Here is a 48528-nt window from a genome sequence, read left to right as displayed (position 1 = left end):
CACAATACCGGCAACAACGGCCCCGGCGGAACTCGCCGGGGAGGTCCGAGGGACGCGCCAGTGCCACGGCCGAGACCATGGCGCGACCGCCATGGCCCTTGTATAGTCGGCGCCATGCCAGTGCCGAAATCCATGCGAGGCCGGTCCTCTCGATGATGTGGCGCCTGCGATCGGGGCGATGACGGGATGCTGGTCGTCAGCTACAGCCCACTGCTTGTCGGCGCGGCGGCGCTGATCGCGCTGATGGCCGCCTTCACCGGCCTGAGCCTGACGAACGGCCTCTCGCGCCTTCCGGCGGCGCGGCGCAAGCCGATGATCGTCAGGGCCGCGATCGTGCTGGGCGGCGGCGTGTGGTCCACCCATTTCGTGGCAATGCTGGCGCTCGACCTGCCGGTCGAGGTGTTCTACGACCCGGTGCTCACGCTGGCCTCGGCGCTGATCGCGATCCTGATGGCCGGGGCGGCGCTCCTGCTCCTGCATTTCGGGTCCCGCTCGGACCGGCGCATCGCGCTCGCGGGCGCAATCATGGGCCTCGGCGTCGTCGCGATGCATTATTCCGGCATGTATGGGCTCAGGGGCTGCGCGCCGGTCTTCGGCGCCACCGGCTACCTGGTCTCGACCACGCTTGCCGTGCTGATCAGCTTCGGCGCGCTCAAGATCGCCTATGGCGAGCGAACGCTCAGGGGCATCGCCATCGGCGCGGTGATCTACGCGCTCGCGATCCTGGCGATGCATTTCTCGGCGATGGCCTGGACCGGCTTCGTCGCGATCGAGGACCTGAGTGTCTCGGCGCCGCTCGTCTCCAACCACATGCTGGCCATGCTGGTGGTGTTCGCGGCCTTCCTGATCTGCGGCGCCTTCCTGCTGACGACGGCGACGCTGGGCGAGCTTGCGGCCGCCACGGGGCAGGCCGCGGGCGAGGCTTCCCCGCCCTCCGCGCCGGCCGCCAGTTCCACACCGGCCGATCCCGCGCCCGCTGCACGGCGCCCGACCCGCCTGCCCTACGAGCGCGACGGCCGCACCTTCTTCACGCCGCTCTCCGACGTGATCGCGATCCGGGCCGATGGCCGCTACACGCGGCTCCTGCGCGCCGACGACGCGGTGTTCTGCCCGCTCCCGATCAACCGGCTGGCCGAGGATCTGAGCGGCGGCGGGTTCCTGCGCACCCATCGCAGCTACCTGGTGAACCTCTCCTACGTGCGCGGATTCGAGCGCAAGAAGGACCAGGGCGCCTGCCTCTTCGACCCAAAGCTCAAGGTGCCCCCTGTCCCGGTGAGCCGCGCGAACCTTCCGCTTACGATGAAGGCGATCGGCATCTGATTTCGTCATTCGTGCGCGCCAGGCGCATCTCGTGCAGCGCCGGCGCAGGACGGGCAGCCGGGAATTGCCTTGGCGCGCGCCGGGGTTATCGACTCGTCGGATAACGAGAACGGCGCCGCATGCGCCGGCAACAGCGGAGGAAATGAGCCTTGATACCGGGAGCCTTCGAGTATCACCGCCCCGAGACGCTGGGCGAGGCGACGGGCCTCTTGTCCCAGCTTGGCGACAGCGCCCGCGTGCTGGCGGGCGGGCACAGCCTGATCCCGATGATGAAGCTGCGCATGGCCGCGCCCGAGCACCTGATCGACCTCGCCGCCATCGCGGATCTGAGGGGCATCGCGGTGGGCGACGACATCCGCATCGGCGCGATGGTGACGCAGGCCGAGCTTATTGCCCATGACGGGCTGGCAGCGGCCTGCCCGCTGCTGCGCGAGGCGGCGCTGCAGATCGCCGACCCGCAGGTCCGCTATGTGGGGACCGTCGGCGGCAACGTGGCCAATGGCGACCCCGGCAACGACATGCCCGGTTTGATGCAGTGCCTGGGCGCGCGCTACAGCCTCGCCGGGCCCGGCGGGACGCGCGAGGTCGCGGCGCGGGATTTCTACATCTCGGCCTACGAGACGGCGCGCGCCGATGACGAGATCCTGACCGGGATCCTGGTCCCCCACCCCGCGCCCGGCACCGGCTACGCCTACGAGAAGCAGAAGCGCAAGATCGGCGACTACGCCACCGCGGCGGCCGCCGTCACCATCGGCCGGAACGGCGCCTCGGTGGCCATGACCAACCTCGCCGACCGGCCAATCTGGTCCGAAGCCGCTGGCAAGGCACTGGCGGCGGGAGACGCGGCAGGCGCGGTCGCGGCTGCCCTGGCCGAGATCGACCCGGGCGACGACAACCGCGGCCCGGCCGAGTTCAAGCGCCATGTCGCGGGCGTCATGCTGCGCCGCGCGATCGACCGCGCCCGCGCGCGGATGGGTTGAGGGAGGGCGACATGGCGAAGATGCACGTCAAGATGACCGTCAACGGCACGCAGGTCGAGGCGCTGGCCGAGCCGCGCACCCTGCTCATCCATTTCCTGCGCGAGGAGCTGGGCATCACCGGCCCGCATATCGGCTGCGAGACCTCGCATTGCGGTGCCTGCACCGTCGACGTCGACGGGCGCTCGGTGAAGTCCTGCACCATGTTCGTGGGCCAGGCCAACGGCGCCAGCGTCACCACCGTCGAGGGGCTGGTGAACCCTGACGGCTCGCTCGGCGTGCTGCAGGAGATGTTCCGCGAGCATCATGGCCTGCAATGCGGCTTCTGCACGCCGGGCATGATCACCCGCGCGCATCGCCTGCTGCAGGAGAATCCGAACCCCTCCGAGGAAGAGGTCCGCTTCGGCATGTCCGGCAATCTCTGCCGCTGCACGGGCTACCAGAACATCGTCAAGGCGATCATGGCCGCCGCGGCCGTGCTGCGCGGCGAGAAGGAGGCCGCGGAATGAACGAGATCACCCCCACCCCCGCCGAGCGCGCCGAGAAGCTCAAGGGCCTCGGCAGCAGCCGCAAGCGCGTCGAGGACGTGCGCTTCACGCAAGGCAAGGGCAACTATGTCGACGACATCAAGCTGCCCGGCATGCTGTTCGGCGACTTCGTGCGCTCGCCCTACGCCCATGCGCGCGTGGTCTCGATCGACGCCGAGGCCGCCAAGCAGGTGCCGGGCGTGGTCGCGGTGCTGACCGCGGCCGACCTGGCGCCCCTGGGCCTGCACTGGATGCCCACGCTTGCGGGCGACAAGCAGATGGTGCTCGCGGATGGCAAGGTCCTGTTCCAGGGCCAGGAGGTCGCCTTCGTCGTCGCCACCGACCGCTACGCCGCGGCCGACGCGGTCGAACTGGTCGAGGTCGACTACGAGGAGCTTCCCGTCGTCACCGACCCCTTCAAGGCGCTCGAGCCCGACGCACCGGTGCTGCGCGAGGACATCGCCGACCAGAAGGAAGGCGCCCACGGCGCCCGGCGCCACCACAACCACATCTTCACCTGGGAGCAGGGCGACCGCGAGGCGACCGAGAAGGTGCTCGCCGAGGCCGACGTCGTGGCCGAGGAGATGATCTACTACCACCGCACACATCCCTGCCCGCTCGAGACCTGCGGCTGCGTCGCCTCGATGGACAAGGTGAATGGCAAGCTGACCGTCTGGGGCACCTTCCAGGCCCCGCACGCGGTGCGCACCGTGGCCTCGCTCATCTCGGGCATTGCCGAGCACAACATCCGCATCATCAGCCCCGATATCGGCGGCGGCTTCGGCAACAAGGTCGGCGTCTACCCGGGGTACATCTGCTCGATCGTGGCCTCGATCGTGACCGGAAAGCCGGTCAAATGGGTCGAGGACCGGATGGAGAACCTGATGGCCACCGCCTTCGCCCGCGACTACTGGATGCAGGGAAAGATCGCGGCGACCAAGGACGGCCGGATCACCGGGCTCTGGTGTCACGTCACCGCCGACCATGGCGGCTTCGACGCCTGCGCCGATCCCACCAAGTTCCCGGCGGGCTTCTTCAACATCTGCACCGGCAGCTACGACATTCCCGTGGCCTGGCTCGCGGTCGATGGCGTCTACACCAACAAGGCGCCCGGCGGCGTCGCCTATCGCTGCTCGTTCCGCGTGACCGAGGCGGCCTACCTGATCGAGCGCATGATCGAGGTGCTCGCCATCAAGCTGGGCATCGACGCGGCCGAGCTGAGGCGCAAGAACTTCATCCGCAAGGACCAGTTCCCCTACCGCTCGGCACTGGGTTGGGAGTATGACTCGGGCGACTACCACACCGCCTGGGACAAGGCGCTCGCCGCCGTCGGCTACGAGGACCTGCGCGCCGAGCAGGCCGACCGGGTCGAGTCCTTCCGCCGCGGCGAGACGCGCAAGCTGATGGGGGTCGGGCTCACCTTCTTCACCGAGATCGTCGGCGCGGGACCGGTGAAGAACTGCGACATCCTCGGGCTTGGCATGTTCGACAGCTGCGAGATCCGCATCCACCCCACCGGGTCGGCGATCGCGCGCCTCGGCACCATCAGCCAGGGCCAGGGCCACGCGACGACCTTCGCTCAGATCCTTGCCTCGGAAATCGGCATCCCCGCCGACAACATCACCATCGAGGAAGGCGACACCGACACCGCGCCTTACGGCCTCGGCACCTACGGCTCGCGCTCGACCCCGGTGGCGGGGGCGGCGACCGCGATGGCGGGGCGCAAGATCCGCGCCAAGGCGCAGATGATCGCGGCCTACCTGCTCGAGGTGCATGACGACGACGTCGAATGGGACGTCGACCGCTTCGTGGTCAAGGGCGCGCCCGAGCGGTTCAAGGCCATGGCCGAGATCGCCTTCGCGGCCTACAATCAGGCGATCCCGGGCATCGAGCCGGGGCTCGAGGCGGTCAGCTACTACGACCCGCCGAACATGACCTACCCCTTCGGCGCCTATGTCTGCGTGGTCGACGTGGACGTGGACACCGGGCAGGTCGACATCCGGCGCTTCTACGCCCTCGACGATTGCGGGACGCGGATCAACCCCATGATCATCGAGGGACAGGTGCATGGCGGGCTGACCGAGGCGCTGGCCATCGCCATGGGGCAGGAGATCGCCTATGACGAGCTTGGCAACGTCAAGACCGGCACGCTCATGGACTTCTTCGTGCCGACCGCGTGGGAAACCCCGCATTACGAGACGGACTGGACCACGACCCCCTCGCCACACCATCCGATCGGCGCGAAGGGCGTGGGCGAAAGCCCCAATGTCGGCGGCGTGCCCTGCTTCTCGAACGCGGTCAACGACGCCTTCCGCGCCTTCGGCCATGTCCATGCCCACATGCCGCACGACCACTGGCGGGTCTGGAAGATCGCCCATGATCTCGGTCTGCACGGCTGAACGCGGGGCGGCGTCGCGCCCCCGCATGACCCCGGCCTCCGGGCCGGGGCACCGGCGGCCCGAGGGCACGCCGGCTGAAGGGTCCGCCGCGCCCCGCGCGGCGATCCGGCCGCCCCCGCCGTGGCGCGCCGCCCCTGCCCCCCCGGCGCCCCCGGCGAACGATCCGCGCCCGCCCGAGCCCGCCCACAGGCGCGCGCAATGAGCTTCCGCGAGCTTCAGGCCAGCCTCGCCCAGACCGGCTATGTCGCGGATGACGCGCTGGCGATGGCGCTCCACCTTGCGCTCGCGCTCGGCCGCCCCTTGCTGATCGAGGGACCGGCAGGCGTCGGCAAGACCGAGATCGCCAAGGCGCTGGCAGCGGTGAAGGGCGCGCGGCTGATCCGGCTCCAGTGCTACGAGGGCCTCGACGCCGCGGCCGCGATCTACGAGTGGAACTATCAGCGCCAGCTCCTCGCCATCCGCGCCGCCGAAGGCATGGGCGAGGACGCCCTGTTCACCGAGAAATACCTGCTCAAGCGCCCCCTTCTCGAGGCGATCACGCAGGCCGAGGCGCCGGTCCTGCTGATCGACGAGATCGACCGCGCCGACGAGGAGTTCGAGGCCTACCTGCTCGAGATCCTGTCGGACTTCCAGGTCACGGTGCCCGAGTTCGGCACCATCACCGCCACCTGCCGGCCGATGGTGGTTCTCACCGCGAACGGCACGCGCGACCTCTCGGACGCGCTGAGGCGGCGCTGCCTCTACGCTCATGTCTCATACCCCTCGCCCGAGGCCGAGCTCGCGATCCTGGGGCTGCGCGCGCCGGGGCTCGAAGCCCGGCTCGCGCGCCAGATCGTCAGCGTCGTGCAGGCGTTGCGGCACGAGGAGCTCGAGAAGAAGCCCGGCATCGCCGAGATGCTCGACTGGGCGGCGGCACTGTCCGGGCTCGGGATCAACGACCTTTCCGACGATCCCGCCGCGGTTCAGGCCAGCCTCGTCTGCCTGCTCAAGACCGCCGGCGACCGCGACGCGGTGCCGCCCGAGCTGCTGGCGCGGCTGATCGGGCGGGCCGCGTGATGCGCACAACCCGTTTCCCCGCCCGCGCCTCGGGCATCGCCGAGCGGGTCGCGGGCTTCATCGCCCATCTCAGGCTCAACGGCATCGTCGCGGGCCCCGGCGAGACCGCCGACGCGCTCGCGGCGCTCGGCCATGTCGCCGCCCTCGACCCCGCCGAGGCGCGGCTCGCCTTCCGCGCCGTGCTGGCCCACGACGTCGAGAGCGCAGGCCGATTCGACGACCTCTTCGACGCCTACTGGTTCAACGCGGGCCGCACGCGCGGCGGCGAGGAGCACCGTGCCGCGCGGGTCACCCCGGCGCAGCGCCCGGCACTGTGGCGCGCGCATTTCGGCGACGACGCGACCACCCCCTCGCCCGGCGCCGAGGCCACGGGCCCCGACGACAACGACAGCGAGGCCGACGGCACCGATGGGCGCCTGATCGCCACCCGCACCCGATCGCTGGTGCAGCGCGACCTGCGCGGATTGATGGACCCCGAGATCCTGGCCGCCGCCGAGCGCGTGGCGCATGACCTCGCCCGTTGCCTGCGCGACCGCCGCTCGCGCCGGCGCCGCGCGGCGAAGCGGGGCGCGGCGCTCGACCTCAGGCGCGTGTTGCGCCGCAGCCTGGCGCGCGGGGGCGAGCCGCTCGACCTCTTCCGCCGCCGCCGGCCCGACCGCGCGATGCGGATCGTCGCGCTTTGCGACGTGTCGGGCTCGATGACCGCTTATGCCCGGGTCTTCCTCGCCTTCCTCAAGGGGCTCATCGACGCCGACACCACTGCCGACGCCTACCTCTTCCACACGCGGCTGATGCGCGTGACCCCCGCGATGCGCGACCGCGATCCGCTGCGCGCCGCCGCGCGGCTCTCGCTGATGGCGGAAGGCTTCGGCGGCGGCACGAACATCGCCGGCGCGATCGGCGCCTTCTGCGATGCGCACGCCGCGCGGGCGGTGAACGGGCGCACCGTGGTCCTGATCCTCTCGGACGGCTACTGCACCGGCACGCCCGGCGAACTTGCCGCCGCGCTGCAGCGGCTCGGCCGAAGGGCCGGCCGGATCGTCTGGCTCAATCCGCTGGCCGGCTGGCAGGGATACGAGCCCGTCGCGCGCGGCATGGCCGCGGCGCGGCCCCATCTCGATGCGCTTCTGCCCGCGAACAGCATCGCCTCGCTGGCCGCGCTCGAGCCCGAATTCGCGAAGCTCTGAGAGGCACGCCATGACCGGCTTCGACATCTTCGACACCATCGAGCGCCTGCGCCGCGCGGGCCGCCCCTTCTGCCTTGCCACCGTGGTGCGCACCGCCGACGTGACCTCGGCCAAGGCGGGCGCGAAGGCGGCGGTGACCGAGGCGGGCGAGATCATCGGCCATCTTGGCGGCGGCTGCGTGCAGCGCGCCGTGCGCAGCGCCGCGGCCGAGGCGCTGTCCAGCGGCGAGACGCGCCTGATCCGCGTGAAGCCCGCGGCCCGCGTGGTCGCCATGACCGACGCCGACGGCGTGCCGCTCTACCGCAGCGGCTGCCCGTCGGGAGGGACGGTGGACATCCTGATCGAGGCCTACAGCCTGCCGCCGCAGCTGGTGATCTTCGGGGCGAGCCCGATCGCGCAGGCGATCGCCAGCCACGGGGTTCTGATGGGCTATCGCGTCGCCATGGCCGAGGACGCCGGGGCGCCCGAGGGCGTGCGCCTCTTCCCTGCCGCGGACCCCGCCGCGCTGGGCATCGGAGCCGACGATTTCGTCGTGGTCGCGTCGCAGGGGCAGAACGATCTCGCCGCGTTGCGCGCGGCGCTCGACAGCCCCGCGCGCCATGTCGCGATGGTGGCAAGCCGCATCAAGGCGAAGGCCCTCACCGACCGCCTCGCCGCCGAGGGCATGCCGGCCGATCGCATCGCGCGGCTGAAATCCCCCGCGGGTCTCGATCTTGGCGGCATCGACCCGCACGAGATCGCGGTGTCGGTGATCGCCGAGATCGTGCGCTGGCGCAATCGCGGCGGGCTCCACAAGGACGACGCCGGCAGCGATTGGGACACCAGCCCACAGCAGGGACGGTAGGGCCCGCTCAGGCAGCCTTCGCCGCGTGGCCCGGCGTCTCCTGGCCCGCCGGCACCGCCGGGGCGATCCGCAGCGCGCGCAGGGCGTTGAGGATCACCGCCACGTCGATCGCCTCCTGCAGCAGCGCGCCCTGGACAGGCGTGATGTGGCCGAGTGCCGCCGCGACCATTCCCGCCAGCGAGAGCCCGATGCCGGCCAGCACGCTTTGCAGCGCGATGACCCGGGCCCGGCGCGCGATCTGCATCCCCGGCAGGATGCGGTCGAGCCGGTCGACCAGCAGCACGACATCCGCCGCCTCGGCCGATGCGGCGGTGCCGCGCGCGCCCATCGCCACGCCCACATCCGACGCCGCCAGCGCCGGGGCATCGTTGACCCCGTCGCCGATCATCATCACCGGCCCCGACTTGCGCTCGGCCACGACCGCGAGCACCTTCTGGTCCGGCGTGAGCTCGGCCCGGACATCGTCGAAATCGAGGCCCGCGGTCACGGTCGCTGCGACCGCGCGCCTGTCGCCCGTCGCCAGCACCAGCCGCTCGACCCCGAAGCGCCGCAGCGCTGCCAGAAGTGCGCCCGTCCCCTCGCGCAGCGTGTCGGTCAGCACGAACTCGGCCGCAAGGCGTCCGTCGACGGCCAGCGCCACGGTCACAGCGCCGTTCTCGGCCGCCGGCGCACCGTCCCCGAACGCGATGCCCAGCCGGCCCGTCACGAAGGCCCGCCCGCCCACGATCACCGCGCGACCGTCCACCTGCCCGGCCACCCCTTCGCCCGACGTCTCGGCCACGCCTTGCGGCGTCGCCAGCACCAGCCCGCGGTCGCGTGCCTCGCGCACGATGGCCTGCGCGATCGGATGCTTCGAGGCCTGGTCGAGCGAGGCGGCAAGGCGCAGCGCCTCGTCGACGGTCAGCCCCCCCACCACCGTCGTCTCGGCGATCCGGGGGCGCCCGTCGGTCAGCGTGCCGGTCTTGTCGATGACGATGCTGCGCACCTCGCCCATCCGCTCGAGCACGCGCGCGCCCTTGATCAGGACGCCGAGGCCCGCGGCGCGTGACAGCCCCGCCACCAACGCCACCGGCACGGCCAGGATCAGCGGACAGGGCGTCGCCACTACTAGGACCGCGACGGCGCGGATCGGGTCGCCGCTGGTCGACCAGGCGACGCCCGCGATCAGCAGCGTCAGCGCGAGAAACCCCATCGCGTAGCGGTCGGCCATGCGCGCCATCGGCGCGCGCGAGCGCTGCGCCTGCTCGACCAGGCGAACGATCCCGGCATAGGTGCTCTCGGCGGCCCGGTGGGTCGCGCTGAGGTCGAAGGCGTCGCCCGCATTGGTCGATCCGCTCATCACCGGCTCGCCCGCCGCCCGGCGCATGGGCAGCGATTCTCCTGTGAGCGCCGATTCATCCAGGAGCGCCGTCCCCTCGGCCACGGTGCCGTCGACAGGCGCGACATCGCCGCGCCGGATCATCAGCCGGTCGCCCGGCACGATATCGTCGAGCGGCACCTCCTCGAGCCCGCCGTTGCGGTGGCGCATGGCGGTCCGCGGGACGCGCGCCAGAAGATCGGTCATCTCGCGCCGGGCGCGGCGTGCGGCGAAATCCTCGAGATGCTGCCCGCCGGCATACATCAGCGCCACCACCGCCGCCGCGAGATGCTCACCGAAGATCAGCGCCGCGCTCATCGACAGCGCGGCCACGATGTCGAGCCCGGTCTCGCCGCGCCGCAGACTGGTGACGATCTCGACCACCAGCGCGGCCAGCACCGGCAGCGTGACCAGCGTCCAGATCACGGACGCAGCATCGCCCGCGCCCGCGAAATGCGCGATCAGCCCGGCCGCGAGCCCGATCGCCGGCAGCGCCACCAGTCCGGGCTTCGCCGCCCGCCGGAGCGCATCGAGATCGAGGCGGCTCATCAGGGCTGCGGCCCTCCGGCGGGCGGCTGGCCATCGGCCTCGTCCATCAGGCGGCGCAGGCGCTTGCCCGCCCACCAGGTCGCGGGCACGCCCAGCGGGATCGCCGCGACCAGCGCGACGACCGGCGACAGCGCCTCGAGCCCCAGCGCCTGGCCCATGAGCCCAAGGAAGAACAGGTTGATCGCAACCGTGCCTGCCGCGGCGGGGTAGAGAAGCAGCGCCAACCGCCAGACCGGCCAGCGGCCGTCTCCGTCCGCGGCCCCGTCCCTGGCCCCGTCCCCGGCCCCGTCCCCGGCCCCGTCGCCATGGCGCTGCGCGGCGGCGCTCATGCCGCGCGCCGTTTCTGCCGCGCAGCCAGAGCCGATGCGATCAGCGCCGGGATCTCGTCGTCCATGCCAATCGGATCGAGAACCGGGCCGGCGAACGAAGCCTCTGCCAGCGCCTCGGGCAGGTCCTCCTCGACATGCCCCGCACGGCCGGCAAAGAACGGCAGGCAAAGCGCGGGGCCCTCGATCCTTGCCGCATCGGCAAGATACGGGGCCTCGTCGACGAAGCCGGTGCGCACCGCCCGGAACGCGCGCGCCGCCCGTACCGCATCGGCCACGCGCTCGGCCGCTGCCCGCGGCCGCGGATCGCTGGGCGAGCCATGCGCGGCGATCAGCAGCGTCGCCTCCCGCTCCGGCATCCCAGCCGCCCGGGCGGCGTCGCGCGCCCGGCGAAGGCACAACTCGGGCAGCGCGGGATCGAGGCCCAGCGGCGCCAGCACCCGCGCCTGCGCCGCCCCCGCGGCGGCAAGGCGTCGCGGCACCTCCTCGCTCACGAACCAGCCGTCCGCCATGAAATGGGGATAAACCAGCAGCGCGCGCCCCTCGGCCGACAGCGCGCCAAGCTCCGCCACGGCCGCCGCGATCGAGCCGCGCGCGGCCAGGGTCGCGCCCTGCACCCGCCAGCCCGGCAGATGCGCGGCCACCCGCTCGGCCAGCGCGCGCATCGCCGCCTCGGGTCCCTCGGGCGCCGAGGGCGAGCCATGGGCGACGATCAGCGCCGCGCCGGCGTCAGTGGCTTGTCCCGTCCGAGAAGGTGATCTTGTTCCAGACATTGTACTTTCCCGAGGGCTTGCGCATCGGCAGTCGTTTCACCTCTTCGAGCGTCGCCGCATCATAGACGATCACCGCGCCATCGTCCTCCCAGACGCTGACCAGCGCGTGACGGCCCTGCCGGTCGAACTCGACATGGGCGACCGTGGCGCCGGGCACGGGACGCAGGGTCTCGACGATCTGCAGCGTCTGCTTGTCGATCACATGCATCGCGTCGCGGTTCGGCCCGAAGAACACATCCGCCCAGACATAGGGCGAATTCTCGTGACTTCTAAGGAAGAAGCCCGGCCCCAGCGTCTCGACGGTCGCGATCACCTCCCAGCCGTCGATGTCGATGACCGAGAGCCGCGCCTCCTTCAGGTGCGGGGTGGCCATCACGCGCTTGCCGTCGCGCAGCCATGAGATACCCGAGCCCAGATGCGGCATCCCGGGCAGCGGAAGCTCCGCGATCTCGCGCCCCACCGTGAGGTTGACGACAACCCCGCGCGCGCCGTCGCGCGAGGCGCCGACGAGGTTGCGGTAATCGGGCGCGAAGAAGAAATCGTCGAGCGGCTCGGACACCATGATCCGGCGCCGCGCGAACAGGCCCTCCGAGGATGGGAGCCCCTCGACCATCCCCTTCTCGCGGCTGTGCACGAAGCCCTCGTAGACCGGCGGCGCGTTCGGATCGGTCGCGACCTCCCAGATCTCGGGGGCGTCCTTGAGGGCCAGGATGAAGCTGTCGCGCTGCGGCGCCTGGTAGACGGCCGAGACCCGCGAGGGCGCGCCGTCCTTGCCCGTGACCTCGAACACCTTCTCGACCGAGAGATCGGCCGTCGACAGGATCGTCAGCGTCGCCGGAAGGTAGTTCGCCACCGCCAGGTGCTTGCCATCGGCCGATATCGCGATGTTGCGGCTGTTGAGCCCGGCGCGCACGCGGCCGACCTCGGCAAGGCTCCACAGATCGTATTTCTGCACCCAGCCGTCGCGCGACATGATGAAGACGAAGCGCCCGTCGGGTGCGAACTTGGGCCCGCCATGCACCGCGAAGGGCGTGGCGAAGCGGTCGAGGCGCTCGAAGCTGTCGCCGTCGAGCACGCTGACATGGTGGTCGCCGGTCTCGACCACCAGGAACAGGTTCATCGGGTCGGCCTCGAAGACCGGCGCGGCGGCCGGGCTGTAGCCGGGGTCAAGCGTCCTGCTCGCCGCGATCTCGGCCGGCCCCCACGCGGGGATCTCGGCCAGCGGCGTTCGCAGCCACTCGGCCAGCGCGGCGATCTGGGCGGGCGCGATCTCGGCGCCGAAGGCCGGCATCTGCGTCGCGGCGCGACCCTGGCCGATCACGGTTTCGAGGTCGGGCCCGCGCATCCGTCCCAGCGTCTCGGGGATCAGCGCGGGCCCGGTGCCGCCAAGACGCCCCTCGCCATGGCAGGCGGCACAATGCCGGGAATAGAGCGCGGAGGGCTCCTCGGCCCCCGCAAACCCGGCCCCCAATGCAAGCGCCAGCGCGAGGCTAGTGGAAGCGATGCGCCGGATCATGGCTCTTCCCCCGGAACGGCGTGACTTCGAGGCGCGGCGCGGGCTCGACCCCGATCTCGGCGTCGTCGAGATAGCAGGCCGGGTCCTCGGCCCAGGGGTCGCCGGTCAGCTGCAGCGCGCGGATGCGGGTGTTGCCGCCGCAGACCGCGCGGTGGGCGCAGTCTCCGCACCGTCCCTTGAGCGGGCGCGGGCGCTTGCGCAGCTCGGCCAGCATCGGGTCCGGCCCGGTCCAGTGCGCCGAGAAGGGCGCGTCGCGCACATTGCCGATGGTGTAGTCCGACCAGTAGGTGTCCGGATGGACGTTGCCCTGCGGATCGATGTTGGCGACGCCGACGCCCGAGCTGTTGCCGCCCCAGGCCTGCAGGTGGTTGCACAGATGCGCGACCTTCTCGGCCGGGAAATGCGCCTCGACCCAGCGCAGGAAATAGACCGCGTCGGCGTCGTTGTTGCCGGTGACGATCTCGAGCGGCTGGCCCTCGGCGGCCGCGACCCAGGCGCGGTCGATCAGCAGGTCCATCGCCCAGCGCGTGCGCCGCCGGTCGGCGTCCTCGCCCCGGTGCTTGTCGCCCCGCCCGGCATAGACCAGGTGCGAGAGGTAGAACTTGTCGATCCCCTCGGCATCGCACAGCGACAGGAGCTCGGGCAACTGCGCGGCGTTGTCGGCGGTCAGGGTGAAGCGCAGGCCGACCTTGATGCCCCGCGCCTTGCAGGCCCGGACGCCGGCCAGCGCCAGGTCGAAGGCGCCCGCGCGCCCGCGGAACCAGTCGTTGGTGCGCCCGATGCCGTCGAGGCTGATGCCGACATAGTCGAAGCCGATCGCGGCGATGCGGTCGGCCGTCTCGCCGATCAGCCCGGTGCCATTGGTCGAAAGCGCCAGGTGATGGAGGTTGATCTGGCGAGCGCGCTCGGCGATCTCGAAGAAATCGCGCCGCGCGAGCGGCTCGCCGCCCGACAGGATCAGCGCCGGGATCCGGAACCCGTCCAGATCATCGAGCACCGCCATCGCCTCCTCGTGCGTGAGCTCGCCGGGGAACTCGACATCGGCCGAGGTGGTATAGCAATGCCGGCAGCGCAGGTTGCACCGCCGCGTGAGGTTCCAGATGACCACGGGATGCACCTCGCCGCGGCGGTGGCGCACCGGCGTCGGCTCGACCAGTTCGCGCATGTATTGCGAGAGACGGAACATCACTGCCCTCCCTTGCGGGCCAGCCTCAGCCCGGTCTTCTTGAGGATACGGGTGGAATAGAGCACGTCGTCGGCCCGGCAGGCGGGCCCCAGCAACTCGCGGATCACCGCGCGCTTCTCCTCGACCTCGGCGCGGTCGCGGCCATGCGCCATGGCAAAGAGGTTGTAGGGCCAGTCGGGCCGCGCGCGCGGGCGCAGGTAGCAATGCGTGACGAAATCGAGCGCGCCGACCCGCGCGCCAAGCCCGCTCGCCACGGCATCGTCGACGTCCCAGACCGTCATGCCGTTGGCCGCAAGGCCCAGGGCGTAGTGATTGGGCGCGATCGCGATGCGCCGCACCACGCCGCGCGCCTGCATCGCGGAAAGCCGGTCGATCACCTCCGATTCGCTCAGGTCGAGGCGCCGGGCGATCTCGGCATAGGGCGCGGCGACCAGCGGCAGCCCCGCCTCGGTCGCCGCGATGATCCGCCGGTCTGTCGCGTCGATGCTCATGCCGCCACCCGGAAGCCGATGAAGAACTCTTCGAGCTTCGGAAAGAGCAGGACGGCAATCCCCGTTTCCTCCTCGATCCGGCGCGCCGTCTCGGTGATCCCCTCGGGCGTCTCGGTCGCCAGCACGAACCACATGTTGAGCCGGTGCATGCGCTCATAGTTATGCGCGACCTGCGGGTGCGCATTGACTTTGGTCACGACCTCGTCGAAGCGCGCGGCCGGCACGGCCATGGCACAGAGGCAGAACGCCCCGCCCATCGCCGCGGCGTCGAAGAACGGGCCGAAACGGGTCACGGCGCCGGCGCTACTCAGCCGGTCGAGGCGCGCGATCAGTTCCTCCTCGCCCAGCCCGATCGCCTCGCCGACCTCGGCGAACGGTCGCGGCGACAGCGGAAAGCCCTCCTGCAGCGCGTTCAGGATGCGCCGGTCGGTGGCGTCGAGGTCGAGCGGCTCGGTCGGCCTGCGGCTCATGCGGCGTCTCCCCTGCTGTGGCTGGCGGCGCTGCCGCGCGCGATCAGTGCGCCGGTCTGCTTGAAGCAGCGCAGGCTGAAAAGGACCTCGTGCGGTGTCTGCTCGAGCCCGGCAGCCACGGCGGCGCGCTCGAGCGTGGCGATCGCCTCGGCGCGGCTGCGGGCATGGATCATGCAATAGAGCGAGTAGGGCCAGACGCCCTCGACCGTCCGGCGCTGGTAGCACAGCGTAACGCCCGGCGTCGCCGCCAGCGCCGGACCCGCGCGCGGGATGTCGGCCTCGGGCACCTGCCACACGACCATGGCGTTGGACCGCCAGCCCAGCGCGCGGTGGCGCACGATGACGCCAAGGCGCGAGAGCACCCCGGCCGCCGACAGCGCCGCGATGCGCGCGATCACCGCGTCCTCGTCGCGGCCGAGGCGCGCGGCAAGCTCGGCGAAGGGGGCAGGCTCGATCGCGAGCCCCTCGGACAGCGCCTGGAGGATCTCGGCGTCGCCGGCCTCCAGCACGAACCCGTCCGCCACGCGCCGCGGCGCGGGCGCGGCCTTCTGCGCGTCGAGCGAGAAACCGAGATCGACGTTGAATGGCCGCACCAGCGGCAGGTCGAGCACGCCCAGCCCGGTCTCGGACCGCACCCGCGCAAGCGTCGCGTCGACATGGGCGCGGTCGGGCCCGGTCGCGACGAACCACAGGTTATAGGCGTGCTCGCGCAGGTAGGAGTGGTTGACCCCTTCGAGCCGACCGATCGCCTCGGCCACCTCGTCGATGCGCCAGTCGGGCGCGGCGACCGCGGCCAGCGTGCTCGCGCCCGCGGTGTTCGGCCGGAAGGTGCCGCCGACGCGGCTGATCGCCCCGGCCGCATTCAGGCGCTGCAGCCGGGACAGAACCTCGCTCTCGCTCATGCCGGTCGCCGCGCCGATCCGGGCGAAGGGCCGGGGCTCGAGCGGCAGGTCGCGCTGCCAGTCGTTCAGCAGGGCATGGTCGCGCGGATCGAGCGACAGCGTCATGGCTCAGAGCCCCGTCCGGTGTGCGCGCGCGGTGAAGAAGATGCCTGACGGGCTCTCGGCCGCGATCTCGGCGCGTTTCTCGAAGCTGCGCGCGTCGTGGATGTCGATGCGACCCGCGTCGCGGACCGAGATCCAGACCTCGTGGCCGCGGGGCGTGAACTCCATGTGCAGGACGGCGGGCCCCGGCGTGAGGGTATGGACCACCTCGCCCGAGGGCGTGTCGATCACCTGCACCGTGTCGTTCAGCGGATGGGCGAAATTGACCCAGACCTGCCGCCCGTCGGGCCTCGCGACCGCGAAGACCGGCTGGCCGTGGGTCTGCGTGCGTCCGGCTTCCTGAAGCGTGCGCGCATCGACCCAAAGCACCTCGTGCCGGCCCACCGCGGGCAGAACGAAGCGATCGCCCGCCAGGGCCCAGCCCTCGAGATGCGGCATCTTGTAGACCGGAAGCGGGTCCTCGCCGCGGCCATAGCCGGCCAGGATGCGGCGCGGCTGTGGCGGGTCCTGCCACAGGTCGAGCGCCGTCAGCCCGTCCTCGCCGAACAGCCCGGCGATGTAACGCCGACCGTCGCCGGTGATCAGGGCGTCATACGGGTTGCGGCCGATCCCCCCGACGCGCGTGATGGCCGGCGCGCCGACCGCGAAATCCGCGATCCAGGTCTCGCCCGCGTCCCACAGCGTGAAGACGAAGCGCCGCCCCGGCGCGTCCACCAGTCCGATGGTCTTCGAGCCCGTGGGAATGTCGGCGACCGGGTCGAGCGTGTCGGCGTCGAACACCCGCACCCCGCCGGGTTCGTAGTTCGAGACCGCGACCAGCCGCCCGTCATCCGAGATCGCGCCGCCAATGGCATTGCCCGCCTGGACCACGCGCGCGGCAATCCGCGCCTCGACGATGTCGACCTTGCTGAGCCCGCCATCGCGCCCGAACACATAGGCGAAGCGCTCGTCGGGCGAAAAGACGACCGAGGCATGCGACAGGTCGCCAAGCCCCGTAACCCGCGCGACCGCCGACCGCCCGATCTGGTCGACGACCAGCAGCGCGCCGCTCGCGCGCTCGACCACCACGCCCATCGCCCCGGTGCCGCGCGGCACGCAGGGCTGCGCCGCAATCGCGGGCGCGGCGATCGCAGCCGCGGGCGCGACCGCCACGGCGCCCAGCAGGGTGCGGCGGGTCACTGCGCCGGGGTTGCGAGCAGGTACTCTGCGATCCATCGGGCGTCCTCCTCGGAAATCAGCGGGCGCCAGGGCGGCATCGCCGTCCCCGGCACGCCATCGAGAATGATGGCGGCAAGGCTCTCGGGTTCAGTGCCGGCAAGCGTCTCGGCCCGGATGTCGGGCCCGAGCCCTCCCTTCAGGGTCAGCCCGTGGCACGAGCCGCAATCCTGCACCACCAGCCGCTCGAGCGCCTGCGCCCGGTCATCGGTCACCTCGCCGCCGCCGGCCCCCGCCGGCAACGCCAGGGCCGAGGCCAGGACCAGCGCCACGAGCCTCCGGTCAGGCATGGGCGGCCTCGTCCGGCATCCTGGCGGCAAGCTGCGCCACCAGGTCCGCGGGCACCTCGCGATAGAGCCAGACCACGCGGCCGATCACGAACAGAACGGGCCCGTCGAGGCGCGCGCCCGCGGCGTCGCTCGCAAGCCGGTCGAGTCGTGAGACCAGCCGGCGCTCGCGCGGCGTCGTCGCGTTAGAAATGGCCATCGCCGGCGTCTCGGCCGGCAGGCCATGCGCCAGCAGCCGTCCGGCGATCTGGGCGATGTTGGCAGCCCCCATGTAGACGACCAGCGTCGTGTCGGGATCCGCAAGCCCCTGCCAGTCAAGCTCAAGCGGCCGGTCGGCGCGGCAGTGTCCCGTGACGTAGCGCACGCCGCTGGCAAGACCTCGATGGGTGAGCGAGACGCCGGTCGCCGCAGCCGCGCCCTGCGCGGCGGTGATGCCCGGCACCACCTCGAAGGGAATGCCCTCGGCCTGCAGTTCCGCCGCCTCTTCCGAGCCACGGCCGAAGATGTAGGGATCGCCGCCCTTGAGCCGCACCACCATGCGGCCCTCGAGGGCCAGGTCGACCAGCATCCGGTTGATCTTCTCCTGCGGCACGGGATGGTTGCGTGGCGCCTTGCCGACCGGCACCAGCCGCGCGGACGGCGGCGCGAGAGCGAGGATCTCGGGCGAGACCAGCCGGTCATGCACCAGGACTTCGGCCGCGCCGATCACGCGCGCCGCGCGCAGGGTCAGAAGATCGACCGCGCCCGGCCCTGCGCCGACCAGATAGACATGCCCGATCCGTTTCATGGCGCCCTCGTCGGTTCCAGGGAAGACGCGGGGGCGGTCAGGCCGCCCCCGCGATGCGCGTCAGTAGACGTCGTTGCGGGTGTTGAAGACGTTGAACTTGCCGGTCGGCGTGATCAGGGCGGGATCCTTGATCACCTTCTTCATCTCCAGCGTCTTGTCGTCGACCACGACGATCGCCGATTCCTTGTCCTTCGCGTTCCAGACCGAGAACCAGATCTCCGTGCCTTCCTGGTTGAACTCGCCCTGCACGACGCGGGGCTGGCCCTCGGCGATGGCGGCCCATTCGCCGATGGGGAGGACGGTGTATTCCGGCTCGTCCTGGCCCAGTTCGGACACCTTGAACACCGCGATCGAGGCCGAGGTCTCGGCATCGGGGTTCAGCGGCGCGTCGACGTAGAGGTGATCCGAGATCGGGTGCGACTTGACGAAGAGCGAGCCCCCGCCCAGCGCCTCGAGGGTCTGCACGACCTTCCAGGCATGATCCGGATGCCCCTCGGGGTCGGTGCCGATGAGCGCGACCGTCTCGTCGCCGAGATGCGAGGTCGCCCAGACCGGGCCGAAGACCGGGTGGTTGAGGTTCGCGCCGCGGCCCGGGTGAGGCGTGTTGCCGCCGGTCTCGACCAGCGCGGTCAGCGTGCCTTCCTTGGTGTCGATGACCGCGACCTTGCCGCGGGCGTTCGCCGCCACCAGGAAGTAGCGCTTGCTCGAGTCGAACCCGCCGTCATGCAGGAAGCGCTCGGCCTCGATCTCGGTGGTCTTGAGGTTCTTGATGTCCGAGTAGTCGACCAGCAGGATCTTGCCGGTCTCCTTCACGTTGACGATGAACTCGGGCCGGTAGTGCGAGGCGACGATCGAGGCCACCCGCGGCTCGGGGTGGTAGGTCTGCTCGTCATACACCATGCCGCGCGTCGACTTGATCTTGAGCGGCTCGAGCGTCGCGCCGTCCATGATCACGTATTGCGGCGGCCAGTAGCTGCCGGCGATCGCGTACTTGTCCTCGAAGCCCTTGAACTTCGAGGTCTCGACCGACCGCGCCTCCGAGCCGATCTTGATCTCGGCGACGTTGGCGGGCTCCTTCATCCACAGGTCGATCATGTTGACCTTGGCATCGCGGCCGATGACGAAGAGATAGCGCCCCGAGGCCGAGATGCGGCTGATATGCACGGCGTAGCCGGTGTCGAGGATCTTGACGATCTCGTAGGTGCCGCCGTCGATCAGGGCGACCTGCCCCGAGTCGCGCAGCGTGACCGAGAAGAGGTTGTCGCGCGCGAGGTCGTTCTCGGGCTGGGTCGGGCGCTTCTCGGGCGGCACGATCAGCTTCCAGCTCTCGCGCATCTTGTCCATGCCGTATTCCGGCGGCTGGGGCGGCTCGATCAGCAGGTAGCGCGCCATCAGGTCGATGTCTTCTTCCGAGAAATCGCCCGAGGTGCCCCAGTTCGGCATGCCCGCGGGCGAGCCGTAGGTGATGAAGTCGCGCAGGTACTCATAGCCGTTCTTGCGCGTGATATCGGTCGTGAGCGCCTTGCCGGTCGCGCCCTTGCGCAACACGCCATGGCAGCCCGCGCAGCGCTCGAAATAGATGGTCGAGGCCTTCGAGAACTCCTCGGGGGTGATCACCGGGTCGCCCGGCTTGCGGCCGGGGATCTCGACCTGGATCTGGCCAAGGGTGGTCATGCTGGGCTCGTAGGCCGCAGCCGGGGTGTCGCCGTGGCCCTTTGGCTTGTCCTGGGCCGGCGATCCGGTCGCGGCGAGCGCGAGCGGCAGTGCGACGCTGGCGAGCAGCGCGACCCTGCGGATTTCGCGAATGGTGTTCATGCCGGTCATCTCCGTTGCGCTGGTGAGGCACGGGAACCATCGGGACTCGCCACGCGCGCCGCCTTGACTTTCGTTAAGGCGCGACAGTGGCGCCGCAGGGCAGGGTCGCGGCAGGCTGACCAGGGCAAGGATGCGTCGAGGATGCGACTGCGGCACGCTGTTGGCGGGATCTGCCTCGCGGCGGGGCTGCTCGGCGGCGCGCCCGGGCCAGACCCCGTGGCGGCGGCTCCCGCGCAGGCAGCCGGCGCCCCGTTCGGGACCGAGGCGGTCGAGCCCGCCGAACCCACGCCCGCGATCGCCGCGCGGCTCTTCTCGCAAGATGGCGCGGTCAGCGTCGTCCGCAGCCGCGGCACCGTTCCGGCCTGGCGCGTTACGGCCGATGGTAGGGTGCTGGGCGATATCGGCTCGACCTACGAGATCGCGGGGTCGGTCGGCTATTCGGGTCGCCCGCTCGACGTGCTGGTCGCGGTCACCGCCGACGGCCGGATCGCTGGCGCCGAACTGATGCAGCACAACGAGCCGATCCTGACCCTGGGGATCTCGACCGAGGACATTGCCGCCTATGTCGGCGCGTTTCGCGGCTACGACCTCACGCGCCCCGCGCTCGAGCGCAGCGGCGGCACGGCGGCGGCGCAGGGTGAGGGGCTTCCCGACGTGATCTCGCGCGCCACCGTGACGACGGGCGTGATCCGCGACGCGATCCTGCGCACGGCCCGCACGCTGGCGGCCGCGCGCGGCGTCGCCGGCGAGGGCGGCGGCATCGACCGCCAGTCGCTCGAGCCGCGCGACTGGGCCGCGCTGCTCGCCGAGGGAGGGCTCGCGACCGCCTCCGCCGACCTCGCGCAGGCACGCGCGGCGCTTGCCGGCGCGAAGGTCCCGCTGCCGGATGGCGAGGGCGTCTTTCTCGAACTCTTCGCCGGCGTGATCGACCCGCCGACGGTTGGCGAGAACCTGCTCGGCGCGCCGCCCTTCAGCCGCGCCATGGCGATGATGCGGCCCGGCGATTCGGCGCTGCTGGTCGGCTCCGCCGGAATGCAGTCGCATCGCGGCGCCGCATGGCGCCAGACCGGTCAGTTCGAGCGCGTCACGGTCGTTCAGGGCGACACCCGCTTCCAGCCGACCGAGGCCGATTTCCTGCGCATCGACAAGCTCGCCATCGCAGGCGCGCCCGAGCTGCGCGAGATCAGCGTCTTCCGCCTGCCGGGCGAGGAGATCGACCCCACGCATCCCTTCCGCGTCGAGGTGACGGCCACGCGGCCGACCGATGCGGGCGAGGCGACGATGACCGTCGGCCTGGACTACGCGATGCCCGCGGCATACCGGCTCGCGCCGCCCCAGGTCGAGGCCGAGGCTCCGCTCTGGGTTTCGGCATGGCAGAAGAAGCGCGCCAGCGTGATCGGCGTCGGCGCCATGCTGGCGGTGCTCGGTGCAATCCTGTTCCTGCAGGAAAGCTTCGTGCGCCGGCCCAGGCTCTGGCGCTGGGGGCGGATCGGCTTCCTCTCGGTCACCCTGGTCTGGCTCGGCTGGATCGCGGGCGGGCAGCTTTCGGTGGTGCAGGTGGTGGCCTTCCTCCACTCGCTGCTGACCGGCTTCCGGTGGGAGACCTTCCTGATCGAGCCCGTGATCTTCATGCTCTGGGGCTTCGTCGGGCTTGGCCTGCTGTTCTGGGGGCGGGGCGTCTATTGCGGCTGGCTCTGCCCCTTCGGCGCGCTGCAGGAGATCACCAACGAGATCGCGCAGCGCCTGAAGGTCCCGCAGATCGAGGTGCCCTTCGCCGTGCAGGAGCGGCTCTGGGTCATCAAGTACACGCTCTTCATCGCGATCCTCGCGCTGTCCTTCTACTCGATGGAGCAGGCGCTGGTGCTGGCCGAGGTCGAGCCGTTCAAGACGGCGATGTCGATGCGCTTCATGCGCGCCTGGCCCTTCGTCGCCTTCGTCGTGGCGCTGCTGGTCGCGGGCCTCTTCATCGAGCGGTTCTACTGCCGCTACCTCTGCCCGCTGGGCGCGGCGCTGGCCATCCCGGCGAAGCTCAAGCTCTTCGACTGGCTGCACCGCCGGCCGCAATGCGGGCGCGAATGCCGGCTGTGCGAGCAGCAATGCACCGTGGGCGCGATCGACCCGATCGGGCGCATCAACCCGAATGAGTGCGTCCTCTGCCTGCGCTGCCAGATGATCTACCACGACCCCGCCACCTGCACGGTGCTCAAGCGCCGCGCGGCCCGGGGCTGATCCGAGAACGGGAGGCCGCCATGCGGCAAAGGCTTGCAATCACCCTGAGCGAGGGGTTCCGCATCTTCTTCCTCGCGGGCGGGATCTATGCGGTGCTGGCGATGGCGGTCTGGGTCACCCTGCTCGCGCTCGAGGCGCAGGGCGCGGGACCGGTGCGGCTGCCCTTCGTCCAGCCGCCGCAGCTTTGGCACGCGCACGAGATGATCTTCGGCTATGCCGCCGCGATCCTCGGCGGCTTCTTCCTCACCGCCGTGCCCAGCTGGACCGGGACCGAGGCGGCGCGGCGGGGCTACCTCACCGCCGCCGCGGCGGTGTGGCTGGCCGGGCGGCTGGCGGTCTGGTGGTCGGGTGCGCTGCCCGCGGGGCTTGTCGCGGTGCTCGACCTCGCCTTCCTGCCGCTTCTCGGCGTCAAGATCGCGGTCCAGCTTGCCAAACGGCCCAAGCCGCAGAACGTGATGCTGCTGGGGCTGCTCGCGCTGATCTGGTCCGGCAACCTGCTCGTCCATCTCGAATGGACGGGGGTCCTCGACGACAGCGCGGGGCGCGGGCTGCGCGTCGGGCTCCTGGGCGTGGCGGCCACCATCGCGGTGATCGGCGGCCGCGTGGCGCCCGGCTTCACGCGCAACGCGATGACCCGCGCGGGCATCGAGACGAACCTGCCCGCGACGCCCGCCTGGCTTGACGCCGCGGGCGTCGCGACCGCGATCGGCCTGCCGGTGACGGTGCTGATCGGTGCGCCCGAGCCTCTCCTCGGCGCGCTCGCGCTGGCCTGCGGCGCGGCGCAGGGCGCACGGCTCTCGCGCTGGCGCGGGGCATGGACGCTGTCGCAACCGATCCTGTGGAGCCTGCACCTCGCCTTCGCCATGCTGGCGGCGGGGTATCTCGCGCTGGGCCTGGCCTGGTTCGGTTGGGGCACCGAGATCACCGGCATCCACATCCTAGCCATCGGCGCGGTCGGCGGCATGACGCTCGCGGTGATGAGCCGCGCCTCGCTGGGCCACACCGGGCGCCCGCTCGTCGCCCCGCCTCCCGTGGCCTGGGCCTACGGGCTGATCGCGGCGGCCAGCATCCTGCGCGCGCTCGGCTCGAGCGTGCTCGTCGACTGGTACACCCTCAGCGTGCTCGTCTCGGGACTGCTGTGGATCTGCGGGTTCGCGATCTTCGTGGCGGTCTTCTGGGGCCCACTGACCCATCCGCGGCCGGCCTCGCGCGCCTGAATTCTGCGGCTGCCTGCCCCAGCTTAACAATTGTCAAGGAGCCGGCGCGCCCGGCGACGCAGGGTCCTCTGGAAACGCCGGAGGATTCACATGCGAACGAGACTGCCGGTCTGGGTCACCCTGGTTGTCCTTGCGATCATGCTCGCGGGGACCGCAGGGCTGGCCGTTCCGCCGGCCCACGCAGCCGATCTTCCCCGTTTCCTCGGCAAGCTCGCGCCAGAGGACCTCGCCCCCGGCGCGACCGCGTTCGGCGCGCTGCGCGAGGACCTGCCGGTCGCGCCGGTCCTGAAGGAGGGCGAGACGGTCGCCTATGCCTTCCTGACCTCCGACTTCGTCGGCACGACCGGATACTCGGGCAAGCCGATCCACGTGGTCGCGGCGATCTCGCCCGACGCCGTGCTGACCGGCGTACGCCTCGTCAAGCATTCCGAGCCGATCGTGCTCATCGGCATCCCCGACGCGCGGATGCGCGCGCTGACCGAGGGCTATGCCGGCCTCGACCTGAAGGCCGAGGCTGCAGCCGGCGGCTCGGCGCATGATCTCGACATCATCTCGGGCGCCACGGTCACCGTGATGGTGATCGACGATTCGATCGTGCGCGCGGGGCTCAGGGTCGCGCGCGCGCTCGGGCTCGGCGGGCTGGCCCCGGCCGCGGCGCAGGGGCCCAAGCGCGAACTCGACATGGGGGTCGAGGGCAGCTCCGACTGGAAGACGCTGGCCGGCGACGGCTCGATCCGGACGCTCTCGCTCGACATCGGCCAGGTCAATCAGGCCTTTGAGGCGGCGGGCGACCCTCGCGCCACCGCCCGGCCCGAGCAGGGCGAGCCGTCCGAGACCTTCATCGAACTCGCCGCCGCCCTGATCAGCGCCCCCGAGGTCGGGCGCTCGCTGCTGGGCGCGCAGGAATATCGCAACCTGATCGACTGGCTGCAGGAGGGCGAGCAGGCCATCCTGGTGATGGGTCGCGGGCGCTATTCCTTCAAGGGCTCGGGCTATGTCCGGGGCGGCATCTTCGACCGCATCCAGCTGATCCAGGGCGACCGCTCGGTGCGGTTCTTCGACCGCCAGCACCGCCGGCTCGGCGAGATCGCGGCCCCCGGCGCGCCCAGCTTCACCGAGATCGACATCTTCAAGATCCCCGCCGATGCGGGCTTCGACCCGGCCGAGCCCTGGCGCCTGCAGCTCCTGGTCCAGCGCGCGGTCGGCGCGGTCGAGAAGAGCTTCCTGACCTTCGATCTCGACTACCGGCTGCCCGAGCGGCACCTGGTTCCCCTCCAGGCGCCGGCGGCAGTCGACCAGCCGGCCGAGGAGGCAGCGGCCAAGGCGGCCCTGTGGCAGCGCATCTGGCGCGAGCGCCAGATCCAGATCGGCGGCCTGCTGGCGATGCTGACCATCCTGACCGGCGCCTTCTTCTTCCAGCGCCACGTCACGCGCAATGCGAGCGTGCTGTTCTGGTTCCGCATGACCTTCCTGACGGTGACCCTGGTCTGGCTCGGCTGGTACGCCAATGCGCAGCTTTCCGTCGTCAACCTCATGGCGCTGGGCGGCGCGCTGCGCGAGGGCTTCACCTGGGACGCCTTCCTGCTCGACCCACTGGTCTTCATCCTGTGGTGCTCGGTCGCGGCGGCGCTGATCTTCTGGGGGCGCGGCGCCTATTGCGGCTGGCTCTGTCCCTTCGGCGCGCTGCAGGAGCTGACCAACCGCGTCGCGCGCTGGCTCAAGGTGCCGCAGATCGAGCTGCCCTGGGGCCTGCACGAGCGGCTCTGGCCGATCAAGTACATCATCTTCCTCGGGCTTTTCGGCCTGTCGCTCGCCTCGATCCCGCTGGCCGAGCAATATGCCGAGGTCGAGCCCTTCAAGACCGCGATCATCCTCAAGTTCCAGCGCGCCTGGCCCTTCGTGCTGTTCGCGGCGGTCCTGCTGGTGATCGGCCTCTTCATCGAGCGCTTCTACTGCCGCTACCTCTGCCCGCTGGGCGCGGCCCTCGCGATCCCCGCGCGCATCCGCATGTTCGACTGGCTCAAGCGCTACCACGAATGCGGCCATCCCTGTCAGACCTGCCGCAACGAGTGCCCCGTCCAGGCGATCCACCCCACGGGCGAGATCAACCCGAACGAATGCGTCAACTGCCTGCACTGCCAGGTGCTCTACCAGTCCGAGACCAAGTGCCCGGTGGTCATCCGGCAGCTGAAGCGGCGCGAGGCGATCGCCCGCTCCCCCGCCAATCCTGCCCCAAAATCCGAAACCAAGGAGAAAGCTCATGTCTGACACGAAGAAGACCGGCGGCCTGACGCGGCGCGGACTGCTCGGCGCCTCGGCCAGCGGCGCCCTGCTCGCGACCGCCGCAGGCGGCGTCTACGTGGCCGGCAACAAGTCCGCCCGCGCGGCGGGCGTCGAGCTCGCGCCCGGCGAACTGGACGAGTATTACGGCTTCTGGTCCTCGGGCCAGACCGGCGAGCTGCGCATCCTCGGCGTGCCGTCGATGCGCGAGCTGATGCGGGTCCCCGTCTTCAACCGCTGCTCGGCGACCGGCTGGGGCCAGACCAACGAGAGCCTCAAGATCCTCACCGAGGGCCTGACCGACGAGACCAAGGCCTTCCTCGCCGCGCGCGGCATGAAGACCTATGACAATGGCGATCTGCACCATCCGCACATGTCGTTCACCGATGGCACCTATGACGGGCGCTACCTGTTCATGAACGACAAGGCCAACACGCGCGTGGCGCGCGTGCGCTGCGACGTGATGAAGTGCGACAAGATCATCGAGATCCCCAACGCGCACGACATCCACGGCATGCGCCCGCAGAAATATCCGCGCACCGGCTACATCTTCGCCAATGGCGAGCACGAGGCCCCGCTGGTCAACGACGGCAAGGTGCTCGACGACCCGTCGCAATACGTGAACATCTTCACCGCCATCGACGGCGACGAGATGGAGGTGGCCTGGCAGGTCATCGTCTCGGGCAACCTCGACAACACCGACTGCGACTACCAGGGCAAGTATGCCTTCTCGACCAGCTACAACTCCGAGATGGGCATGAACCTCGCCGAGATGACGGCGAACGAGCTCGACCACGTCGTCGTCTTCAACCTCAAGGAAATCGAGGCGGGCATCGCCGCCGGCGACTACCAGGAGCTCAACGGCGTCAAGGTGATCGACGGGCGCAAGGGGTCGAACAAGAAGTACACCCGCTACATCCCGATCCCAAACAGCCCGCACGGCGTCAACACCGCGCCCGACAAGAAGTATGTCGTGATCAACGGCAAGCTGTCGCCGACCGTCTCGGTCATCGACGTGACCAAGGTCGACGCGCTGTTCGACGAGGACGCCGACCCCCGCTCGGCCATCGTCGCCGAGCCGCAGCTGGGCCTCGGGCCGCTTCACACCGCCTTTGACGGCCAGGGCAACGCCTTCACGACGCTGTTCCTCGACAGCCAGGTGGTGAAGTGGAACATCGAGAACGCGGTGCGCGCCTTCGCCGGCGAGAACGTGGACCCGATCATCTCGAAGGTCGACGTGCACTACCAGCCCGGCCACAACTCGACCTCGATGGGCGAGACCGCCGAGGCCGACGGCAAGTGGCTGATCTCGATGAACAAGTTCTCGAAGGACCGGTTCATCAATGTCGGCCCGCTGAAGCCCGAGAACGAGCAGCTGATCGACATCTCGTCCGACGAGATGAAGGTCGTGCATGACGGGCCCACCTTCGCCGAGCCGCACGACTCGATCATCGTGCACCGCTCGAAGGTGAACCCGCGTACGGTCTGGGACCGCGCCGACCCGACCTGGGAGGATGCGCGCCAGCAGGCTGCGGCCGACGGCGTCGATCTCGACTGGGGCGCCGACGTGATCCGCGACGGCAACAAGGTGCGGGTCTACATGCACTCGGTGGCGCCGAACTTCAGCCTCGAGAAGTTCACCGTGCAGCAGGGCGACGAGGTCACGGTCTATGTCACCAACATGGACGACATCGACGACCTGACCCACGGCTTCACGATCTCGAACTACGGCGTGGCCATGGAGGTCGGGCCGCAGGCGACCGCCTCGATCACCTTCACGGCCGACCGGCCCGGCGTGCACTGGTTCTACTGTCAGTGGTTCTGCCACGCGCTCCACATGGAGATGCGCGGCCGGATGCTGGTCGAGCCGCGCGGGGCGTGAGCATGCGGCACCTCGGGCCCATCGCCGCATTCCTGCTCGCCTGCGCCTCGGCGCCGGCGGCCGCGCAGGACGTGGCGGCACGGCCCGGGGCGCTCGCCGCCGCCCTCGCGGCGGCCGAGCCGGGGGCGGTCCTGAACCTCGCCCCCGGGATCCACGAGGGCCCGCTGGTCCTCGACCGGCCGGTGACGCTGGCCTGCCGCCCGGGCGCCGTGATCGACGGCCGGGGACAGGGCTCGGTGATCACCGTGACCGCAAGCGACGTGACCCTGCGCGGCTGCGGCATCGAGAACTCGGGCCGCGCGCACGAGACCATCGACAGCGGCGTACGCCTCCTCGAGGGCGCCGACCGCGCGGTGATCGAGGGCAACCGCCTGCGCGGCAATCTCTACGGCGTCGACATCCACGGCGCGCGCGACGCGCGCGTCGCACGCAATGTCATCGAGGGTGGGCAGGAGCAGCATGTGAACCGGCGCGGCAACGGCGTCTATGTCTGGAATGCGCCCGGCGCGGTGGTCGAGGGCAACGACATCCGCTGGGGCCGCGACGGCATCTTCGTCAACACCTCGCGCGACAACACCTTCCGCAACAACCGTTTCCGCGACCTGCGCTTCGCGGTCCACTACATGTATGCCAACGACTCCGAGGTCTCGGGCAACCTCTCGGTCGGCAACGACCTGGGCTACGCGGTGATGTATTCCAGGAACGTCCGCATCACCGGCAACGCCTCGATCGGCGATCGCGAGCACGGCATCATGCTCAACTACGCCAACGACTCGGTCATCGAGGGCAACCTCGTTCGAAACGGCGAGAACCGCTGCCTCTTCATTTACAACGCCCACCGCAACCGCATCGCGATGAACCGCTTCGAGCGCTGCGACATTGGCATCCATTTCACCGCCGGGTCCGAGCGCAACGCCATCACCGGCAACGCCTTCGTCGGCAACCGCACCCAGGTGAAGTATGTCGGCTCGAAATGGGTCGAGTGGAGCGACGCAGGCCGCGGCAATCACTGGAGCGACTTCGCCGCCTTCGATCTCGATGGCGACGGCATCGCTGACGCCCCCTACCGGCCGAACGACAGCATGGACCACGTGCTCTGGACCCAGCCCGCGGCCAAGCTGCTGCTGGGCGCGCCGGCGGTCCAGCTGGTGCGCTGGGCGCAGCACGCCTTCCCCGCGCTGCTGCCGGGCGGGGTGATCGACGGCGCGCCGATGATGCAGGCGGTCGAGCCTTCCCTTCCGGACTGGGAGATCCGCCATGACGGATGACGTCCTGATCGTCGAGGGGCTGGGAAAATCCCATGGCCCCGTCACCGCGCTGGCCGATGTCGACCTGCGCCTCGCCGCGGGCCAGCGGCTCGCGCTCCTTGGCCATAACGGCGCGGGCAAGACGACGCTGATCAAGCTCGCGCTCGGGCTGATCGCGCCCTCGGCCGGCCGCATCACCGTCGCGGGCGCCCGGCCGGGCAGCCGCGCGGCGCGCGCGGCCACCGCGTATCTGCCCGAGGCGGTCGCCTTCCACGCCTCGCTGACCGGGCGCGAGCAGCTCGCGCTCTTCGCCCGGCTCGCCGGCGAGCCCGCGCGCGCCGCGGGGCCTTTGCTCGAACGGGTCGGGCTCGCGCATGCCGCCGACCGGCGCATCCGCACCTGGTCGAAGGGCATGCGCCAGCGCCTCGGCATCGCCCAGGCCATGCTGGGCCGGCCGCGTCTCGCATTGCTCGACGAGCCCGCGAGCGGCCTCGACCCCGTCTCGCGCCACGACCTTTACGCCCTGATCGACGAGATGGCGCAGGAGGGCACGGCGGTGCTGATCGCCAGCCACGCGCTGACCGAGGTCGAGGCCCGCACCGACCGCATCGCCATCCTCTCGGGCGGACGGCTGGTGGCGAACGACACGCTGGGCGGCCTGCGCGCGCGCGCGGCCATGCCGATCCGCCTGCGCCTCGTCGCCCGCGACGGCGCGGCCGAGGAGGTGCAGGCCCGCCTCGGCGGGCGGCGGGTCAACGGCGCCTCGGTCGAGATCCTCTGCGCGCCGCAGGAGAAGATGGACACCCTCGGCCGCATCGCCGCGCTCGGCCCGCTGGTCGCCGATCTCGAGGTCACCCCGCCGGGGCTCGAGGCGCTCTACCGCCACTATTCGGGGGAGGAGAAGCCATGATGGGACGCATCGTCGCCATCGCCGCGGCCGAGTTGCGCATCGCGCGGCGCAACCGCTGGGTGCTGACGGCCACGCTGATCATGGTGCTGTTCGCACTGGCGCTGACCTTTGCGGGGTCGGCGCCCACGGGCTCGCTGGGCGTCGACCTGCTCACGGTCGCCGTCGCCTCGATGACCACGCTCTCGGTATATCTCGCCCCGCTCCTGGCGCTGATGGTCGCCTTCGACGCGCTGGCGGGCGAGGCCGATCGCGGCGGGCTCGCGCTGCTGCTCAGCTACCCCGTCTCGCGCGGCGAGATCCTCGCCGGCAAGGGGCTCGCGCATCTCGCGGTGCTGGCCTTCGCCATGGCCGCGGGCTTCGGCGCGGCGGGGGGTGCCGCGGCACTCGCCGGCGGCGCTGGCCCCGAGAGCGTCGCGGCCCTGTTGCGGCTGATCGCAAGCTCGGTCCTGCTCGGCGCGATCTTCCTCGCGCTCGGCTACGCCGTCTCGGCGCTGGCCGCCAGTTCGGCGGGCGCCGCGGCCATGGCCGCGGGCCTGTGGCTGGTCGCCGTCGTGCTCTACGACCTCGGCCTGCTGGGCGCGGTGGTCTGGAGCGGCGACGGCGCCTTCACCCGGCACGTCTTTCCCTGGCTGCTCGCGGCCAACCCGGCCGATGCCTTCCGGCTGTGGAATGTCGGCGCGGCCGAGGCCGTTGCGCTGGCAAGCGGGATGCAGGGCGCGGCCGACGCCCTGCCCCGCTGGGCGGCGCCGGTCTCGCTGGTGCTGTGGCCCTTCGCGGCGCTGGGGCTCGCGCGCCTCGCCTTCGGGAGGATGGAGCCATGAGACACGCCTTTCTCGCCCTCCTGCTTCTGGCCGCCTGCCGCCAGGAAATGGCCGAGGCCCCCGCGCCGGTCGCCTATGACGCCAGTTCCGTCGGCCATTTCTGCATGATGCAGATCGCCGAGCATGGCGGCCCCAAGGCGCAGATCCATCTCGAGGGCTACCCGGCGCCCATCTTCTTCAGCCAGGTGCGCGATGCCATCGCCTATCTGCGCGGGCAGGAGCGCGAGGCGCGCATCCTCGCCGTCTATGTCAACGACATGGCCCGCGCGCCAAGCTGGGAGGACCCCGGCGCCGACAACTGGATCGCCGCCGACGCCGCCCTCTTCGTGGTCGGCGCCAGCGTGACCGGCGGCATGGGCGCGCCCGAGATCGCGCCCTTCGGCACCGAGGACGCCGCCGCGCGGTTTTCGGCCAAGCATGGCGGGCGCATGATGGCGCTTGCCCAGATCCCGGAGGACGCCGTGCTGAGCCCGGTCGAGATCACCCTGCCAGGGAGCAACTGAGATGACCGCCCGCCCGACCCGCCGCCGGTTCCTGGCCATCGCCGCCGCAGCCGCCACCCTGCCCGCGACCGCCCTCGCCTCGGCGCCCGTCTTCCGCTGGCGCGGCACCGCGATGGGGGCCGAGGCATCGCTGACGCTGACTGGCGTCGAACGCGCCCGCGCCGATGCGCTGGCGCGCCGCGTCGAGGCCGAGATCCTGCGCCTCGAGGACATCTTCAGCCTCTACCGGCCCGAATCGGCGCTCTCGCGGCTCAACCGTGCGGGCCGGCTCGACGCCGCCCCGCCCGAGCTGGTCGAGCTTCTGGCCCTCGTCTCGGCGCTTCATGCCGACAGCGGTGGCGCCTTCGATCCCAGTGTCCAGCCGCTCTGGCAGGCCCATGCCCGCGCCGCCGCCGAAGGGCGCGCCGCCACGCCCGCCGAGGCCGAGGCCGCGCGCGCTGGTCGGCTGGCAGGCGGTGGCGTTCGACAGCCACTCGGTCAAGCTCGGCCGGCCCGGCATGGCGCTCACGCTCAACGGCATCGCGCAAGGCGCGGTGGCCGATCGCGTCGCCGCGCTCCTGCGCGCCGAGGGGCTCACCGACCTTCTGGTCGACATGGGCGAGATCGCGGGCCTCGGGCACCGCCCCGACGGCACCCCCTGGCAGGCAGGCATCGCCGACCCCGGGGGCGCGCTTCAGGCGCGCGTGGGCCTCAGCGACCGGGCCCTGGCCACCTCGGCGCCGATGGGCACCGTGCTCGATGCCGGGGGCGCGGTCGGCCATATCCTCGACCCGCGCGGCGGGCACGCCGCGCCGGGCTGGCGCCTCGTCTCGGTCTCGGCCCCGAAGGCCGCGCTCGCGGACGGGCTTTCCACGGCCTTCGCGCTGATGGAGCGCCCCCGGATCGACGCGGCGCTCGCCCGTCACCCCGAAACCAGGCTCGAAGTCCTCATCTGAGTTCCGTCCACCAGCCGAAAGGAGAGCACCACATGAAGCTGGCCAAACCCACCCTGATCGCCCTTCTCGCGGCCCTCGTGGCCGGGCCCGCCCTTGCCGAGGGCGACGCGGAGAAGGGCAAGAAGGTCTACAACAAGTGCAAGGCCTGCCACGACATTGGCGAAGGCGCCAAGAACAAGGTCGGCCCCGCGCTGACCGGGATCGTCGGGCAGGAAATCGCCTCGGTCGAGGGCTTCAGCTATTCGGACGCCTTCATGGCCAAGAAGGGCGAGGGGCTCGTCTGGACCGAGGAGAACCTGACCACCTATCTCGAAAAGCCCAAGGACATGATCCCGGGCACCAAGATGAGCTTCGCCGGCCTCAAGAAAGAGGACGAGCGCGCGGATGTCATCGCGTATATCAAGTCGTTCTGAGACCCGGCGGCTCGCCGCCATGATCGGCGGCCTGCTGCTCGGCGCCCTTGGGGATGCCGGGCCGCGGGCCGCCGATTTCCACGAGATCTGGGAGGCGCGCTGCATCGCCTGTCACGGCCATGCCGGCGACTTCGTGCGCGAGCGCCTGACGCTCGAGGGCGACACGGTCCAGGGCCGCGATGGCCGCGACATCGTCCCCTTCCTGAAACGCCACCGCGGCGGCCTGTCGGACGCCGAGGTCGATCTCTTCGTGCAGGTCATGTCCCGCCAGATCGCCGCGGACGGCTTCTACGCGCGCGAGTGCCGCAAGTGCCACGACAGCGCGCGCAACCTCGCCCGGCTGCGCCTGGCGCTGCGCAACGGGCAGCTCGTGGGCCGCTATTCCGGGCGCGACATCGGCGCCTTTCTCGCGACGCACGCGCGCATGACGCCCGACGAGGCCGCCGCCATGACCGAGGCGCTGGCCGCGATCCTGCAGGGCGGGCGCTGAGCAGGTCTGCGCGCTTCCGTCACCCTCTTGACTTTCGTTAAGGCCCCTCGCCGCGCGCCCGCGCATCTTCCCGCCATCGCCAACGACTCCTGAAAGGAAGGCGCGATGCGCGAAGTGATGACCAAGTCGATGGCCCGCAACATCTTCTATGGCGGGTCGCTCTTCTTCATCGTCATCTTCGTCGGTCTCTCCGTGCACAGTCACAATTACATCGTGACGACGTCGACCGACGCGGCTGGCCTGACGGAGGGCGTGGCGCGCGGCAAGCGCGTCTGGGAGGTGAACGCCTGCATCAACTGCCACACCCTGCACGGCGAGGGCGCCTATTTCGCGCCCGAGGTCGGCAACGTGATGACACGCTGGGCGGTGCTCGACGATTCCGAGGGCGCCTTCGATATCCTCAAGGCCTGGATGGAAGCCCAGCCGAGCGGGATCGAGGGCCGCCGCCAGATGCCGCAGTTCGACCTCACGGACCAGGAACTGCGCGATCTCACCGATTTCCTGCTGTGGACCGACCGGATGGACACGCAGGACTGGCCGCCGAACGACGCCGGCTGAGGAGACGACCATGAAATATCAGACCCAGAAGATCGCGCAGCTCTACTTCACGGTGGCTCTTGCGCTCTTCGCCATCCAGGTCCTGGGCGGGCTGCTCGCTGGCTGGATCTACGTGGCGCCGAACACACTCTCCGAGATCCTCCCCTTCAACATCGTGCGCATGCTGCACACCAACAGCCTGATCGTCTGGCTGATCCTGGGCTTCATGGGCGCGGCCTACTTCCTGCTGCCCGAGGAGGCCGAGCGCGAGATCCACTCGCCCATGCTGGCCTATGTCCAGCTCGCGATCCTGGTGTTCGGCACGCTCGGCGTCGTGGTGACCTATGTCTTCAACCTCTTCGAGGGCAACTGGCTTCTCGGCAAGGAGGGGCGCGAGTTCCTCGAGCAGCCCCTCTGGGTCAAGATCGGCATCGTCGTGGCGGCGCTGATCTTCCTCTACAACGTCACGATGACGGTGCTGCAGGGCCGCAAGACGGCGATCACCAACGTGCTCCTACTTGGCCTGTGGGGCCTCGCGCTCCTGTTCCTCTTCGCCTTCTACAACCCCGAGAACCTGGGCCTCGACAAGATGTACTGGTGGTACGTCGTGCACCTGTGGGTCGAGGGCGTGTGGGAGCTGATCATGGCCTCGATCCTGGCCTACCTGATGCTCAAGCTCACCGGCGTCGACCGCGAGATCGTCGAGAAATGGCTCTACGTCATCGTCGCGACCGCGCTCTTCTCGGGCATCCTGGGAACCGGGCACCACTACTACTGGATCGGCACGCCGGGCTACTGGCAGTGGATCGGCTCGATCTTCTCGTCGCTCGAGGTGATCCCCTTCTTCGGCATGATGGCCTTCGCCTTCGTAATGGTCTGGAAGGGCCGGCGCGACCATCCGAACAAGGCCGCGCTCCTGTGGTCGCTGGGCTGCGCGACGCTCGCCTTCTTCGGCGCCGGCGTGTGGGGCTTCCTGCACACGCTGCACGGGGTGAACTATTACACCCACGGCACGCAGATCACGGCCGCGCACGGGCATCTCGCCTTCTTCGGCGCGTATGTGGCGCTCAACCTCGCGATTTTCACCTACGCCTTCCCGATCCTGAAGAACCGCGATCCCTACAACCAGGTCCTGAACATGGCCTCGTTCTGGCTGATGGCGGGCGGCATGTGCTTCATGACCTTCGTGCTCACCTTCGCGGGCACGGTGCAGACGCATCTGCAGCGGGTGATGGGCGAGGGCTTCATGGATACCCAGGACCAGATCGAGATCTTCTACCTGATGCGCTTCGGCGCGGGCCTCGCCGTGGTGATCGGCGCGCTGGTGTTCATCTACGCCATCTTCGTGCCGCGCCGCGAGGTGATCTCGACCGACGCCACGGTGCCGGCGGAGTGAGCGAGATGGACGGAAACCTGCAACTGAAGGGGGCCGAGGTCCCCTTCTACCTCCCCGACGGCGACGAATGCGACGTGTTCGCCGCCGCCTATGCCAACGGCCTGCCCCTGCTGCTCAAGGGGCCGACCGGCTGCGGCAAGACCCGCTTCGTCGCGCACATGGCCGCGCAACTCGGTCGGCCGCTCTACACCGTGGCCTGCCATGACGACCTCGCCGCGGCCGACCTGATCGGGCGCTACCTGCTCAAGGGGGGCGAGACGGTCTGGGTCGACGGCCCGCTGACCCGCGCGGTGCGCGAGGGGGCGATCTGCTACCTCGACGAGGTGGTCGAGGCCCGCAAGGACGTGACCGTGGTGCTCCACCCCCTCACCGACGACCGGCGCATCCTGCCGGTCGACCGCACCGGCGAGGAACTCGAGGCCGCCCCGGGCTTCATGCTGGTCGCCTCCTACAACCCCGGCTACCAGAACATCCTCAAGACGCTGAAGCCCTCGACGCGCCAGCGTTTCCTGTCGATCGAGTTCGACTTCCCCTCGCCCGAGCGCGAGACCGAGATCGTCGCCACCGAGAGCCGGCTCGACCCCGAGCGCACCGCCCGCCTCGTGCGGCTTGCGGGCAAGCTGCGGGCGCTCAAGGGCCAGGACCTCGAGGAAGGCGTCTCGACGCGTCTTCTCGTCTACTGCGCCACGCTGATCCGGCAGGGCATGCCGGTCGAGCGCGCCATCCTCGCGGCGATGATCGAGCCGCTCACCGACGACGAGGATGTCAAACGCGGGCTCCTCGATCTCGTCACGGCCGTCTTCGGGTGAGGCAACGGCCATGACGGGCATCGACTTCGAGCCATGGGAACCCGAGGAGACAGTCGGGAAACTGTGGCACGCTTTTGCCAGCCGCCTGGATGCGCCCGAGGCGCATGAGGGAGCCGCGACCGGTCTGAGCGAGATCGGCGGGCGGCTGGCCGTCTTCTTCCGCGGTCTCGGCGGCGCCCCCGCCGTCGAGATCCTGCCGGTGCGGGCCGAGGCAAGCGGCCATCGCCTGAGCTGGCGCCGCCGCCTCGGCACCGCCCGCGAATACGTCGCCCGCGCCTCGTTCGACGGCGCCGCGCTGCGTTTGCCCGAGCGGATCGCCGCTTTCCCCGAGCGCGAGGCCAATGCCGCGCTCTATTTCTGGCTCGCCGCCTCGGCCGCGCATGCCCCCGCGCCCTCGGCCGAGGCCGACGCGCTCCGGGCCGACATCCTCGCGCTGCGCGCCGCGCGCGACATGACGCGCGCGACGCTCGAAGCGTGCCCGGGCCTTGCCGGCCTCCATGAGAACCTCGCCGCCGCCTGCCTCCAGGCGCGGCGCCCGCGTTCCCTGCCGCGATGGGAGGCCGCCGTCGAGGCCGCGATCCGTGCGCTGCTGACGGGCACCGAGCCCGAAGGCGCGGCCGCCGCGATCCTCGCGGCCGCCCGCGACGACGACACCGACCTGTCTTCCTTCCGCGCACCCATGGGCTACCGCCCCTTTGAGCCCGTGCCCCTGTGGCTCGCGCTGCGCGCCACCGGCACCAGCGAAGCCGGCACCGACGAGGGCGAGACGCCGGACGGCCGCGCGCCCGACGACACACAGGGCCGCATCCACCGCGCGCGGCGCCGCAAATCCGATCAGGCCGCGCGCCAGGACAGCCTGATCCTGCACAAGTTCGAGGCGATCCTCAGCTGGACCGAGTTCCTCAACCTCAATCGCCGCGTCGACGATGACGACCCCGACAGCGCAAGGAAGGCGCTCGACGACCAGGACGAGATCACCCTCGGCCAGGTCTCCAAGGCGCCGGCGACGCGGCTCAAGCTGCATCTCGACCTCGCCCCCGAGGACGTGGACCGCGAGCGCCTGTCGGGCACCCATCTCTATCCCGAATGGGATACGCGCACCGGCGCCTACCTGCCCGCCCATGCCCGCGTGCTCGCCAGCCCCGCCGAGCCGGCCGAGACCGCAGCTGCCACCGACCCGCAGGCCGCGCGCCGCATCCGCGCCGTGCGCCGCCAGTTCGAGGCCCTGCGCCCGCGCCGCATCCCCCTGCCCGGCCAGCCCGACGGCGAGGAGCTCGACATCGAGGCATTGGTCCGCTCGCATGCCGATCTGCGCGCGACCGGCGAGGGCACCGACCGGATCTGGCGCGCGACCCGGCCGCAGGCGCGCGATCTCGCCGTGTCGATCCTGCTCGACGTCTCGCGCTCGACCGAGAGCGCGGTCACCGGCCGCGCCGTGATCGACATCGAGCGCGAAGCCCTGACCGCGCTGGCCTGGGGGCTCGACGCCTGCGGCGATGATTTCGCGATCCACGCCTTCTCGTCGCTCAAGCGCGACCGCGTCTACGTTCTGGGCTGCAAGGAATTCGGCGAGCCGATGGGCCCCGAGATCGTGTCCCGCATCGCCGGGCTCAGGCCGGGCTTCTACACCCGGCTCGGCGCCGCGATCCGCCATGTCTCGGCCGACCTCGCCCGCCAGGCGCGCGCGCGCCGCCTGCTGCTGGTCATCACTGACGGAAAGCCCAACGACCTCGACCATTACGAGGGCCGCCACGGCATCGAGGACAGCCGCATGGCGATCCGCGAGGCCCGCCGCGCAGGCCACGCTGTGCATGGCGTGCTGGTCGACGCCCGGGGCAAGTCGTGGTTCCCGCGGATCTTCGGACAGGGCGGGTTCTCGATCGTGCCCCATCCCGACCGGCTCGGCGCGGCATTGCCCGAGATCTACCGCCACCTGGTCGGAGCGTGAGCCCGGCCATGGACGCGGAAGTCTCTCCCACCGACACGACCGGCACGCTTCCGGGCGATCTCATGATCTGGGTGCTGATCGTCAGCGAACTGCTGGTCTTCGGCGCGGCGCTCGGCGCCTTCCTCGCGGTGCGCGCGGGCGATGTCGGCGGCTTCCTCGAGGCGCAGGACCATCTCGACCGCACCGCCGGCGCGCTCAACACCATCGTGCTGCTGACCTCGGGCCTCGCGGCCGCACTTGCACTCAGGGCGCGCGAGGCGGGCCTGCGCGGGCGAGCCCGGCTCGGGCTCGGCGTCGCTGCCCTCCTGGGCGTCGTGTTCCTCTGGGTGAAGGCGCTCGAATACAGCGCCAAGGCCGCCGAGGGGATCGGCACCGACACCCACCCCTTCTTCACCTTCTACTACCTCGTGACCGGCTTTCACGCGGCACATGTGGTGGCGGGGATCGTGGTGCTCGGCCTCGTGGCGTGGCGCGACAGCGTGGCCAATATCGAGAACGCGACCGCCTTCTGGCACATGGTCGATCTCGTCTGGGTCCTGATCTTTCCCGTGATCTACCTGCTGCGATGATGAAGCACCTGCACGACCCGCTCTGGCGCGCCTGGGCAACCCTTCTCGGGCTCGGCGTCGTCACCACCCTGGCGGCGGCGCTGGGCGGCCATCTGCCCGCGCCCGTGCTGGGTGCGGTGCTGCTGGCGGTCGCCTGGACCAAGGCGCGCATCATCCTTGCGCGCTATCTGGGGCTGGTGCAGGCCCCGGCCTGGCAACGCGGCTTCGACGCGGTGCTCGGTGCCTTCCTGCTGCTCCTCTACGGGATCTATCTGATCCCGGTGCTGTGACCGGCGGTCGCGAATTCCCTTTTCAATAAATTGTTTTATGTCAAACAGTTAGAAATGATTTCACGCGTGAAAGCCCACCGCTGCCCCCCCGGCGCGGCCGGTCAGCCGCCAAAGGCCGGGGCAAGTTCCGGAGGAAGATCGAACTCCTCGCGAACCCGCGCGCGGCCCGCCGCCGACATCTTCCGCGCCGTCTTGGTGGCGATGCCCAGGACCTGCTCCGGCGCGCGGCCCGCGGCGAAATCGGCGAAATACCAGCGCAGAAAGACGAGGCAGATCACGTCCTCCAGAAGCTGCACCTCCGGGTCGCGCTTGAGCCCTTCCTTGCGGAGCATCTGGCCCACACGGGCGCAGTCCTCGGCGCCGTATCCCGCCTGCGCCATGATCGCGCCGACCCGCTCGGCATGGAAGGCGGCCTGCGCCCGCCGCCAGGCCAGGTATCCGTCGCGCCCATCGGGGTACGACGTCCGGGGCATCCGCCAGCGCTCGATATGCTGGCCGCGCGCGGCAATGCGCAGCAGGTCCGACGCCTCGGGCGCGATGCGGCCAAGCTCGGCCGACATCCGCTGCCCGTAAAGCAACGCCGCCGGCGCCTCGGCCGCGCCGTCGGGCGCCAGAGTCGGGTCCGCGGCGTTGGCCGCGTCGATCTCGGCGAGCACTCTCGCAAGCCGCTCGCTCACAGCGCCTGCCCCCATCCCTCGGCCCGATCGTGCTCGACATAGGCGCGCAGCTTCGCGACGTCGCTGATCGCCGCGTGGTTCTGGCTGATCGCCACCCCGACCTCCTTGAGCCGTCCGAAGGCGCGCGAGAGGCTCTCGGGCTTCATCCCGAGGCGCCCGGCGATCAGCACCTTTTCATAAGGCAGCGTCACCGCGCAGGCCCCTTCCTCGACCGGGCAGAGCTCGAGCAGGAATTCCGCCACGCGCTGGGCCCCGGTCTGCGCCTTGAGCTGCTCGACCTGCGCGACCAGCGCATGAAGATGCTTGTAGGTCGCGGCCAGCATGGCCGAGCACAACTCGGGCCGCTTCTCCATCATCGTGAGCAGCGTCGAGGCCCGCACTCCGAGAAGCCGGCAGTCGGTCACCGCCTCGGCCGCAACCGGGTAGACGTCGCCACGGAATGCTGCGGCCTCGCCGAAGCTGCGCCCCTTGGTGAAGATGCCCACCACCGCCTCGGCACCGTTCGACGCGATGCGGTAGAGCTTCACCCAGCCCGCAAGCACGATGTAGACACTGTGCGCCGGCTCGCCTTGCAGAAAGATCGAGCTGCCGCGGTCACGCTCGATCACTGCCGACTGCTTCATGAGCGTCTCGGCGACGTCCGTCGGCATGCTGTCCAGCAGGATGGCGCGCCGGGCAGTTTCATGGTCTTCGCGCGACAGCATGCTCGCCCTCCGGCACGTCTTCCTGGCAGGAAAATCCTCGTTCAGACGAAGCCTTACCCTGACATGGATCGACCTGCCAGCCAATCCCGCGGCGGTCAGAGAATCGTTGCAGAGCGGTGTCTGCGTTCGCTAAACCAATTCATGATTTGGTCTGGTAATGGTACGGCATGACCGAAGCATCGCGGCACGGCCTCAACTCCTCGATCGCGCTGGCGCGCATTCGCCAGCTCGCCAGCGATGGTGCCGCCGCGGGTTCTCGCCTGCCGACCGAACGCGAACTGGCGGCCGAGACCGGTGTGGGCCGGGCCGCCGTGCGCCGGGCGCTCGAAGCGCTGGAGGCCGAGGGGCTGATCTGGCGCCGCCAGGGCAAAGGCACCTTCGTCGTCCAGCCGCCGCGCGCGCCGGCGCTGGCGGGTGACCTCGCCGCGAACTCGAACCCCATGGAAGTTGCCGAGGCGCGCATCACGCTCGAGCCGCAACTCGCCCGCCTCTCGGCGCTGCGCGCGAGTCCCGACGACGTCGCGCGGATGCGGGAGCTGGCCGAGCGGATCGCAAGCTCGACCGACGCCGACGCGCGCGAGCTCTGGGATGGTGCCCTGCATCGGCTGATCGCGCGAACGGCGGCCAACGGGCTTCTGATCGCCGTCTTCGATCTGATGGAGGAGGTCCGGCGCGACGATGCCTGGCGGATGCTGCGAGAACGCGCCCGCACGCAGGCAACCGGTGCGCTCTACACCCGGCAGCACGCCACGATTATCGACGCGATCGAGCATCGCGACGGACCGGCGGCCGAGCTTGCGATGCGCGTTCACCTTCGCACGGTCGCCGACAACCTTCGGAAGATCGTCGATGGCGACGCGCTGCACGACGAGAGTACCGCGGTCCCCGACGCCGCGACGCCGGCAAGCGGAATCGGAGCAGGCGCCGATGCACGCTGAGCATCCCCGGCTTCTATCCGTCGATGGGCTGTCAGTCCGGTTCCGGCACCATCCGGCCAATATCGTCGATGATGTCAGCTTCACCATCGGGGCGGGCGAGACGCTCTGCATCGTCGGCGAGTCGGGCTGCGGAAAGTCGCTCACGGCGCTTGCGCTGATGGGGCTTCTCCCGAAGCCCGCCGCGCAGGTCGCCGCCGGCCGCGCGGTCTTCGAGGGGGAAGACCTCGTCGCCCTAGACGAGAGCCGGATGTCGGACATCCGCGGCAATCGCATGGCGATGATCTTCCAGGAGCCGATGACCTCGCTCAACCCGGCCTTCACGGTCGGCGACCAGATTGCCGAGGCGGTGCGCAGGCACCGGGGCGTCGACCGCGCGGCGGCGCGTGGCCGCGCGCGCGAGATGCTGGAGCAGGCCCGGATTCCCGCGGCGGAAAAGCGCCTCGACGAATACCCGCACCAGCTTTCGGGCGGAATGCGCCAGCGCGCGATGATCGCCATGGCCTTGGCGAACGACCCGGCGCTTCTGATCGCCGACGAGCCCACGACCGCGCTCGATGTCACCATCCAGGCGCAGGTCCTGCGACTGATCCGGCAGCTACAGGCCGAACGCGGAACCGGCCTGCTCATGATCACGCATGATCTTGGCGTGGTCGCCGAGACCGCTGACCGGGTCGCCGTGATGTATGCCGGCCGGATCGTCGAGGAAGGCCCGGTCGCCGCCATCTTCGACGATCCGCAACACCCCTACACCATCGGGCTGATGGGCTCGGTCCCGTCGCTGGGGCGGCGGAGCGGGCGCCTCGAAACGATACCGGGGCTCGTGCCCACCCCGGAGGCGATGCCGCGCGGTTGCCGCTTCTCGACCCGCTGCCCGTTCGCCGCGGCCGTCTGCGCCGAGACGCCGGCGCTGACCGAGATCGCGCCCGGTCACCGCGTCGCCTGCGCGCGCGCGCCGATCGAGCTTCGGGTCGCGGAGGATGCCGCATGACCGGCGCGGTGCTCGAAACCCGTGGGCTGGAGAAGCGCTTCGTCACCCACCGCCCCCTGTTCGGCACGCCGACCGAGGTCCATGCGGTCAATGGCGTCGACCTCGCAATCCACGAGGGCGAGACCTTCGCCATCGTCGGCGAATCCGGCTGCGGGAAGTCGACGCTCGCGCGGATGCTGATCGGACTGATCCGGCCCTCGGCCGGACAGGTCCTGTATCAGGGGCGCGAGATGTCAGGCCTGCCGCAGAAGCAGATGCGCGCGCTTCGGCGTGACCTGCAATTCATCTTCCAGGACCCGTTTTCCTCGCTCAACCCGCGCATGACCATCGGCCGCCTGGTCGAGGAACCAATGCGCGCGCATGGCATCGGCACACCCGGCGAGCGGCGCGAGCGCGTCGGCCGCCTGCTCGCCCGCGTCGGCCTGAGACCCGAGCATGCCGATCGTTATCCGCACGAGTTCTCGGGCGGCCAGAGGCAGCGCATCGGTATCGCCCGGGCGCTGGCGAGCGGCCCGAAGGTGCTGATCGGAGACGAGCCCGTGTCGGCGCTGGACGTCTCGATCCAGGCCCAGGTCGTCAACATGCTCGAGGACCTGAAGGAAGAATTCGGCCTCACGCTCGTGGTGATCGCGCATGATCTCGCGGTCATCCGGCACATGAGCGACCGCGTGGCGGTGATGTATCTGGGCGAGGTCGTCGAGACCGGACCGGTCGACGCCGTGTTCGACGCGCCCGCCCACCCCTATACCCGCGCGCTGATGGGGGCGATCCCGGTGCCCGCGCCCGGCGCGCGCGACAGCGTTGCCGCGATCCTCGAGGGCGATGTGCCTAACCCGACGGCGCCGCCGCCCGGGTGCCGTTTCCACACGCGCTGCCCTTTCGCGGTCGCGCGCTGCACGCGCGAGCGTCCAGCGCTCGCCGACATGGGCGGCGGTCGGCGCGCCGCGTGCCATCTCCGCGACGAGTTGCCCGCCTTCGACACGCGCGCCCCCGAGCCCGGCCGCACCCCGGGCGCGGCACGGCGCTTCGAGCTGTGGCGCACCGCGCGCAGCGCCGGCCAAGACGACCGACACAGGAAAACGACCCAGGCAGAGGAGACACAGCCGTGACCGACCTCAAGCGCATGACGCTCGCACTGGCGCTTGCCGCCAGCGCATCCTTCGCCCATGCGGCCGATCTACGGATCGGCCTGCAGGAAGACCCCGACGTCCTCGACCCGGACCAGTCGCGGACCTTCGTGGGCCGCATCGTCTACGCGTCGCTGTGCGACAAGCTCGTGGACATCACCCCGGGGCTCGAGATCATCCCGCAGCTCGCGACCGGCTGGAGCTGGTCCGAGGACGGCAAGACCCTGACGATGCAGTTGCGCGAGGGCGTGACCTTCCACGATGGCACCCCCTTCGACGCCGAGGCGGTGAAGGCCAATATCGACCGGTCCCAGAACCTGCCCGAGAGCCGGCGCAAGTCGGAGGTAAAGTCGATCACCGGCGTCGAGGTGACCGGCCCCCACGAGGTCCAGTTCAGCCTCGCCGATCCCGACGCAACCCTGCTGGCGCAGTTCGCCGACCGCGCCGGGATGATGGTGTCCCCCACCGCGGCCGCCGCGGCCGGGGCGGATTTCGGGCTGAACCCGGTCTGCTCGGGGCCATTCAAGTTCGTCGAGCGGATCCAGCAGGACCGCATCGTGCTGGAGAAGTTCGCCGACTACTGGAATGCCGACGCGATCAGCTTCGACCGCGTGGTCTTCCTGCCGATCCCCGACACCACCGTCCGCCTCGCCAACCTGCGTGCGGGCGATCTCGACATGCTCGAACGCCTCGCGGCGACGGATGTCGCCTCGGCCAAGGGCGACGCGAGCCTGCAAGTCGAGGAAGCCGTGTCGCTCGGCTATCAGGGCATCACCGTGAACGTCGCCAATGGCGAGCGCGCGAACAACCCGCTGGGCCAGGACGCGCGGGTGCGGCAGGCCCTGTCGCTCGCGATCGACCGCAACGTGATCAACCAGGTTGTGTTCGAGGGCGCCTTCGCGCCGGGCAACCAGCCCTTCCCGCCCACCTCGCCCTGGTATGACACGCGCTTCCCTGTGCCCGAGCGTGACGTCGAGAAGGCCAAGGCCCTCCTGAAGGAAGCGGGCTTCGACCGGCTGGAGATCGAGGTCCAGGTCGCGAACAACCCGGTCCAGATGCAGCTGATGCAGGTGGTCCAGGCGATGGCGGCCGAGGCCGGCTTTGACATCAAGCTCACCGCCAAGGAGTTCGCAACGCTGCTCAAGGATCAGACCGCGGGCGACTACCAGGCGAGCCAGGTCGGCTGGTCGGGCCGCGTCGACCCCGACGGCAACATCCACCAGTTCCAGACCTGCAATGGCGGCATCAACGACTCGAAGTATTGCGACCCCGAGGTCGATCGCCTGCTGAACGCCGCGCGGGTGTCAAACGACACGGCCGAGCGCAAGGCGTCCTACGACGCGGCGCGGGCGATCCTGGCCGAGGCGATGCCGATCATCTACCTCTACCACCAGACCTGGATCTGGGCGCTTTCGGACAAGCTGGACGGCTTCGTGCCCTATCCCGACGGGATGATCCGTCTCGAGGGCGTCAGCTTCAAGTAACCCCCCGGACCGCCCCCGGCACATGCCCGGGGGCGGAACCCCTTGCCGCGCGGAGAGCGCCATGCTCGGTTTCATCGGACGAAGACTGATCATCGCGATCCCCACGATCGTGCTGATCTCGATCTTCGTCTTCGCCCTCCAGAAGCTTCTGCCGGGGGATCCGGTCCTCGCGATGGCGGGCGAGGAGCGCGATCCCGAGGTCCTCGAGTTCCTGCGCGAGAAATACCGCCTGAACGACCCGATCCCGCAGCAGTATCTGCACTGGATGGGCGGGGTCATGCAGGGGGATCTGGGGGTCTCGCTGCGCACGCGTCAGCCGGTGCTCGAGCTCATCGCCGAGAAGCTGCCCGTGACGATTCAGCTGGCCGTGATGGCCATGACCATCGCGCTCATGATAGGGATCCCCGCCGGCATCCTCTCGGCCGTGCACAAGGGTGGCTGGATCGACTGGCTGGCCAACCTTTTCGCCCTCTCGGGCCTGTCGGTGCCGAACTTCTGGCTTGGCATCATGCTGATCCTGCTGGTTTCGGTGAAGCTCGGCTGGTTGCCGGCCTCGGGGTATCAGCCGCTCGCGACCGATCCGCTGCGATCGATCCAGACCATGCTGATGCCGGCCTTCGTGCTTGGCACGGGGCTTGCCGCGACACTGATGCGCCATACCCGCTCGGCAATGCTGGGCGTGCTTCGGGCCGACTTTATCCGCACGGCGCGCGCCAAGGGCCTGCGGGAGCGGACGGTGATCCTCAAGCACGCGTTGCGCAACGCGCTGGTGCCGATCGTCACGATCTCGGCGCTGCTGTTTGGCGAGCTGCTGGCCGGCGCCGTGCTCACCGAGCAGATCTTCACCATTCCGGGCTTCGGCAAGATGATCGTCGACGCGGTGTTCAACCGCGACTACGCGGTGGTTCAAGGGGTGGTCCTGTGCACCGCGGTTGCCTTCATCGCCATGAACCTCGCCGCCGACGCCGCCTATCGGTGGCTGAACCCGCGCATGCGCGAACAGGGCTGAGATGGCGGCGCCAGACGCAGTTCCCGGCGCTGCACGCGCGCCCCTGCCCGGTCCGGTGGACGAGCCGGTGCCGCCCCGTCGTGGCAGCCGGTCATGGACCAAGCTGCGCTCGAACCCCGTGGCGCTGCTGGGGGCCGCGCTGGTCCTGTTCTTCGTCCTCGTGGCGGCGCTGGCCCCGGTCCTCCCGGTCGCCGACCCGACGGCGACGGACTGGCTGGCGGTTCGCAAGGCCCCCTCGGCCGCGCACTGGTTCGGCACCGACGAGATCGGCCGCGACGTGCTTGCACGCATGATCTGGGGGGCGCAGGCGTCGCTTCTCGCCGGCGTCGTCTCGGTCGGCATCGCCGTCGCGATCGGCGTGCCGCTCGGCATGATGGCGGGCTATTGGGGCGGCTGGACGGACGCCGCCATCAGTCGTGTGACCGAGGCGCTGCTGGCGGTGCCGTTTCTCATTCTCGCCATCGCGCTCGCGGCCTTCCTGGGTCCGTCTCTGACCAATGCGATGATCGCGATCGGCCTTTCGGCCATGCCGATCTTCATCCGGCTGGCGCGCGGCCAGACCCTGTCGGTGATGACCGAGGACTATGTCGAGGGCGCGCGCGCCATCGGCCTGGGCCACGGGGCCATCATCGGGCGCTATGTGCTGCCCAACATCTTCCCGCCGATCCTCGTGCAGGCCACGCTCACCATCGCCACGGCAATCATCGCCGAGGCATCGCTCTCCTTCCTCGGCCTCGGACAGCAGCCGCCGGCGCCGTCCTGGGGCTCGATGCTGAACGTGGCCAAGAACTTCCTCGAACAGGCGCCGTGGATGGCGCTTTGGCCCGGCATCGCGATCTTTCTGGTCGTGCTGGGCTTCAACCTCCTCGGCGACGGGTTGCGCGACGCGCTCGACCCGCGCGAGCTCTGACGGAGTCATCATGGACCGTTTCACCACACGTCCCGAAATTGCGGGAACCTTCGGGGTCGTCGCCACGACCCACTGGATCGCGTCGGCCATCGGCATGAGCATCCTCGAGCGTGGCGGCAACGCCTTCGACGCGGCCGTCGCGGCCGGATTCACGCTGCAGATCGTCGAGCCCCATCTCAACGGCCCGGGCGGCGATCTCCCCATACTGTTCCACGACGCCCGCAGCGGCGCGGACCGGGTCATCTGCGCTCAGGGCACCGCGCCCGCCGGTGCAACGATCGCGCATTACCGCGCACAGGGCCTCGAGCTCATTCCCGGCTCGGGCCTGCTCGCGACCGTCGTGCCGGGGGCGTTCGACGGCTGGATGCTGATGCTGCGCGATCACGGCAGCATGCGGCTGCGCGACGTTCTGGAACCCGCCATTCATTACGCCGAGCATGGGCACCCGATGCTGGCGCGCGTCGCCAGCGCAATCGCCGATCTCGCCGGGTTCTTCCGCGAGGAATGGCCGACCTCGGCCGAGACCTGGCTGCCCGGCGGCATCGCACCCGAAGCGGGCAGCATGTTCCGCAACCCGGTCCTGGCCGCCACCCTGCGCCGCGTCCTCGAAGAGGCGGAAGCGCGCGAGAGCCGCGACGCCCAGATCGAGGCCGCCCGCGACGCCTGGTACCGCGGCTTCGTGGCGGAGGCCGTCGATGCATATTTCCGGTCTGCCGAGGTCATGGACGCAAGCGGCCAGAAGAACCGGGGCGTCTTGACGGCCGACGACATGGCGCGTTGGCAGGCCAGCTACGAAACGCCGGTCTCCCGCGATTACCACGACTGGACCGTGCTGAAGACGGGCCCCTGGGGACAGGGGCCCGTGCTGCTGCAAGGGCTCGCCCTGCTCGAAGGCTTCGACATCGGCGCGATGGACCCGAACGGCACCGAGTTCGTCCATGTCGTGACCGAGGCGATGAAGCTCGCCTATGCCGATCGCGAGGCCTTCTACGGCGACCCCGACCATGCCGAGATACCCCTCGCTACCCTTCTGTCCGATGATTACGCGGCAAGCCGGCGCAACCTGATCGGCGACACCGCCTCGCTCGAGCAGCGTCCGGGCCGCGTGCCGGGCTTCGAGCACCTCGCCGACGCCGCCATCGAGCGGGCGCGCCGCGTCGTCGAGGTCGAAGCGAGCGTGACCGCGGGCGAGCCCACCATGGCGCACCTGACCGACCGGCGCGGCGACACGGTGCATATCGACGTGATCGACCGGTGGGGCAACATGGTCTCGGCCACGCCCTCGGGCGGCTGGCTGCAATCCTCGCCGGTGATCCCGGGCCTTGGCTTCCCGATGAACTCGCGCGCGCAGATGTTCTGGCTGGACGAGGGCTTGCCGACTTCGCTCGCACCGGGCCGGCGCCCGCGCACCACGCTCACGCCCTCGCTCGCGCGCCATCAGTGCCGGCCGACGATGGCGTTCGGCACGCCCGGCGGCGACCAGCAGGACCAGTGGCAGCTGATCTTCCTGCTTCGCCACATCCATCACGGCCTGAACCTTCAGGAAACCATCGACGCGCCGCTGTTCCACACGGCCCATTTCACGGGGTCCTTCTACCCGCGCCAGGCGCGTCCGGGTCACCTGATGATCGAGCCGGGCGTCGGCGAGCACACGCTGACCTGCCTGCGCCGCCGCGGCCATCTGCTGGAGATCGCCGAGCCCTGGAGCGTGGGACGCCTCACCGCGGCACGGCGCGAGGCATCGGGCCTGCTGCGCGCGGCCGCGACGCCGCGCCTCATGCAGGCCTACGCGATCGGGCGCTGACCGGTGAGCGGCCCGCACCCTCGCGCGGATCAGTCGCACCAGATCGGGTTTGTCCAGGCCTTGCGCCCGGCGCGGTCCACCACGGTCACCCGCAGCCACGGACTGCGCCCGAAGCGGTCGAGCGGCACGGTTGCCTCGGTCATCGAGTTGCCATGCACCGCTGTCGCGGCCGAGGCGTGGCCCTGCACGATGACCGTGGCGACAGCTGTCGAGCGCACCGTGATGCCATCGCGCCGCATCTCGACACCGCGCAGTTCAGGGCCCTGGGTCGCGTAGAAATGGCCGGCCTTCAAGGCTTCGAGCAGGGCCTGGGGCTCGTTCTCCTCGGCGCGGACCATCACCCAGC

Annotated in this window: 45 protein-coding genes and 1 pseudogene (1 of these 46 only partly in view); 31 read left to right on the top strand and 15 right to left on the bottom strand. The window is 70.3% G+C overall.

The annotated features are described in order from the left end of the window. Window positions 1-186: 186 nt before the first annotated feature. The 7 genes from H0I76_RS09790 (at window position 187) to H0I76_RS09760 (ending at window position 8310) form a co-directional block, all read left to right on the top strand. A complete protein-coding gene (locus tag H0I76_RS09790; protein WP_200609684.1) occupies window positions 187-1320 on the top strand; it encodes an MHYT domain-containing protein in 1134 nt (377 codons plus the stop codon). Window positions 1321-1469: 149 nt separating this feature from the next. Then, window positions 1470-2300 carry an FAD binding domain-containing protein gene (locus H0I76_RS09785; protein WP_200609683.1) on the top strand — a complete coding sequence of 277 codons (831 nt, stop codon included), beginning with the start codon at window positions 1470-1472 and terminating at the stop codon, window positions 2298-2300. Window positions 2301-2311: 11 nt separating this feature from the next. Further along, window positions 2312-2806 (top strand): (2Fe-2S)-binding protein, encoded by a 495-nt coding sequence (locus H0I76_RS09780; protein ID WP_200609682.1) that lies wholly within the window; start codon window positions 2312-2314, stop codon window positions 2804-2806. Next, entirely contained in the window at window positions 2803-5223 is a 2421-nt protein-coding gene (locus H0I76_RS09775; protein ID WP_200609681.1) for an aerobic carbon-monoxide dehydrogenase large subunit, read from the top strand. The genes H0I76_RS09780 and H0I76_RS09775 overlap by 4 nt, the downstream gene beginning before the upstream one ends. Before the next feature lie 198 nt (window positions 5224-5421). Then, the gene (locus H0I76_RS09770; protein ID WP_200609680.1) at window positions 5422-6279 is read left to right on the top strand and encodes an AAA family ATPase; all 858 of its coding nucleotides are present in this window, start codon (window positions 5422-5424) and stop codon (window positions 6277-6279) included. Next, window positions 6279-7466, top strand: coding sequence for a vWA domain-containing protein (locus H0I76_RS09765; RefSeq protein ID WP_200609679.1), 1188 nt, complete (start codon window positions 6279-6281; stop codon window positions 7464-7466). Before H0I76_RS09770 ends, H0I76_RS09765 begins: the two co-directional genes overlap by 1 nt. A 10-nt stretch (window positions 7467-7476) precedes the next feature. Beyond that, a complete protein-coding gene (locus tag H0I76_RS09760; RefSeq protein WP_200609678.1) occupies window positions 7477-8310 on the top strand; it encodes an XdhC family protein in 834 nt (277 codons plus the stop codon). Window positions 8311-8317: 7 nt separating this feature from the next. Here the strand turns inward: H0I76_RS09760 and H0I76_RS09755 are convergent, their stop codons facing one another. Genes H0I76_RS09755 through H0I76_RS09700 form a run of 12 tightly spaced genes read right to left on the bottom strand, consistent with a single transcriptional unit; the run spans window position 8318 to window position 20086 of the window. Then, on the bottom strand, window positions 8318-10216 hold the full coding sequence (locus H0I76_RS09755; RefSeq protein ID WP_200609677.1) for a heavy metal translocating P-type ATPase: 1899 nt from the start codon (window positions 10214-10216) through the stop codon (window positions 8318-8320). Beyond that, the gene (locus H0I76_RS09750) at window positions 10216-10545 is read right to left on the bottom strand and encodes a hypothetical protein (RefSeq protein WP_234455238.1); all 330 of its coding nucleotides are present in this window, start codon (window positions 10543-10545) and stop codon (window positions 10216-10218) included. Before H0I76_RS09750 ends, H0I76_RS09755 begins: the two co-directional genes overlap by 1 nt. Further along, window positions 10542-11315, bottom strand: coding sequence for a sirohydrochlorin chelatase (locus tag H0I76_RS09745; RefSeq protein WP_200609676.1), 774 nt, complete (start codon window positions 11313-11315; stop codon window positions 10542-10544). The genes H0I76_RS09750 and H0I76_RS09745 overlap by 4 nt, the downstream gene beginning before the upstream one ends. Then, complete coding sequence (locus H0I76_RS09740; protein ID WP_200609675.1) at window positions 11272-12831, bottom strand: nitrite reductase; 1560 nt, start codon at window positions 12829-12831, stop codon at window positions 11272-11274. Before H0I76_RS09740 ends, H0I76_RS09745 begins: the two co-directional genes overlap by 44 nt. Beyond that, entirely contained in the window at window positions 12806-14017 is a 1212-nt protein-coding gene (gene nirJ / locus H0I76_RS09735) for a heme d1 biosynthesis radical SAM protein NirJ (protein WP_200609674.1), read from the bottom strand. Before nirJ ends, H0I76_RS09740 begins: the two co-directional genes overlap by 26 nt. Next, window positions 14017-14508: a siroheme decarboxylase subunit beta gene (gene ahbB / locus H0I76_RS09730; protein WP_200609673.1), complete on the bottom strand. Its 492-nt coding sequence runs from the start codon at window positions 14506-14508 to the stop codon at window positions 14017-14019. The genes nirJ and ahbB (H0I76_RS09730) overlap by 1 nt, the downstream gene beginning before the upstream one ends. Next, window positions 14505-14978, bottom strand: a complete 474-nt coding sequence (locus tag H0I76_RS09725) for an Lrp/AsnC family transcriptional regulator (RefSeq protein ID WP_200609672.1) — start codon at window positions 14976-14978, stop codon at window positions 14505-14507. The genes ahbB (H0I76_RS09730) and H0I76_RS09725 overlap by 4 nt, the downstream gene beginning before the upstream one ends. Next, a complete protein-coding gene (gene ahbB, locus H0I76_RS09720; RefSeq protein ID WP_200609671.1) occupies window positions 14975-15985 on the bottom strand; it encodes a siroheme decarboxylase subunit beta in 1011 nt (336 codons plus the stop codon). Before ahbB (H0I76_RS09720) ends, H0I76_RS09725 begins: the two co-directional genes overlap by 4 nt. A 3-nt stretch (window positions 15986-15988) precedes the next feature. After that, on the bottom strand, window positions 15989-17197 hold the full coding sequence (locus H0I76_RS09715; protein ID WP_200609670.1) for a cytochrome D1 domain-containing protein: 1209 nt from the start codon (window positions 17195-17197) through the stop codon (window positions 15989-15991). Then, window positions 17158-17487 carry a c-type cytochrome gene (locus H0I76_RS09710; RefSeq protein WP_200609669.1) on the bottom strand — a complete coding sequence of 110 codons (330 nt, stop codon included), beginning with the start codon at window positions 17485-17487 and terminating at the stop codon, window positions 17158-17160. The genes H0I76_RS09715 and H0I76_RS09710 overlap by 40 nt, the downstream gene beginning before the upstream one ends. Continuing rightward, entirely contained in the window at window positions 17480-18271 is a 792-nt protein-coding gene (gene cobA / locus H0I76_RS09705; protein WP_200609668.1) for a uroporphyrinogen-III C-methyltransferase, read from the bottom strand. The genes H0I76_RS09710 and cobA overlap by 8 nt, the downstream gene beginning before the upstream one ends. A 60-nt stretch (window positions 18272-18331) precedes the next feature. Continuing rightward, window positions 18332-20086, bottom strand: coding sequence for a nitrite reductase (locus H0I76_RS09700; protein ID WP_234455237.1), 1755 nt, complete (start codon window positions 20084-20086; stop codon window positions 18332-18334). Between the two features lie 141 nt (window positions 20087-20227). Here H0I76_RS09700 and H0I76_RS09695 point away from each other — a divergent pair, with 141 nt between their 5' ends. The 17 genes and pseudogenes from H0I76_RS09695 to H0I76_RS09615 all read left to right on the top strand — a co-directional run bounded on the left by H0I76_RS09695 (window position 20228) and on the right by H0I76_RS09615 (window position 38541). Beyond that, window positions 20228-22315 carry a NosR/NirI family protein gene (locus tag H0I76_RS09695; protein WP_200609667.1) on the top strand — a complete coding sequence of 696 codons (2088 nt, stop codon included), beginning with the start codon at window positions 20228-20230 and terminating at the stop codon, window positions 22313-22315. 20 nt (window positions 22316-22335) lie between these two features. Beyond that, window positions 22336-23532, top strand: a complete 1197-nt coding sequence (locus H0I76_RS09690; RefSeq protein ID WP_200609666.1) for an NnrS family protein — start codon at window positions 22336-22338, stop codon at window positions 23530-23532. 90 nt (window positions 23533-23622) lie between these two features. Beyond that, window positions 23623-25800, top strand: coding sequence for a 4Fe-4S binding protein (locus H0I76_RS09685; protein ID WP_407704264.1), 2178 nt, complete (start codon window positions 23623-23625; stop codon window positions 25798-25800). Beyond that, on the top strand, window positions 25793-27694 hold the full coding sequence (nosZ, locus tag H0I76_RS09680; protein ID WP_200609665.1) for a TAT-dependent nitrous-oxide reductase: 1902 nt from the start codon (window positions 25793-25795) through the stop codon (window positions 27692-27694). Before H0I76_RS09685 ends, nosZ begins: the two co-directional genes overlap by 8 nt. 2 nt (window positions 27695-27696) lie before the next feature. Next, a complete protein-coding gene (locus H0I76_RS09675; protein ID WP_200609664.1) occupies window positions 27697-28962 on the top strand; it encodes a nitrous oxide reductase family maturation protein NosD in 1266 nt (421 codons plus the stop codon). Next, a complete protein-coding gene (locus H0I76_RS09670; RefSeq protein ID WP_200609663.1) occupies window positions 28952-29851 on the top strand; it encodes an ABC transporter ATP-binding protein in 900 nt (299 codons plus the stop codon). The genes H0I76_RS09675 and H0I76_RS09670 overlap by 11 nt, the downstream gene beginning before the upstream one ends. Then, the gene (locus tag H0I76_RS09665) at window positions 29851-30672 is read left to right on the top strand and encodes an ABC transporter permease (protein WP_200609662.1); all 822 of its coding nucleotides are present in this window, start codon (window positions 29851-29853) and stop codon (window positions 30670-30672) included. Before H0I76_RS09670 ends, H0I76_RS09665 begins: the two co-directional genes overlap by 1 nt. After that, the gene (locus tag H0I76_RS09660; protein ID WP_200609661.1) at window positions 30669-31175 is read left to right on the top strand and encodes a nitrous oxide reductase accessory protein NosL; all 507 of its coding nucleotides are present in this window, start codon (window positions 30669-30671) and stop codon (window positions 31173-31175) included. Before H0I76_RS09665 ends, H0I76_RS09660 begins: the two co-directional genes overlap by 4 nt. A gap of 1 nt (window position 31176) precedes the next feature. Further along, window positions 31177-32110: pseudogene (locus H0I76_RS19775) on the top strand (FAD:protein FMN transferase). 32 nt (window positions 32111-32142) lie between these two features. After that, window positions 32143-32523 carry a c-type cytochrome gene (locus H0I76_RS09650; RefSeq protein WP_200609660.1) on the top strand — a complete coding sequence of 127 codons (381 nt, stop codon included), beginning with the start codon at window positions 32143-32145 and terminating at the stop codon, window positions 32521-32523. Window positions 32524-32542: 19 nt separating this feature from the next. After that, the gene (locus H0I76_RS09645; RefSeq protein WP_200609659.1) at window positions 32543-33013 is read left to right on the top strand and encodes a hypothetical protein; all 471 of its coding nucleotides are present in this window, start codon (window positions 32543-32545) and stop codon (window positions 33011-33013) included. A gap of 105 nt (window positions 33014-33118) precedes the next feature. Further along, window positions 33119-33571, top strand: coding sequence for a c-type cytochrome (locus tag H0I76_RS09640; protein WP_200609658.1), 453 nt, complete (start codon window positions 33119-33121; stop codon window positions 33569-33571). A 10-nt stretch (window positions 33572-33581) separates the two neighbouring features. Next, window positions 33582-34946 (top strand): cbb3-type cytochrome c oxidase subunit I, encoded by a 1365-nt coding sequence (locus H0I76_RS09635; RefSeq protein WP_200609657.1) that lies wholly within the window; start codon window positions 33582-33584, stop codon window positions 34944-34946. Between the two features lie 5 nt (window positions 34947-34951). Further along, window positions 34952-35755, top strand: a complete 804-nt coding sequence (locus tag H0I76_RS09630; RefSeq protein WP_200609656.1) for a CbbQ/NirQ/NorQ/GpvN family protein — start codon at window positions 34952-34954, stop codon at window positions 35753-35755. A 10-nt stretch (window positions 35756-35765) separates the two neighbouring features. Beyond that, window positions 35766-37703: a nitric oxide reductase activation protein NorD gene (locus H0I76_RS09625; RefSeq protein ID WP_200609655.1), complete on the top strand. Its 1938-nt coding sequence runs from the start codon at window positions 35766-35768 to the stop codon at window positions 37701-37703. An 8-nt stretch (window positions 37704-37711) separates the two neighbouring features. After that, complete coding sequence (locus H0I76_RS09620) at window positions 37712-38272, top strand: cytochrome c oxidase subunit 3 (protein ID WP_200609654.1); 561 nt, start codon at window positions 37712-37714, stop codon at window positions 38270-38272. Continuing rightward, window positions 38269-38541, top strand: coding sequence for a nitric oxide reductase F protein (locus tag H0I76_RS09615; protein ID WP_200609653.1), 273 nt, complete (start codon window positions 38269-38271; stop codon window positions 38539-38541). Before H0I76_RS09620 ends, H0I76_RS09615 begins: the two co-directional genes overlap by 4 nt. Before the next feature lie 101 nt (window positions 38542-38642). Here H0I76_RS09615 and H0I76_RS09610 read toward each other — a convergent pair whose 3' ends face one another. Both H0I76_RS09610 and H0I76_RS09605 read right to left on the bottom strand, forming a co-directional pair. Next, window positions 38643-39218 carry a DUF4202 domain-containing protein gene (locus tag H0I76_RS09610; protein ID WP_200609652.1) on the bottom strand — a complete coding sequence of 192 codons (576 nt, stop codon included), beginning with the start codon at window positions 39216-39218 and terminating at the stop codon, window positions 38643-38645. Continuing rightward, window positions 39215-39922: a Crp/Fnr family transcriptional regulator gene (locus H0I76_RS09605; RefSeq protein WP_200609651.1), complete on the bottom strand. Its 708-nt coding sequence runs from the start codon at window positions 39920-39922 to the stop codon at window positions 39215-39217. Before H0I76_RS09605 ends, H0I76_RS09610 begins: the two co-directional genes overlap by 4 nt. A gap of 167 nt (window positions 39923-40089) precedes the next feature. On the opposite strand from H0I76_RS09605, the gene H0I76_RS09600 reads away from it, so the two are divergent. The 7 genes from H0I76_RS09600 to H0I76_RS09570 all read left to right on the top strand — a co-directional run bounded on the left by H0I76_RS09600 (window position 40090) and on the right by H0I76_RS09570 (window position 48182). Further along, entirely contained in the window at window positions 40090-40860 is a 771-nt protein-coding gene (locus tag H0I76_RS09600) for a FadR/GntR family transcriptional regulator (protein WP_200609650.1), read from the top strand. After that, window positions 40850-41848, top strand: a complete 999-nt coding sequence (locus tag H0I76_RS09595; protein WP_200609649.1) for an ABC transporter ATP-binding protein — start codon at window positions 40850-40852, stop codon at window positions 41846-41848. Before H0I76_RS09600 ends, H0I76_RS09595 begins: the two co-directional genes overlap by 11 nt. Further along, window positions 41845-42957, top strand: coding sequence for an ABC transporter ATP-binding protein (locus H0I76_RS09590; RefSeq protein WP_200609648.1), 1113 nt, complete (start codon window positions 41845-41847; stop codon window positions 42955-42957). Before H0I76_RS09595 ends, H0I76_RS09590 begins: the two co-directional genes overlap by 4 nt. Then, on the top strand, window positions 42954-44459 hold the full coding sequence (locus H0I76_RS09585; RefSeq protein ID WP_325166429.1) for an ABC transporter substrate-binding protein: 1506 nt from the start codon (window positions 42954-42956) through the stop codon (window positions 44457-44459). Before H0I76_RS09590 ends, H0I76_RS09585 begins: the two co-directional genes overlap by 4 nt. 61 nt (window positions 44460-44520) lie before the next feature. Beyond that, window positions 44521-45468, top strand: coding sequence for an ABC transporter permease (locus H0I76_RS09580; RefSeq protein ID WP_200609647.1), 948 nt, complete (start codon window positions 44521-44523; stop codon window positions 45466-45468). Window position 45469: 1 nt separating this feature from the next. After that, a complete protein-coding gene (locus H0I76_RS09575; protein WP_200609646.1) occupies window positions 45470-46378 on the top strand; it encodes an ABC transporter permease in 909 nt (302 codons plus the stop codon). Window positions 46379-46388: 10 nt separating this feature from the next. Beyond that, a complete protein-coding gene (locus H0I76_RS09570; RefSeq protein WP_200609645.1) occupies window positions 46389-48182 on the top strand; it encodes a gamma-glutamyltransferase family protein in 1794 nt (597 codons plus the stop codon). A 29-nt stretch (window positions 48183-48211) separates the two neighbouring features. On the opposite strand, the gene H0I76_RS09565 is transcribed toward H0I76_RS09570, so the two are convergent. After that, on the bottom strand, window positions 48212-48528 hold the final stretch of the coding sequence (locus H0I76_RS09565; RefSeq protein WP_200609644.1) for a PHP domain-containing protein. 607 nt of this gene lie beyond the right edge of the window; 317 of the gene's 924 nt are visible here — the last part of the coding sequence; the start codon falls outside the window, past its right edge; its stop codon occupies window positions 48212-48214.

The sequence above is a fragment of the Thermohalobaculum xanthum genome, assembly GCF_016623495.1.
Classification (GTDB): Bacteria; Pseudomonadota; Alphaproteobacteria; order Rhodobacterales; family Rhodobacteraceae; genus Thermohalobaculum; species Thermohalobaculum xanthum.
The sequence above is the reverse complement of the archived record's forward strand: the minus strand, read 5'-3'. Positions and strand labels throughout refer to the sequence as shown.

Bases quoted from the DNA above. Each gene is read 5' to 3' on its own strand.
- H0I76_RS09790 (WP_200609684.1), top strand. From the start codon at position 187: ATGCTGGTCGTCAGCTACAGCCCACTGCTTGTCGGCGCGGCGGCGCTG.
- H0I76_RS09780 (WP_200609682.1), top strand. From the start codon at position 2,312: ATGGCGAAGATGCACGTCAAGATGACCGTCAACGGCACGCAGGTCGAG.
- H0I76_RS09775 (WP_200609681.1), top strand. From the start codon at position 2,803: ATGAACGAGATCACCCCCACCCCCGCCGAGCGCGCCGAGAAGCTCAAG.
- H0I76_RS09770 (WP_200609680.1), top strand. From the start codon at position 5,422: ATGAGCTTCCGCGAGCTTCAGGCCAGCCTCGCCCAGACCGGCTATGTC.
- H0I76_RS09765 (WP_200609679.1), top strand. From the start codon at position 6,279: ATGCGCACAACCCGTTTCCCCGCCCGCGCCTCGGGCATCGCCGAGCGG.
- H0I76_RS09760 (WP_200609678.1), top strand. From the start codon at position 7,477: ATGACCGGCTTCGACATCTTCGACACCATCGAGCGCCTGCGCCGCGCG.
- H0I76_RS09755 (WP_200609677.1), bottom strand. From the start codon at position 10,216: ATGAGCCGCCTCGATCTCGATGCGCTCCGGCGGGCGGCGAAGCCCGGA.
- H0I76_RS09750 (WP_234455238.1), bottom strand. From the start codon at position 10,545: ATGAGCGCCGCCGCGCAGCGCCATGGCGACGGGGCCGGGGACGGGGCC.
- H0I76_RS09745 (WP_200609676.1), bottom strand. From the start codon at position 11,315: ATGTCTGGAACAAGATCACCTTCTCGGACGGGACAAGCCACTGACGCC.
- H0I76_RS09740 (WP_200609675.1), bottom strand. From the start codon at position 12,831: ATGATCCGGCGCATCGCTTCCACTAGCCTCGCGCTGGCGCTTGCATTG.
- nirJ (WP_200609674.1), bottom strand. From the start codon at position 14,017: ATGTTCCGTCTCTCGCAATACATGCGCGAACTGGTCGAGCCGACGCCG.
- ahbB (WP_200609673.1), bottom strand. From the start codon at position 14,508: ATGAGCATCGACGCGACAGACCGGCGGATCATCGCGGCGACCGAGGCG.
- H0I76_RS09725 (WP_200609672.1), bottom strand. From the start codon at position 14,978: ATGAGCCGCAGGCCGACCGAGCCGCTCGACCTCGACGCCACCGACCGG.
- ahbB (WP_200609671.1), bottom strand. From the start codon at position 15,985: ATGACGCTGTCGCTCGATCCGCGCGACCATGCCCTGCTGAACGACTGG.
- H0I76_RS09715 (WP_200609670.1), bottom strand. From the start codon at position 17,197: ATGGATCGCAGAGTACCTGCTCGCAACCCCGGCGCAGTGACCCGCCGC.
- H0I76_RS09710 (WP_200609669.1), bottom strand. From the start codon at position 17,487: ATGCCTGACCGGAGGCTCGTGGCGCTGGTCCTGGCCTCGGCCCTGGCG.
- cobA (WP_200609668.1), bottom strand. From the start codon at position 18,271: ATGAAACGGATCGGGCATGTCTATCTGGTCGGCGCAGGGCCGGGCGCG.
- H0I76_RS09700 (WP_234455237.1), bottom strand. From the start codon at position 20,086: ATGAACACCATTCGCGAAATCCGCAGGGTCGCGCTGCTCGCCAGCGTC.
- H0I76_RS09695 (WP_200609667.1), top strand. From the start codon at position 20,228: ATGCGACTGCGGCACGCTGTTGGCGGGATCTGCCTCGCGGCGGGGCTG.
- H0I76_RS09690 (WP_200609666.1), top strand. From the start codon at position 22,336: ATGCGGCAAAGGCTTGCAATCACCCTGAGCGAGGGGTTCCGCATCTTC.
- H0I76_RS09685 (WP_407704264.1), top strand. From the start codon at position 23,623: ATGCGAACGAGACTGCCGGTCTGGGTCACCCTGGTTGTCCTTGCGATC.
- nosZ (WP_200609665.1), top strand. From the start codon at position 25,793: ATGTCTGACACGAAGAAGACCGGCGGCCTGACGCGGCGCGGACTGCTC.
- H0I76_RS09675 (WP_200609664.1), top strand. From the start codon at position 27,697: ATGCGGCACCTCGGGCCCATCGCCGCATTCCTGCTCGCCTGCGCCTCG.
- H0I76_RS09670 (WP_200609663.1), top strand. From the start codon at position 28,952: ATGACGGATGACGTCCTGATCGTCGAGGGGCTGGGAAAATCCCATGGC.
- H0I76_RS09665 (WP_200609662.1), top strand. From the start codon at position 29,851: ATGGGACGCATCGTCGCCATCGCCGCGGCCGAGTTGCGCATCGCGCGG.
- H0I76_RS09660 (WP_200609661.1), top strand. From the start codon at position 30,669: ATGAGACACGCCTTTCTCGCCCTCCTGCTTCTGGCCGCCTGCCGCCAG.
- H0I76_RS09650 (WP_200609660.1), top strand. From the start codon at position 32,143: ATGAAGCTGGCCAAACCCACCCTGATCGCCCTTCTCGCGGCCCTCGTG.
- H0I76_RS09645 (WP_200609659.1), top strand. From the start codon at position 32,543: ATGATCGGCGGCCTGCTGCTCGGCGCCCTTGGGGATGCCGGGCCGCGG.
- H0I76_RS09640 (WP_200609658.1), top strand. From the start codon at position 33,119: ATGCGCGAAGTGATGACCAAGTCGATGGCCCGCAACATCTTCTATGGC.
- H0I76_RS09635 (WP_200609657.1), top strand. From the start codon at position 33,582: ATGAAATATCAGACCCAGAAGATCGCGCAGCTCTACTTCACGGTGGCT.
- H0I76_RS09630 (WP_200609656.1), top strand. From the start codon at position 34,952: ATGGACGGAAACCTGCAACTGAAGGGGGCCGAGGTCCCCTTCTACCTC.
- H0I76_RS09625 (WP_200609655.1), top strand. From the start codon at position 35,766: ATGACGGGCATCGACTTCGAGCCATGGGAACCCGAGGAGACAGTCGGG.
- H0I76_RS09620 (WP_200609654.1), top strand. From the start codon at position 37,712: ATGGACGCGGAAGTCTCTCCCACCGACACGACCGGCACGCTTCCGGGC.
- H0I76_RS09615 (WP_200609653.1), top strand. From the start codon at position 38,269: ATGATGAAGCACCTGCACGACCCGCTCTGGCGCGCCTGGGCAACCCTT.
- H0I76_RS09605 (WP_200609651.1), bottom strand. From the start codon at position 39,922: ATGCTGTCGCGCGAAGACCATGAAACTGCCCGGCGCGCCATCCTGCTG.
- H0I76_RS09600 (WP_200609650.1), top strand. From the start codon at position 40,090: ATGACCGAAGCATCGCGGCACGGCCTCAACTCCTCGATCGCGCTGGCG.
- H0I76_RS09595 (WP_200609649.1), top strand. From the start codon at position 40,850: ATGCACGCTGAGCATCCCCGGCTTCTATCCGTCGATGGGCTGTCAGTC.
- H0I76_RS09590 (WP_200609648.1), top strand. From the start codon at position 41,845: ATGACCGGCGCGGTGCTCGAAACCCGTGGGCTGGAGAAGCGCTTCGTC.
- H0I76_RS09580 (WP_200609647.1), top strand. From the start codon at position 44,521: ATGCTCGGTTTCATCGGACGAAGACTGATCATCGCGATCCCCACGATC.
- H0I76_RS09575 (WP_200609646.1), top strand. From the start codon at position 45,470: ATGGCGGCGCCAGACGCAGTTCCCGGCGCTGCACGCGCGCCCCTGCCC.
- H0I76_RS09570 (WP_200609645.1), top strand. From the start codon at position 46,389: ATGGACCGTTTCACCACACGTCCCGAAATTGCGGGAACCTTCGGGGTC.